Source organism: Peptostreptococcus russellii (assembly GCF_003012055.1).
GTDB classification, from domain to species: domain Bacteria; phylum Bacillota; class Clostridia; order Peptostreptococcales; family Peptostreptococcaceae; genus Peptostreptococcus; species Peptostreptococcus russellii.
In genome coordinates this window covers 115344-173014 of the sequence record NZ_JYGE01000006.1, presented here as the reverse complement: position 1 = coordinate 173014, position 57671 = coordinate 115344, and the positions used below count along the sequence as shown (strand labels likewise).

The window sequence follows — 57671 nt, the reverse complement described above, 5'->3', positions numbered from 1 at the left end:
CTAACAAATGTGCATCTAGCCTTGGCTGAATAGGCAGCTTCTCCAAAAGATTCTACAAAGCTAACTCCATGATAACTTTCATCTGGAAGAACTAACTCATCAAACTTACCATTTTTCCAATCAAACTTTCCTGAATCAACCACTACTCCACCCAATGTTCTTGCGTGTCCATCAATATATTTTGTAGTAGAGTGAGTTACTATGTCTGCTCCAAACTCTATAGGTCTACAAAGTATTGGAGTTGCAAATGTATTGTCAATCACCAAAGGAATATCATTTCTATGAGCAAGATCTGCAAATTTTTCTATATCCAATACATCTACTCCTGGATTTCCTATAGTTTCTCCAAATATTAATTTTGTATTTTCATCTATTTCAGACTCTATTTCTTTTTCATCTGCATTTATATCAACAAATTTTACACTTATTCCATATCTACTGATTGTGTGAGTAAATAGACTGACAGTCCCTCCATATAAATTAGATAGTGCCAATATATTATCCCCCTGCTTGCACAAAGTAAGTATGGCAAGGAGATTGGCTGATTGCCCTGAAGATGTAGCTACTGCTGCTATTCCACCCTCAAGATCTGCTATTCTCTCTTCCAATACTGCTACTGTTGGATTTGATATTCTTGAATAAATATGACCCTCTGTTTTTAAATCAAATAAATCACCTAGCTCATCTGCTGTGTTATATTTATATGTTGTTGATTGAACTAGAGGAAATACTCTAGGATCACCATTTTCTGCCTTATAACCTGAATGAATACACTTTGTTGCTGATTTTAATTCCTTTGACATAATACTTACCTCCTAATTTTATCTTTTAATATTTTTTATATTTACCTTTTTCAAATATATTTATGAGGTCTTATCAATTAATAAAAGTGTTTTTTAAATAAAAAAAGTCCTCTTCAACTAATAGTTGAAAAGGACGTTATATACACGTGTTACCACCTTTATTTGTAGAGCCCTCACAGACACCACCTCTTCGGCTACACCAGGTCCACAAATATAAATATTCGAGTACCATCATACCCTAGCGCTATAACAGGCGCACCTGAATGAGTCTAAAAAATTCGACACACCTCCTCTGAGACCATGTTCAATACATTCATTTTCCCTGCTCTCACCAAATACAGGTTCTCTGTAGAAAAATCCAATACCTACTCTTCTCTTCAATGGATTAATATTTCTTTTTCATTTGTTAACTATCTTATAACAATTTATAGATATTGTCAACAGTTAATTCTGATTTTTTTGAAAATAAAGTTATATTCAAGTTTATAGGCAAGCTTTAATCTCCAATATATAATTAAATACTCGACTGATATTTAATACATCATTTATTTATAAATTAAATGCAAGATATCCACAATAAAAAAAGGGAGGGTAATCCCCCTCCCAAAAGTTCTACTTCTTTGCCATATCTATTGATTTTTCTACACAAGCCAACTGACCTTGTATTACTGCATTTCTAAAGCCACAAGATTCTAAAGCTTCTACTGCAGATATAGTTGTTCCACCTGGAGAACAAACCATATCTTTTAATTCTGCAGGGTGCTTTCCTGTCTCAAGAACCATTTTTGCTGCACCGTATACTGACTGTGCTGCAAACTTATATGCCTGTGCTCTTGGCATACCTGTAAGTACTGCAGCATCTGCCATAGCTTCAATAAACATAAATACATAGGCTGGAGAAGACCCACTCACACCAACTACTGAATCCATTAAAGATTCTGATACTACTTCAGCTTTTCCAAAAGAATTAAATATGCCCAAAACATATTGTAAATCCTTATCAGTAATATTTTCATTAGGAGATAGTGCTGACATAGCCTCACCAACTAGGGCTGGAGTGTTTGGCATTACTCTTACAATCTTATTTCCAAAACCAATATGTTCACTTATAGCATCTATTGAAGTTGCTGCTGCTATTGATATTATTATTTTGTCTTCACTAATTACATCTTTTACATCAGATAAAACCTTTCCGATTACATTTGGTTTAACCGCAAATATGATAGCATCTGCAGACTTTACTGCTTCTTTTGAGTCCGTAGTAGTTTCAGTTTTATAATCTTTCTCTACACATTCAAGACAATATTCAAATGGATCTGATACAATTACATTTTCTGCTGATATTAATCCTGAGTTTATAACTCCACCAACTATTGCTCTTCCCATATTTCCTGCGCCTATTACTGCTAATTTATTCATTATTTCCCCCTATTTATCTACATATTAAGGGAGTAACTAACTTCAATACTTTTAACTTAAAATACTTATCCAACTTCAAGCTAGCTACTCACCTTATTATATTTTTTATCTAATTTTATAAATATCTATATAATATTATATTTATATACTATCTTTAAAAGCAACTACTGAAATTAAATATTTATTATTTAATCCTTAAAAAGTTTGCTCTGTTCTGTTTATTATTTCATCCTGCAAAGCTCTGCTTAGATTGTTAAAGTGATCAGAATAACCAGCTACTCTAACAATTAAATCCTTATAATCATCTGGCTTTTTCTGTGCAGCCAATAATACATTTTTGTCAAATACATTAAACTGTATATGGTGTCCATCCATATTAAAGTAAGATCTAACAAGGTTTGCCATATTATCTAATCCCTTTTCTCCAACTACTACTGAAGGAGCAAATCTCTGATTTAGCAAAGTTCCTCCTGTCTTTAGGTGATCCATCTTTGCACATGATTTAATTACGGCTGTTGGACCATTTGTATCTGCTCCCTTTTCAGGAGAGATACCTTCAGATAGAGGCACTCCTGATAGTCTACCATTTGGAGATGCCTGCATTACTTCACCAAAATATACGTGACAAGTAGTAGGAAGCATATTTATTCTATATTTTCCACCTGTTACAGTTGGTCTATTACTAACTGTATTGTAGTAAAGATCAAAGAAACTCTTCATTACTTCATCGGCATAATCATCATCATTACCATATTTTGGAGTTTTATTTTTCACCATATTTAATATTTGTTCATATCCTTCAAAGTTTGCATGCATTGCATCCAAAAGTGTTCCCATATCAAATTTTTTCTTATCAAATACATTGTACTTAATAGCTATAAGTGAATCACTTACAGTACCTGTACCAACACCTTGAATGTATCTAGTATTGTATCTAGCACCGCCTCTTTGATAGTCCATACCCTTTTCTATACAGTCATCTACTATTATAGACATTAAAGGTGCTGGACAATGTTTGGCGTATATATTTTCTATAATCTGATTTCCTCTCATCTTGATGTCTACAAAATGATTTAGTTGCTTAGAAAAAGCATCAAAGAGTTCATCATAAGTCATAAATTCTCTTGGATCACCTGTTTCTATACCAAGCTTTTTGCCAGATACTGGATCTAAACCATTATTTAGAGTTATTTCTAGTATTTTTGGTATATTTAAGTATCCAGTCAAGACATATGCTTCCTTACCAAAGCAACCAGTTTCAACACATCCACTACTTCCACCACATCTAGCATCTTCTAGAGTTTTTCCAGCTTCCATAAGTTCAGATACTATTGCATCCGTATTGTAAAATGCTGGCTGACCCCAACCTTCTCTTGATACTTCACAAGCTCTCTTTAAGAATTTCTTTGGAGTTTTTCTACTGATTTGAACATTTGAACTAGGTTGAAGAAGTTTCATCTCGTCCATAGTATCCAAAATTATATAACTCACTTCATTTACACCATCTTTACCATCTGGAGTAATACCACCAGTATTTATATTCGCAAAGTCAGTATAAGTAGCACTTTCCTTCAATGTAATACCTACCTTTGGTGGTGCTGGCTGATTATTAAACTTTATCCAGAAACATTCCATCAACTCTTTTGCTTTTTCTCTATCCAATATCCCATCTTCTAGATCCTTTTCATAGAAAGGATTCAGATGCTGATCTAATCTTCCTGGGCTAAATGCATCCCATATATTTAGTTCAGTTGTTACACCTATATGGACAAACCAATACATCTGTATTGCTTGGTGGAAAGTTTCTGGCTTATGAGCTGGCACTACATCACAATTGTGAGCTATCAAAAGAAGTTCTTCCTTCCTCTTTGGATCTGTCTCAACTTCAGCCATTTCTCTAGCCTTTTCTGCATACCTTTTCCCAAGAACTATCATTGCATCACAAGCTATAGACATAGCTTCTAGGTCTACTTTTTTATTATAGGCATCTGTATCATTTACAAAATCAAGTCTTGCAATTCTATTTTTGATATCTTCCTTGAACTCAGCAAAACCTTTTTGATAAAATCTATTTCCACCAACTGTATGTCCTGGAGCTCTTTGTTCCATAAACTCGGTAAATAAACCTGATTCATAGCAGTCAAGCCACTCTTGATCAACATTGCTGATAATTCTATTTCTTATCTGTCTACCCTTCCAGAAAGGTATTATCTTTTCTTCTTGGATCTTCATATCCTCTTCTGTAACCTTGAAATTAACAAGATCTCTACCGTTCATTACTTCCATATCCTCAAGAGAATGACAGCACTGATCTGGATATGTAGGCGCACCCTGAGGGCCATCACCCTTTTCTCCAACAATCAACTCTCCGTCATTAATACATAAGGATCTGTTTTCCATATAATATTTAAATGCTTTAGCTCTAAGTATTGGTGTTTCAACACTTCCTTCAAATTTTTGATAGGCTTCTGTCATCAAAATTGCTCTTTCTATACTAATATAAGGCTGTGCTGAAGTGCTTTGTTCCCTTAATTTTTTTGTTCTTTCAAATGATCCCCTACTCATAACTAACCTCCAATTTTAACATTATTAAAATTATTATCTAAAAATAATTTTTTAATCTCTTCTAGTTTTTCATCGCTTGGCTTTCTGAATGTATCACACTTATATTCTTTTTCTAGTTTCTTATATTTATGCTCCATAATATTATGATAAGGCAGTAAGTTTATAGATGAAATCTTAAGTGGTTTCAAAATTTCGATAATTCTTTTTATTTCTATGTTATCCTTATCTATATTTACACCTTCTATTAAAGGTATTCTAATATTAATATTTGCATCTACAGAATTTAGATATTTTAGATTATTTAATATCAAACTATTGGACTTGCCTGTAAACTTCTTATGCAAGTCTTCATCTGCCAGTTTTATATCATATAGAAATCTATCTACAATCGGATATATCTTTTCAAAATTTTCTTGAGCTGCATAGCCACAAGTATCTATAGCTACGTCTATTCCCTTATTATGTAATCCTCGAATCAGCTTTTCTATGTAATCCATATCTTGACACATAACTTCGCCACCCGACAAAGTTACACCTCCGCCTGACTCCTCATAAAACATTGAATCTTTCTCTAGTTCTTTTATAAGTTCAGATGCTTCATATTCATCTCCAACAAGCTCTCTCGACCCTGCTAGGCACCAATCCAAACAAGTTCCACAAAGCTCACATTTGTCATCAAGTCTTACTAGTTTCCCCTCTTTCAAACAAATTGCGTCGTGCTCACACTTTTCTATACATGTATAGCAGTGAGTACACTTTTCTGGATCATACATAAAGTCAACTTTGTAATTTTGACTTTCTGGATTGTGACACCATGTACAATCAAGAGGACACCCCTTGAAAAATACAGTGGTGCGTATACCTGGCCCATCATGTATACTACATTTTTGAATGTTTAATACTAAAGGTTTCACCCAATCACCACCTTAATAAGTATCTATTATTAATAAGTTAATTGCTATAATAGAAATCTTTTCTTTGATTTTATTTTAACATTTTACTTTCATCTTGTCTATATTTCCGCCTGAAATAAGTTAAGTTTTTCACTGAAAAAACAATTTATTAACATTATTTTCTAACTTGTCTTTTATCAAATTCTTATAATAAAAAATTTTTATCTTGATTATTGACTTTTTTTAATTCATTGAAATGTTATTAAGTTAATTAAAATAATTTTTATAATACTCTTATTTCAATTATAAATTTTTAATTTTATTTATATTTTTTTAAAAAAATGATAAAGGAAGCACGGTGAACACTACCGAACTTCCTTTATACTTTATATAAATTTTAGGCAATCTATCAATTTTACTAAATCAAAGTACTACTGATTAATAATATCTTTAACCTTCATAAGTCTTGTAATAGAACTTCTTTCATCCTCTTCTAGTTTCATCCTTATATACACTATTGTTTCTTCTAGCTGAGGAATAGTCATATATTCAAGTGCATTTACCCTTCTTCTTGTACTTTCTATTTCATCAGCCATCAGCTGACAAGCCTTCTCTATTTCAGCAAGTTTCAACAAATCTGGCAATATGTCATATAACTTTTTAACAGCTTCATCAAGTTCTGCAGATGTACCTCCAAATCCATACGGATATATTGCTGATGCATCATCTTCATCACTTCTATTAAATGTCATCACTGGAACGTTGACACTCATCAAGTTCTTTGTCTCTATTTCCAGATCTATACTCTCTTTTGATATGGCTAACGCTTCATCCAACATCTGAGATGAGTTCATACTTCTTGCCAACAAGAAATCTTCAAAAGAGTCTGTAATTTTAGATTCAACTTCTTCTCTTAATTTCTTATTTTCTTTAATCATTGCTATGAACTGTCTCATCAACTCATCTTGCTTATCTTTTAAAAGTTTATGTCCTCTTGTTGAAGTAGAGAGTCTTGCCTTTAATCTCGAAAGCTCCATTCTAGTTGGATTTACATTTAATCTAGCCATATTAATCCACCTGGCTTTCCTCTGGTAAATACTTCTCTATATATTTGTCCTTTATTCTCTTTAGTTCTGCCCTTGGAAGAATCTTTAGTAGATCCCATCCAAGATCAAGAGTTTCAACTATAGTTCTATTACTATTGTAACCTTGAGATACATATAACTTCTCAAATTCATCTGCAAACTTGGCAAATGCCTTGTCTGATTCAGATAAAGCTGACTCACCCAATATTACCTGTAGTTCTTTTGCTTCCTTACCCGCTGCATATGCTGCAAATAGCTGGTTCATTGTATCAGCATGATCTTCTCTTGTCTTACCTTCACCGATACCTTTATCCTTTAGTCTAGATAAGGAAGGTAAAACATCTATCGGAGGCATCAAGTTTTTCTTGTAAAGTTCTCTCGATAGTATAATCTGACCCTCTGTTATATATCCTGTAAGGTCTGGAATTGGATGGGTCTTATCATCTTCTGGCATTGTAAGTATTGGTACCTGAGTGATTGAACCCTTTCTCCCCTTAATTCTACCAGCTCTTTCATAAAGTGTTGAAAGGTCTGTGTATAAATAACCTGGGTAACCTCTTCTTCCTGGAACCTCACGTCTAGCTGCTGAAATCTCACGAAGAGCCTCGCAGTAATTTGTAAGGTCTGTCATAATTACTAGTACGTGCATATCTTTTTCAAAAGCAAGATACTCTGCACAAGTAAGTGCCATTCTAGGTGTTGATATACGCTCTATGGCTGGGTCATTTGCTAGATTCATAAATAGAACCGCTCTGTCTATTGCCCCAGTTTTTTTGAAGTCATCAATAAAGAACTGTGCTTCTTCAAATGTTATACCTATAGCCGCAAATACAACTGCGAACTTTTCATCTGTTCCCAATACCTTAGCCTGTCTAGCTATCTGTGCCGCTAAATTAGCATGTGGTAAACCTGATCCTGAGAATATAGGTAGCTTCTGTCCTCTAACCAATGTATTTAGTCCATCTATTGCAGATACTCCTGTCTGTATAAATTCAGACGGATAATCTCTTGCCACTGGATTTATTGCAATACCATTGATATCTAGCTTTTTCTCTGGAATAAGATCGGGACCTCCATCATTTGGGTTTCCCATTCCATTGAAAACTCTACCTATCATATCTTCTGAAACACCGAGAGTTAGTGGTTTTGCTAAAAATCTTACCTTTGAATCTCTAAGGTTGATACCTGCAGAGCCTTCAAATAGCTGTACCATTGCCTTGTCTCCATTGATTTCAAGAACTCTACCTCTACGGATAGAGCCATCCTGCATCTCTATTTCAACTAGCTCCTCGTATTTTATTCCTTCAACTCCATCTACCATCAAAAGTGGACCGACTATTTCCCTAATTGTTTTGTATTCCTTAATCATCTAGTCCACCTCCTCTACTGTTTATTAATTCATCTATTTGCCTTGTTATTTCTTTTGATACCTTATCTATTTTATCTATATTAGCCTCTTCAGTATACTTGGCTCTTGCTATAGATTCTCTTACCTCTAACTTTAATAGCTCATCTAGATAAATATTTTTATCCAAAGCTCTTAAGGATTCTCTATAATACTTAAGTACTAAATCCAACATTTTATCTTGCTTTTCTAGAGATGTAAATGTATCTACCTCTTGGAAAGCATTTTGTTGCAGATAATCCTCTCTTATAGACTTTGCTACTTCTAGTTTCAACTGGTCTTTTTCAGATAAAGTGTCTCTACCTACCAGTCTAACAATTTCTTGTAGACTTGATTCCTCTTGAAGTAAAGACATAGCCTCTATTCTATTTTCTGGGAATCTAGGTGATACATTGTCCCCCATCCATTCATCTACATCTGACTGATATAGTGAATATGAGTCAAGCCAAGATATTGCTGGGAAATGTCTCTTATATGCTAGATTTGCATTTAGTCCCCAGAAAACTTTTACTATTCTCAGTGTAGCCTGTGATACTGGTTCTGATATATCACCACCTGGAGGTGAGACTGCCCCTATAATTGTAAGGGCCCCTTCTCTATTATCCTTTCCTTTACAAACTACCTTACCTGCTCTTTCGTAAAATTCAGCTGCTCTTGATGAAAGGTAAGCCGGATAACCTTCATCACCTGGCATTTCTTCAAGACGACCTGACATTTCTCTTAGAGCCTCTGCCCATCTAGATGTTGAGTCCGCCATAACCGCTACTGAGTATCCCATATCTCTGAAATATTCTGCAATTGTGATTCCTGTATATATACTAGCTTCACGAGCTGCAACCGGCATATTAGAAGTATTGGCTATTAATACGGTTCTCTTCATCAGTGTTTCACCTGTATGAGGGTCTATCAACTCTGGAAATTCGTTCAAAACATCTGTCATCTCATTTCCACGTTCACCACATCCTACATAGACCACTATCTGAGCATCTGCCCATTTTGCAAGCTGATGCTGGACAACTGTTTTACCTGAACCAAAAGGTCCTGGAACACAGGCTGTTCCTCCTTTTGTAACTGGGAAAAATGTATCTACTACTCTCTGTCCAGTTATAAGTGGTACTCTAGGTGCTATCTTTTCTTTAACTCTTCTGCTTACTCTAACTGGCCATTTTTGCATCATCTGAACAGGAATACTTTCTCCACTTTCAGATTTCAAAACGGCTATATCATCAACAATAGTAAATTCTCCCTCTTCTATACTTTCCAGTACACCACTTTTTTTGTATGGAACCATTACTATATGTTTTACTACCTTAGTTTCCTGAACATAACCTAGTACATCACCCTCTTCTAGCCTATCTCCTACCTTTGCTTCAGGGTGGAAGTACCATTTTTTATCTCTATCTAGAGAAGGAACTTCTATACCTTTTGTTAGAAAATCTCCCGCTATAGCTCTAAACTTTTCAAGAGGTCTTTGTATACCATCAAACATGTTTTCTATAAGACCTGGCCCAAGTTCTACACTTAGCTGCTCTCCTGTTGTTATAACAGGTTCTCCTGGACCGATACCTGCTGTTTCCTCATATACCTGTATTGAAGCTTTGTCATCACGCATTTCTATGATTTCCCCTATCAGCTTTGAGTCCGATACCTTTACCACGTCATATATATTGGCATCTTCCATTCCCTCGGCTACGACAAGCGGACCAGATACTTTTACTATTTTACCTGCCTTCACTAAGCCTCTCCTCCTTATTTATCAGAATTGGCAAATATGTTACTACCTACTGCCTTTTCCACATTTTTATTTATATCATTCATTCCTATACCCAGCGTCCCTTGATTGGAGGGAATTAGTATAATTGCTGGCGTTAGCTTTTTTTTATATCTTTTTATTGTTTCCTCAATATATTGAGCAATATGTTCCGTAACAAATATTAAGCCATATTGTCTAGCTGCCAAATCATCTATTGTATCTCTAGCTTGATCTCCATCAACTACTGGATATACATCTATTCCAATAGATTTGAAAGCTAAAATCGAGTCCTTATCTCCAACTGCTCCTATCTTATACATTAAATATCACCCAGCCTTTCTCTAAGTTTTATAGACGGGATATTATTTAATTTTCCGACTAGTATCAGCCTGACTATTGATATTTCTTTTTCCTTTGCCACAAGATAAGCAAATATTGGTTCTGGACCAAAAGAAATAAATCTTGAATCAGAATTTAATCTTCTTAGATAAATGTCCTTTTCATTGTCTACTACAGATAGGCTTCCAGTTTCTTTATAGCTTTCAGCACTATCAAGTAATGCTCTTCCTATTTTTTCAGATTTTAGAGAAGTAGCTAGCCTATCAAAATTTTCTCTTGATAATTCAATTAGCTTTGCTATAGATATTCCACCACCTTCAAAGAGTATTTCCTTTAAAAAGTTAGGATTTTTTCCCATTTTTATAGCTCTTAACATAGAAGATACATTATAGAAATCTATGCTCCCACTTACATAATCACTAAATAATTCTATCTCTAAAGAATCCGCTATCTCTTTCAAATGTCTAAAATATGCTTTATCCACTGAGATATCAATCATTTGAGGATCAGAAGTTTCACTATATTTTTCTTCAGCATCTCTAAGTGCCTTTATAAACTCACTCTTTGTATCTGTGAAGTGTCCACTCTCAAACTGTAATCTGATCTTTTCTGGATCGTTTTCACTTGAATATATAAATAAATCTTCAAGATTTTTACCAGAAACCTTTTCTTTTACCATTGTCTTTAGATTGTGATAGTCATACTTCAAAGATAGTATTTCTAAAATTCTTTTATCTTGAAGCATTTCCCCACCTAGTCCAAAAGCTCTAGAAGTTTCATTTTTTAGTAGCAATTCATAGTCATCTACGCCTTCAACACCCTCTGTACTCTTTGAATACTCTGAATCTAAAAGTATTTTAAATGCTTCATCTGCGTCTTTTGCATCTATCATTTTATCAAGTTTTCCTTTGTCGAGAAGTCTCTTCTCATAAACCCTCGCCATTACTACACCCTGGGCGTAATCTAATCTATCCATAAACTACCCCCCACTATCTAAAAAGTACTTTCGCTATTTCCCCTTGTATTTCATCTTTTATATAATCTATTTGAGTACTGAATGTAAAGTTCTTTTCAATACCCCCACTAATCTCCACAAAACCTGAATCTACAAATCTTTCTTCTGATACTTTTGATTGTGGAAATTTTTCTTTTATTAAATCTAGCCTATCCTTTTGAACGAGCAAAATAGAATCTTCTGAAAAACTTGCATTGTTCTGTATGTAAGATATTAATTTTTCGTCATCAATATTTTTAACATCTTCCAATGCTTCTTCAAACACTCTTTTTATTACTTCTTGCTTGGCATTTAACTCATTGTCCCTTGCCTTTAATTTAGCATTTGACTTTAATCTTTCTTTTAAGTTTTCAGCCTCCAAAGTACCTTTTTCAACTATAGAATCATATCTAAGTTTTGCTTGTTCATTAGACTTTTTCATTATATTCTCTGCCTTTAACTCTGCAGACTTAACAATTTCATCTGCTAAAGACTTTGCTTCCTCTAGAATTCTATTGGTTAAATTACTTAACTCTGCCATTTAATCACTTCCTTTTCTCTGATTTTTTTGTTTTCTTTAAGCAAAGAAAGCTCCGAACTTGAAGAATAAAAGAAGTGATATAACAAATGCTAATAGTGCATAAGTCTCAACCATTACTGCGTATATAATACCCTTAGTTGTCTGAGATTCATTTTTAGCAAGAATTCCTACACCACTGGCTGCAACCTTACCCTGAGATACTGCTGAGCCCCAACCTACAAATCCTATTGGCATACCAACTGCTGCAAGATACATTCCTTGTGCAAGAGTCATATCTCCACTAAGCTGTAGTAATATCAAAAGTGCTATAACAAATCCGTATAAGCCCTGTGTACCTGGTAATAACTGTAATATAAGTGTTTTACCAAACTTTTGTGGCTCTTCTGGAACGAGACCAGAGGCCGCTTGACCAACTACTGATAGACCTTTTGCTGATCCTAATGATGCTAGCATTGCAAATACAACACCCAATCCACCAAATATTACTCCGCCATTTTCTACTATCCAACTTCCGAAATTCATAAATAAACCTCCCTTAAATCACGACTTTTTAGTCGCACAATCTTAATTTATCTTTATATCTAATCTTCGTATTGTCTATCTAAATTTATGTATTTAGTTTTATTTCTAAAGAAATTAAATGCTTTTCCACCACCTTCATAGAATTTACCAAAGAATTCTACATAGATTAGTCTTAATGAATGCACATATGCACCTAGACATGAAAGGAATAGATTAAATGCATGGAATAATACTAGAATTAGGATTGCTCCTACATAACCTATTATTGTCTTTCCCCACATCATTCCAGCAATCATATTCACTGAAAAAGCTATATATCCACCTGACATACCTAAAGCCATAAGACGAGAGTATGAAACAAAGTCACCAATATAACTTGATAATCCATATACATTATATATACCTGCAACTATTCTTTTAGCTATATTTCCTTCTGAAGCCCTTGCCCCACCTATTACTAAAAGTATTATACCAGCAATCATTACATATAATGATATATCTCCAACCTTTGATGAAAGTATTCCTGCTGCTGAAAGTAATAAACATATTATTCCTCCCAAAGTTATATACCAAGCTATAACATCAAAGAACATATCAAGATACTGTTTGTCTCTTACCTGCATATAGGCCTTGATCAAAAGACCATAGAATAAATGTATACCACCCATAACTATTGAAAGTATAAGGACTTGCATAAATTGAGTGCTTAAATCTAACAACTTCCACATACCTGGAATACTTGCACCGAAGTATGAGCCATATAAAAATCCCCAGATTGTAGAAGATACTCCTATTAACTGGAAGAATCTTACATTCTTTTTCATATTTGGTGTGAAGTTACATATCTTCAATCCAATAGTAGTTAGTAAAAGTAAGATTACTCCATAACCAACATCGGCTGACATCATTCCGAAGAATAGTGCATATATTGGTGCGTATAAAGGAGTTGGATCCACTTCATTGTACTTTGGAAGCGCATATGTTGATGTAACATTTTCAAAAGCCTTAGCAAAGCTATTATTTTTTAATATAATTGGTACTTCCTCACTGTTTTTATCAACCTCTTCTAGCTCAAATGTATAGTCTTCATTACAAACAGATTTAATTGTTTTTTCCAATCTCTTAGTATCATAGTCTGGACAATATCCACTGAGCATAAATACACTTTTCGAAGCCATGAAATCTTTTTGAGCTTGAGACCTTACCTTCAAGTTTCCAAGATATTCATAATACAGCTTAAAATCTGCCAAAACTTCTTCTTTTGAAGCTAAGTTTGATATAATATCTTTTTCTCTAAGCTTAAGCTCTTCTATTTCTTTTTCAAGGTCCTTTATTTTTTCATTTGCTAACTTATCAGAATTATTTTTTATAATATTCATATTGCTTATCCTGAATACTTCTAAAACTTTATCTTCTTCTCTTTTGTCGTAAATAATAAAGAAGAAATGCTCCTCTTTGTAGACTCCTATTTCTTCACAATAAGTATAATCTAAATTATCCACTTCCTCTTTAAAAATCTCTAACAACTTTCCACTTACTCCACCCACAACTGCCTTAAAGCTTTTTAAACTCTGCATAGACTTAAAACTTACGTCCATATCGGCTACGGGCTCTAGCTCTTTAATCAACTCTTTTCTCTTGGAAATACTGGATTCAATCTTTGCTAGTTCATCCCCCAAAACTTTCACTTCTTCATACTCTAAGTCAAAGTTAATATCTTCTACTCTGCTTTCCATTTCTTCAAATGTGTAGTTTGGAAGACCATCAATCAAAGATTTCAGACCAGAAATCGGAGGAGTATATTTGCTTACCAAATCAATTACATAAAGGCATTGATTCATAATGTCATCATATTCTGAAAGCTGACTTTCCACTATGGGCTTTTTAAAGCTCTGCAGATCTTCATCTTCAAAATCTTCAACATCACATACATCCTCAAACTGAATATTTCTGAAAATCTGAAGTTCTCTTAATAATCTTTCGCGTTGAGAATCTAGTGCCAAGAGGTGAAATTTCTTCATTTTTACAATAGCCATATTACTTCACTATCCTCTCTACTAGTATTTTCTTAGCTTCATTGAATCTGTCCTGAGGAATGTCAATTATGGACTTACATTTTTCCTCACTTACTTGAGATATGGCGTCTAGCTCTTCTTTCATATCATCTTCAGCCTTGGATTTTAGTCTGTCACATTCGACTTTTGCCTTGATTGTTGTACTCTCTAGCAAATCTTTTGATTTCTTTTCAGACATAGATATTAAATCTCTTGATTCATCTTTTGCAATCCTGATTAATTCCTCTGCCTTTTCCTCAGCTTCTACAACTTTTAATAAAGCTTCTTTTGCCATTCAATTTCCTCCTTTCAGAAAAAAATTCTAAATTTTCAGTTTTCATTTTGTTAATTATTTTACACCATATTTGAATAAGATTCAAGTATGTAAAATAACTAAAAATAAGAAAAATTACAAATTGTATATACAATTTGTATAATATTACTTGATAAAAGTAACTGTTTGTTGATATTAAGATAGGATAAATTACCCAAAAACTAAATAAAGATAACTACTTCAAATACTTATCAATAGTCAATCATAATTACTTATAAAGCAAAGTTCCAACAGTAGTTAGATTAATAAAATGATTGTTATCTGCAAATATTTCTCAAATACATAAAAAATTAAAATTTTTTAAAATATTTTTTTCTTTTTTCTATTTATGAAAAATATTAAGTATCTACTGCTATCGAAATTTTCTATTTATCCATATATCTATTAATACCATTATACACCTTTTTGGTTTATTTTTTAACATTTTTTCGATAATTTTCAAAAAATTTCAAAAATAGCGACTTTATAAACATTTTATTTAATTTTTCTTATTTTTATTTAAATTTAGAAGAGTCCCTATCAAAAAAATGCAATACATTATATTTTCTAACCATTTTATTAGTATAAGGCTATTTATATATTTATGATATTTTTAAGTTTGAACTTATATTTCTGAATTAATCTTACTTAATTATTTTTGATTATTTTTGCTGCTTTTTTTGGCTAGACTTTCTTTTTTGTCTTTTTTTCTTGATTTATTCTTCTGATAAACTCTTTTTAATATTTTTTATTCCCCTTTACTGGATCTACCTTTTTATTTTTTAATCTATTTTTTATAAATTATTTCAATGTTTTTTTGTGGAGTTTATATTTAGTTTTATTGTTATGTATCTTCTTTAGTGAGTTGGATTTTCTTTTTTATTTTATTTTGATATTTTAAATAAATTATACTTTTAATACTTCTATTTTTTATATATATTTTTCTAATTATAATATTATTTTTAATTTTTTTATAAAAATTTGTTTTTTTACTATATATATTTTATATTAAAGCTTTTTAGGATTTATTTTTTAATAAATTTCTTAAAATATAGTTTTATACTTTTTTCAATCTGTATTTTTCTGATTTAAGCTTTATCTCTTCTTACTATTTATATTTACTGTCAATTACTTTGATTATAAAATTTCAGAATATAAAAAAGGAGAACCATTAGATTCTCCTTTTTATTAAAACTCTCTATTTTAATTTTTATATAGCTCTTGTATATTTCTTGAACCATTCTCTTTCATCTTCAGTTAGATGAGGAGCTATTAATTCATATACCTTTGCATGATATTCATTTAATTCTGTTCTTTCTCTTTCAGTAAGCATTTCTGGTATTATAGCATCTAAATCAAATGGAATAAATGTTATAGGTTCAAAGTACATGAACTGTCCATATTCATTAGCTGCACCCTTTCTTACTAATATTTCATTTTCTAGTCTGATACCATGAGATCCACCAATGTAAAGTCCTGGTTCATTTGTTATTACCATACCATCTTCTAGAGGATGAACTTCGTGAGCTCTAAACTGCCATCTGATTCCTGTTGGAGGCTCATGTATGTTTCCAAGGTATCCTATACCATGACCTGTACCATGATTAAAGTTCATTTCCGCTTCCCATATTGGCTGTCTAGAAAGTATATCTAGATTCATACCAGTACAACCTTCTAAGAATACAGCTCTAGACAATCCAAGATGAGACTTTAATACTAGTGTAAAGTGTCTCTTCTTTTCTTCATCAACATCACCTATTGCAAATGTTCTTGTTATATCTGTTGAACCATCCAAAAATCCTGCACCAGTATCTGATAGATAGAAGTTTCCTTCTTCAAACTTTACATCAGTTTCTGGAGAAGATTCATAATGAACTATTGCAGCGTGCTCTCCAAATGAGCTTATTGGAGCAAATGACTGCCACTTGTAGTTTGGCTGTTCTTTTCTTAGAGATTCTAGCTTTTCACTAGCACTCATTTCTGAAGCGCCTTCTTCAAGAGCATGGTTTTTGATCCAATACATAAATTTAGCATGTGCTATTGAGTCTTTTATTTCTGCCTTTTTGATATTTGCAATCTCAGTTTCATTCTTTATAGCCTTGAATAAAACTGTAGGGTTCATATCTTCAACTACCTTAACATCTTTTTTGATATTATTGTATAGAGCATAGTTTAATCTTCTTGGATCTATTAAGATAGTATCCCCAGCTCCAAATTCCTTTACATCTTCATATATGTCATTGTAAGGTCTTAACTCTACATTATCCTTTGCAAGCATTGCCTTTATTTCATCATTTACCTTAGATTCCTGAATATAAAGTATAGCCTTATCTTTTAGCACCATAGAGTAGCTAAGAATCAATGGGAAGAATTCAACATCGTTACCTCTTATATTGAATAACCAACCTGTATCATCAAGAGTTGCTATTATATGAGCATTAGCCCCCTTAGATTTCATTACTTCTCTTACTCTTTCTAATTTGCTAGCAGCTGATTCTCCGCTATATTTTTCGTCTAAATGGAATACTGGCTCCTGAGGAATAGATACTCTGTCCTTCCATATATCATCTACTAAATCATACTGATATACTATCTTTCCATTTTTTTCTTTAACTATTCTTTCATATTCTTCACCTTCGCCAACAGATATAACTCTACCGTCAAATCCGATAGTACCGTTTTCAGGAAGTATGCTTTCTATATATTCTTCAACAGTAGGAACACCTGGCTCGCCCATCTTTCTTAATTCAACACCAGTTCCTTCCATCTGTATACCAGCCTGTAGGAAATATCTTCCGTCTGTCCACATACCTGCTTCATCCTTTGTAAATACAGCAGTACCTGCAGAACCAGTAAATCCTGTCATAAATTCTCTAGCCTTAAAATGTTCTCCAACATATTCACTCTGGTGGAAATCTGAAGAAGGTACTATATATACATCAATACCCTTTTCATCCATCATCTTTCTTAATACATCAATTCTTTCTGAAACTTTCATAGTCAACCTCCAGTAATTTTATTGATTTCTAAAACTATAGATACAGATCTTACAAGTTAATAATTCTTAAAACAAAAATACAAAGCCTTCTATAACAAAATCTAATTTGAAATATCTAGGCTGAAATTATATATACTCTATTATCTATAGACCTAAGTATTATTATAGCACTTTTTCCTAAATTTTTATATAATTAAGAACTTTTTAACTCTTGTAATATATTTTTTTTATGCTATATACTAAGTTTATTAACCTAATCTTTTAAACTATCTCGCTAAAAGCTATAATATAATATTATTACGGCTAATTTGATATTTATTTCTGACTTCTTTTTTTTATACCCTTAATATTCAATTTTATTCCTTATTTCCTTTAAAGCTCAGATTATACTTTAAAAATTCTATTATTATATTTGACAGAATCTATTTAGACTAAAATAGCGTAATAAAAGAAATCAGCCAAACTTCTTTTATTACGCTATTTTATTTTTTAAATATTTTTTATTATTCATTTTCTTCTAATGATTTTATGAGCTTTTTTTTCGCTCTTTGCATAGCATTGTCTATTGATTTTTCATTTTTTCCAAGAGCATTTGCTATTTCGCTGTATTTTTCACCTGACATATAAAGAGTCAATACTTCCTCTTCTAAAGGAGTTAGCACTTCATTTATTTTATTCTCTATATTTTTATAATTTTCCTTGCTAATTATTAGCTTTTCTGGATCTGAATCTGCATTATTTGTTATAATGTCAAATAAATTTCTATCTGATTCAGAATCCCCATCATATACAGGCTTATTTAAAGAAACATATGAATTTAAAGGAATGTGTTTTTGTCTTGTAGACGTTTTTACTGCTGTTATCATCTGTCTAGTCACACATATGCTCGCAAAACTACTGAATGTACATGTTTTTTCATCATTATAGTCTCTTATAGCCTTGTATAAACCTATCATTCCTTCTTGTATCATATCCTCTCTATCAGAGCCTATCATAAAATACATTTTTGACTTAGCTTTAACCATTATGTCGTACTTGCTAATTATATGGTTAATAGCCGCTATATTTCCTTTTTGTGCTTCTTTTACATATTTATAGTCTTCATCGGAGTGAGAGATTTTACTTGAATCCAAATCTTCCTCCTCTAAATTCCCTTCAGTAACTATTTTAGACATCGCTACCTCCAGCTCAATTCATATTAATTGTTTCCTCTTCTAATTTTCTCCAGTTTTTCAAGGATATTACTATCTATCCTATTTTCCAACCTATTCATACTGTTGTACTTGCTGGTTTGATTTTTATTTTGCTTTCTTAGGTCACTTTTAGATCTATTGAAACTTTCTATTAACTCTCTAGCTGGTACCCTTGAACACCCCTTGCCTAGAACTATTTGTTGCTCTGCATAATCGCTCGTTGCAACCGCTACTTCATCATATTTGGAAAGCGAAGATATGAATTTTTCTATATAGCTATCTGCAGTTTGATTTTCTTTTGTAAATACCACTGTTATCCCATGATGGTCCTCTATTTTTTCACTAGTTCCCTTGACATTGTATGCATCAAAGACTACATAGGCTTCATATCCTTTCATCTTAGAATATTCTAAAATATATCCAACCAATTTATCTCTGGACTCTTCTAAATTTTCTTCAGATACTTTCTTTAGACTAGGCCAGGCATTTATAATATTATATCCATCAACTATCAAAAATTTTCTCGAAACATATTTATTTTTTCGCATTTCTCTGTCTATACACTTCATATAGTAGTATTCCACCTGCTACTGATGCGTTTAGAGATGTTACATTTCCAGACATCGGCATACTTACAGTGAAATCACAATTTTCTTTTACTAGCCTAGATATTCCAGATCCTTCACTTCCTACTACAAGAGCCAACGCTCCTGATAGGTTTTGTCTGAAAAAGGATTCCCCGTCCATATCTACAGCTGCAATCCATAGACCATTTTCTTTCAAAGTTTTGATAGTGTTTGCAATATTGGTTACTTTACATACTGGCACATACTCTACGGCCCCAGCTGAAGCCTTTGCTACTACTGGAGTAATTTGTGCACTTCTTCTTTTCGGTATAATTACCGCATGAGCTCCTACAGCATCTGCAGTTCTTATTATAGAGCCTAAGTTATGAGGATCTGTTATTCCATCTAATATTATAAAAAATGGATCTTCTCCTTTTTCTTTAGGTATTTCTAATACTTCATCTAGCTCATAGTATTTATATTCACTTATAATAGCAATTACTCCCTGATGTGAGTGACTTTCTGACATTTCATCTAGCTTATGTCTATCTACTTGTTGCAATATTACTTTCTTTTCCTTCGCCATAGCAACTATTTTCTTTATAGAGCCCTCTTTTGCTGCTTTATTTACCATTATCTTATCTATTTCTCTATCATTTTTTAAGGCCTCTAGTACAGGATTTCTTCCTTCAATTATCGCCAAAAAAGTTCACCACCTTATATATTTTCTATTACGTCTATACTTTCTTCTATTATATATTCTAACCTCTCGTCATCACCATCTAAATACAAATATCCTATTACCGCTTCAAAGCCAGTTGAATGTCTATAATCTACAACACTAGCATTCTTTGCACTTGTATTTTTTTTGTGATTTCTTCCTCTTTTGAATACATTTTCTTCTTCTTGAGTAAGAATTCCTTCTATACCTTTAATCGCCTTTGACTGAGCTGATGCATTTACATATTTTATTGCTAATTTATGTAAATCATTTATTTTTAAAAATATATTCTTTCTTATAAGATATTCTCTTATATATGATTCGTATACTGTATCTCCAAGATAGGCAAGAGTGAGTGGCGATATTCTCGCCAACTCCTCTTTACTAATCTCTTTATATTTAATTATATTCTCTTCCATTTTACTCCCTGTCTAGTATCTTCTATTGATATACCCATATTTGTTAGTTCTTCTCTAATTTGGTCTGCCAATGAGAAATCTTTATTCTTTTTAGCTTCTGCTCTTTTGGCTATCAACTCTTCTACTTTTTCAGTTAGTCCATCATCTTCTTCTGTAGACTTTTGAGCTATATTTAATACTCCTGTCAGCTCGTTAAATAAATCCAAATTCTTTTGAACAAACTCCTTAGATGATTCTTCTTGTATATTTGTATTCATAAACTTAGCAAGTTCAAATATCGCACTTATTGCATCGGCTGTATTTAAATCATCATCCATTGCTTCAGTAAATTTATCTCTATAAGAATCTACTTGCTTTAATAATTCTTTTTCTGAGTCTTTTAAATTATCTTCTACTAATTTATCCAATATAAATTCCGCTCTGTCTCTTGCATTTGTCAATCTTTCAAGACCTGCTTTGGACTGATCTAGTATTGTATCACTGAAGTTTACAGGATTTCTATAATGAGTTGATAATAGGAAAAATCTTACTAGCCCTAGATCATACTTTTCTCCAATTTCTCTTACCGTGAAGAAGTTTCCTAGAGATTTACTCATTTTTTCTCCATCAACATTTATATATCCATTGTGCATCCAGTATTTAGCAAATGTCTTTCCACTGCAGCTCTCACTTTGAGCTATTTCATTTTCATGGTGAGGGAACTGTAAGTCCTGTCCTCCTGCATGTATATCTATTGTCTCGCCAAGATATCTCCTTGACATTACAGAACACTCTATATGCCAGCCTGGTCTTCCTTCACCCCAAGGACTCTTCCAGCCTGGTTCTCCCTCTTTCTTTGCTTTCCAAAGAACAAAGTCTAATGGATCTTCCTTCTTTTGATCTACATCTATTCTTGCTCCAAGCTCTAGCTCTTCTATATTTTGATGAGATAATTTTCCGTAATCAGGGAATTTTCTTGTTCTAAATAAAACATCCCCTTCAGATTCATATGCATATCCCTTGGCTATTAAACCTTCTATAAACTCTATTATATACTTTATATTGTCAGTAACCTGAGGATGTACTGTAGCTCTTTTAATTCCCAATGCATCACAGTCTTTAAAATATTCCTCTATATACTTGTTTGCCACTTCTTCAGGTGTTATCCCCTCTTCATGACTTCTCTTTATTATTTTATCATCAACATCTGTAAAGTTTTGAATATATGTAACGTCATATCCCTTATATTCAAAGTATCTTCTCAATGTATCAAATACTGCAAAAGGTCTAGCATTTCCTAGATGTATAAAGTTGTATACAGTCGGACCACACACGTACATTTTTACTTTCCCAGCTTCAAGTGGTACAAATTCTTCTTTTTGTCTCGTCATTGTATTATATATTTTCATATACAAGCCCTCCAGTTTTTTGATTTAGATAATGAGATGTTTATATTACTTTAATAGATATATAAACATCTCATTTAATTTATATTTTTATTGCTTATTTATCTCCATAGATGTTTAAAGAAAATCCCTTTTCAAGAACATATTTTGTATATTTTTTAGCTCCTTCTAGAGATAAATCTCTGTAATTACCACATTCTTCCTCTGTGGCTGCAGGCATTTCATCTGTCTCTAGAACCATTTCTAAAGCTTTTTCTAGTCCATTTTTTACATATGAAGGTTCAACATCCCCCCACATAATCAAATAATATCCTGTTCTGCATCCCATAGGTGATAAGTCTATTACTCCATCCATAGTCTCTCTTAAATAAGTAGCTAATAAGTGTTCGAGACCGTGTATTGCACTTGTTTCAAAGACTTCTTTATTCGGTTGTAAAAACCTCAAATCAAACTTTGTTACCTTATCTCCTTTTTCACCGTCCAGTAGACAACACTTTCTTACATATGGTGCTTTTACCTTAGTGTGATCTAACACAAAACTTTCTACTTTTGTTTCCATTTTAATCCTTCTTTCTATTTTGTTGAATTTATAAGTAATAATTCAGTAGTAGCCATACTATTCATACCACCACCAACCTGAGTTATATTTTTGATTCTTTTACCCCTCAAAGCATCTAGTTGAGCATTTGTTAGTTTTCCATGAGTCAATACTATTGGAGATTTAACACTTGCTGCATATGCACCTATAGCAAGACCATCTATCAACATCTCTTGATTATTATAGCCATCTTTTGCCACAAAAGCATACTCTAAGTCTTCATTTGGATAAAACTTCTCTATTATCTTGGCATTTGTATCATTTCTATTTGAGCCACTTATTCTAGTAACATTTTTAAAGTCACTTTCAACACTTTCTGGAACAGATTGTTTTCCACCTATTATATAGCTATCTCTAATTGAACTTTTATCCATCAATCCTTCAGGTAACTTTATATTGCCCGAGTTGTTACTTAATAATATTGGAATAGTTTTTTCTCCTGCTACAGAAGAGAAACTAATTGCATCGGCTAAGCCCCTATCACCATTGGCTACTGCTACAGACTTTATATCCTTATGTTCTTTCATTACTTCTGTTGCTATTTTTTCACTTGTTTCATATCTATTGCTTCCATATATTCTCTCTACTAGTATACCTTTACTTTTCAGTTGTTTTTCAACTGCTGGTGATACTGAATTTTCACCACCTATAATAGTTACCTTCTTTGTATTTAAATCCTCTATCTTTTTCATTACATTATCATTTACTCTATTTCTCTCTGTAAGAAGAATTGGTGCTGACTCTAATTTTGCTAAAGGAGTCGCAGTCAAAGCATCTGCAATCGCCGAACCATTTACTAAGAATACATTCTCTGATTTTTTCCATCCATGATCTGCTATCTTTATAGCCGTTTCATATCTATTTGATCCAGACAATTCTTTTCCACCATCTATAGGCTTTGTTATACCCTTTATTACTGCATTTGCAGGAGAATATCCAGGCATAGTATTTAGATCTACTAACTGATTGTTTTTTAGTATATATGTTTCCCCAATATTTGCTTTTGCAACAAACATATTAAAGTTAGAAACATTTTTTTCAAGTCCAATACTTGATTTTATATTATTTTTTCTATTATCTATCCTTACAGCCAGTGCCCCTTTCCCAGTTGGAAGAGGGAAGCTAGATATGTCTTGTGTTATATATCCAGAAAAAGGTACTTTACCAGACTTTAAAAACATTCTTGCTCCATAGTTTAACTTTCCATCTAATTCTGGAACAAAATACAACTCATAATCTGCACCAACACTATCAGTAGCGAACATAACACCTTGAAGAGCTTCATTTTTACCAAAGTCAAATCTATTTACTGCTGTAATTACATTATCATTTAGTGTAGAAGACATTGAATATTCATGCTGATACAGTTTTTGTCCCTTATTTTTTTGGACTCTTCCTATTGAATAGTTATCTGTAAAAGAAAGAATTGTTTTGTCCTCATAAGAAAGCCAGAAATATCCACCTTCTGAGTTATATTTTCCCCAGCTATTTTTCACAAGCCAAGCTCCATCTGATTTCGGCTTTGAAGATCCACTGTCAAATTTATCTTTTGAATAATTATCATCCCAACCCACTATAGCTATGGCATGATTTTGACCAAGGGCTTCGTCACAATAAAAAGAAGTTTCATCTTTACTTGTGTAGTATTTACTATTATAATAACCTGACATTACAGCCCCATACTGTGCTATTGCATTTTTAACAGAGGCACGATCGGTTGCTACATTAACTATATCCAATACCTGAAAATCTATCAATGGTGCTGTATCATAATTTGATGGTTTTTTTGCTCCTTGTTGAGTAGTTTGCTTTCCATTATAAGGAAGATCCTTCTCCAACTTTGCTCCCATCCACGATGTAAAATATCCTACAGAAGTTTCATTGGTAGAACCCGATTCATCTCCTATATCCCAATTATAAGTACCATCTTTTGCCCACCATCTCATATGTTCTTCAGATAGGTCAAAATCACCATATCCTTTTCTCTTTAAATAGCTTTCCAATGTTGCATTACCTGCAAATGACCAACAAATACCTAACTTTTCTTGATCTCTTACTCCTGTTGTATAGCCCAATATCCTAGGGTCATACTTTGAAGCCGCTGCATCTCCTATTAAATTTTTCTTATTAGTAGAGCTTCTAACAGTCGTTCCACCAAAATCTACAGAAGAAACACCAATAGTTTCATTTTTTTCTTCTATGCTCTTATCATCTTTAGTCTTTTCCTCTGAACTTTGATCCTCTGCTGACTCTATCATACCCGAAGACTCAAACTCTTCATTATAGTCGGAATCTATAGTTTCATAGCTATACACACTATTATCATTTCTTTTTTCATCAGCATTTGAATATACTGAAGATACTCCAGTAGATAGCATCACTGACACAAGAATTGTACATATTACCTTATTTACTTTACTTTTTCTATACTTGTTATATATCATTACTTACACCTCATAGCAATATAAAATGCTTCCAGTTGAAACATTACTGCAGCAAAGTTGCCGCCTTTTAAATTCCAATTGCAGCAAAGCACTGCAAACACTCGCTTTTAATGAGAAAACCAACTCTAAAAAATTGCAAAATTCCACATATACATAATACCACTAAATATCAATATATTCAACTCAATCATAGTCAAATAGCCAGTTATAAATATATCTTGCTACTTATAGAATTTTGGGTTTTGATATCTATTATATATTATAAAACCAAAATTTAACTAAACTTTTACAATTTTTTATTTATTTATATGTTTTTTTATCTCAATATTAAAAAATAAAAATTCTAATATATTAAATCTTCTTTATTGAAACTTATATTTAAATATAAGTTTTCTTTCTTCTTTATATATACCCTAAAAAATATTGGAAAACACTAATCAGCTTGCATCAATTGACACAAGCTGATTAGTGTTTTCTAACTTAACAATAAAATATTTTAATATAATAACTTAACATGATTTCTGACTACTTATTGGACTTTTCATTTTCCTTTTTAAAGAAGAGTTATATATAGGAACTCCACAAAGTAGTATTGCTATGCTTCCTATTGACATTGCTGTGCTTGTTATCAGTTGTATTGATAAAACAAACACTCCAGCTGCTATTGCAATAATTGGAATTATAGGATATAGAGGAACTTTGAATTTAAATTTAGAAACATCATTTAATTTTCTATTTTTGAATACCCCTAAAAATGTCAATACTATAAATATCCATATTGAAAATATTGCAACATCAGAAAGTAAATTAAACTGCCCACTTAAAGCAAATAATGCGGATATTACACACATCAATAAAATAGAGTTTTTAGGTGCATTGTATTTATTAAGCTCTAACAATTTATCACTCTTTGGCAAAATGTTTTCTCCTGCCAGTGCATATAAAACTCTAGATCCAGTGAAGCTAAATGCACTTGCACATCCAAATACAGATATCATAATACCTATACCTATTATACTTCCCGCAGAATTACCGAATAATTCTGTTGCAACTGCTAATCCAGGTGATTGCGAATTTGCAAGAGTTGATGCTGGAAGAACTTTTAAATATGCAACGTTTATTGCCAAGTATATAAATAATACAATTCCTATTCCACCTACCATAGCCTTTGATAAATCCTTTGATGGATTCTTCATTTCACCTGCTAATGCACATACATTTATCCAACCATCAAACACAAAGAATACTGCCAATAGAACCTGTCCACCTGCAACTACAGGATTTACTCCTTTACCCACAAAAGGTGTAGTAATAGAGTTTCCTCCACCTCCAATTGCTAACCCTGCTACAATTATAATTGCTAAAACAGCTATTTTGCTGACTGTTGCTATATTTCCTATATAGGCACTCTTTTTTCCACCCAGCATATGAGTAAAACATAAAACCCCTACCATTATCAATGTCATAGGTATTTTCATCCACTCTATACCCGATAATATTACAAATTGTTCTGAAAATACTACCGCTAATGCTGCTATCATTCCAGGGAAATAAAGAAATACCTGAACCCAGCCTGCTAGAAAACTCAGTCTCTCCCCATACAATTCACGTATATAAACTATCATTCCACCCGTTTTTGGTATTGAAACTGCAAGTTCTGATACTGTAAGAGCTCCACATATAGTGATTACTCCAGCTATTACCCAGCAAAACATTCCAAGCCCAGGAGCTCCACCTGTTGCAGTATAGATTGCTTGAGGCTTGAAAAATACACCTCCACCAATTAGAGATCCTACCACCGTCAATATTGCAGATACTAAACCAACGGATTTAGTTAAATTTTTTGTATCATTTTCATTTATCATTTTTTATCTCCAATACTAAATTTATTTTTAATAAATTTGCTACTTTTTATATAAGATTATCTTTAATTTAAATACAAGTAAGAAATTTTTGATTCCAATGAATTGAATATCATTTGAGAATATCCTAATATAACTATAGCTATCTCTTTACTCAATTTCATACTCTACAGTTATCAAATTTTAATTCTGAAGCCTCAAAATATTTGATTTCTTTATTAATAAACTAAAAATCATCGAGCTTATATCAATATTTTCTCTTGATGCCTTAAATAAATCTGTAGAAATAACTACGCTACAAAATTCGTACAACTAACAAATATTGAGTATCTAATGATCTATAAAATCCTAACTTATTTAATAGCTAAAGTATAGTATAGTTTATGTCTATTAGAGCTTCACCACCATTTGATATAAGTGGTAAATGAGATTTGCCCTTTTTATAAATTAGCTTTACTATATTTTTTCAGAGTAGCTTTTAAGTAAGTACTAAAAAATATAAATATTAGTTCGTTAAAACTTTTTATATAACTTAGTTAAATTCTTAAAATTTCTATTAACTTTAATCTGATTGATTTTTTTAATTATCATTATCTTTTTCACTTCATTTATTTGCTGCTTTATTCATTCCATTACTACTCTTATACTTCATTTATTTCAAATATTTGTTATATAGAATTTTATATTTGTTAGGATGGGTTAGCTAACCCATCCTAACTTTTAATTTCTATTCATAATTATGTTTCATTACTACTTCATGTTTTTCTCTTCCTTCTTTAAACTTGATTTCTCCTGGTAATATACAGTCAAGTACAGGACATACGTTTAAGCACAAATGACATCCTACACAGTTATCATTTATTATTGGCTTTCTATTATCCTTGTCCCAATCTATAGCCTGATGAGCTGCATCAAAGCAAGATACATAACATCTTCCGCAACCTACACACTTATCTTCGTCTATTGATGGTATAATCTTAAATGATCTATCAAGATCTTCAGCTGGAACAATATTTGGTAGTGCAAGGCCTATCATATCTTCTAGTTTTTCAAATCCATAATCATCCATAAAATGAGATAAACCACTAATCATGTCTTCTACTATTCTATATCCATACTGCATAACTGAAGTTGTTACCTGAAGATTTGCAGAACCAACTAATAAAAATTCAACTACATCCTTCCAAGTTTCAATTCCACCAATACCAGTAATTGGAATATCCTTTAATTCTGGATGCTGCTTTAATTGAGTAATGAATCTTAGAGCTATTGGCTTGACTGCTGCTCCTGAATATCCTGATATTGATGACTTTGCATTTACTACTGGCATCGCTGTCATATTTTCAACATCTATATTAGTGATTGCCTTTATAGTATTGATTGCTGCAATACCCTTTGCTCCACCTTTTACTGCTGCCATTGCAGGTACTTCCATATTTCCTATGTTTGGTGTCATCTTAGCAACTACTGGTAAATGAGTAGATTCTACTACTGCTCTAGTATATTGTTCAACTAGCTCAGGATTTTGTCCTACATCTGAACCCATAGCATGGCTAGTCATCTGAGGACATGAGAAGTTACATTCTATTATGTCAGCTCCAGCTTCAGTTACCTTCTTTGCTAGAATTCTCCACTCTTCTTCATTACTTCCCATAATACTTACAGCCGTTACCTTTGTAGGGAAGAAGGTGCCAGATTTGACCCAGCAATGATGAGCTCTGGTGTTATATGTAATAAGTTTGATAAAGAAAAAATGTTGGCATCTAAAGACGTTGAAGGCGTCACTTTTAAGGAAGCCCTAGAGGCTAGCGATTTCAATGGTGAAGAAAGTAATCGTATAGACCCGAATAACTGTTTAGCTATGCTTGAGCTTCATATAGAACAAGGGCCCGTACTAGAACTCGAAAATGTAGATATAGGTGTAGTTGAAGGCGTTGTAGGTATGGTAAACTATGAATTTGAATTTAAAGGTCAGGCAGGACACGCTGGTACAGTTCCAATGCCTTGGAGAAGAGATGCTCTATATGCAGCAACTAAAGGAATAGAATATTTACATAATGAACTAGATAAACTGGATGATAAATTAGTATACACTACAGGTAGAATATTATGTAGCCCTAATGTTCACACTATTATCCCTGATGATGTGAAGTTTACACTGGATGCTAGACATCAAGATCCTAAGGTTATAAAAGAAGTGGTTAAAATAGTAGAAAATATACCAAAAGAATTGGCTAAATGTGAAGTTTCATACAATAAACTTTGGGCAAGAAATACAGTTGCCTTCCACAAGAAGTACGTTGATCTCGTTGAAAAAAATGCTGGTGAGTTTGGTTATAGCAATAAAAGGATGTACTCTGGACCAGGTCACGATGCTCAGTTTGTTGCAGATATAATGCCAACAACTATGATATTCGTACCTAGTGTTGGTGGAAATAGCCACTGTGAAATAGAATATACTCCAGTTGAAAATTGCTGGAAGGGCGCAAATGTTTTATTAAATACTGTGCTTGACATAGATAGTCTATAAATAACTAATAGATAAAAAGCTTTTTCTCCTTAAAACGCTTTTTAAACTTACAAACAATAAAGCATGGCTTATAAGCCATGCTTTATTGTTTTACTTATCAAATCTGTCAATTATTTCTTCATAAAAAATTATTTCTTTGTCATCTGTAAGCATACAAGGCACTCCAATACTTCCTTCTTGCTTTATAATATCAAACTCTTCTCTGTTATCTCTTAGCTCTAAAAATTCCTTTAATATCATTAAATCTTCAGTAATATTTAAAAACTCGTATTCAACACCCTTTTTTTCCAACAGTTCTTTAATAGGTGGACAATCAGGACAAAGCATAGTTCCATATACTTTCATATTAGCCTCCTTAAAATATACACTTACATCATTATATTAAATTCTCTTCTTTTTCTATTGATATATATAGATAGCAGTGGGCTTTACCATCACTTGAGTACTCGGCGTCTACTGCACTTTCAAAATCATCCTCAAATACCCTCTTTATTTCTTCTGATTTTGTTTCTTCCCACACCATATTCCAAGCATTTTTTATACAAATATCTGTATCATTACTCACGTCTATCACATCATACTTCTTATATAAACCTCTTTCGACTTTCAACTCCATCTCTGCAAAAAATCCTGAATCAACACCCATAATACTAAGATCATACTCACCTGTTTCATCTGATTCATAGTTGCTATATCTTGATACCAAAGATGTTCCTTCTTTAAATACCTTATCACTATCAAATAAAACTGGTAATTTTCCCGATATAACATCTTGCCAAAGTGCGTTTATCTTTTTTACTCCGTCTGGGGAGTTATTTGTACGCATTTTTACCTCTTTTAAAACATATGCCATAAGAATCCTCCTCTGTACTCTTCTATTAACTAGATTCTATCACTATAATCTAAGGATAGTCTATATATTTTTTATAGTATTTAATAAAACATATACTGGCTCTATCTAAATATATTTATTCTATTTTTTTACAATCATAGATATTATCAAAGTAATCACTCCAGCCAATACTATCGTTCCTCCTGGTTTTAAGCCCAAATAAAAGGACAAGACCAACCCTATAGTTGTAAAGACTAGGGCAAATAATATAGACATAATCACTGTCATCTTGTAGCTTTTGGTAAATCTCATAGCACAAGCAACAGGAATTACCATAATCGAAGAAACTATTAATGCACCTACTGTTCTTGATGCTATTGCAACTGTTAGAGCAGTTAGTATAGTAAAGATAAAATCTACACTTTTTACTGCTATACCAGCAAGTCTTGCCCCCTCCTCATCAAAAGATATATACATAAGTTCTTTATATAATAGAAGAAAGGCTAACATCACAATCACAGCTAGAAAGACAACGAGATATAGCTCAAAATCTGTAATTGCTACTATACTACCAAATAAAAAGCTAGTAAAGCCAGAAGAATTATCTGTAAATCCAGACAAAACACCTGCCAAACCAACACCTGCTGACATAACTATCGCTATAGAAATTTCAGCATACTTAGGGAATTTCTTCCTTATTATGTTTATTCCAAAGCCTGCAAAAACAGTTACTATAACTGCTCCCAAAATCGGATTTATACCTATTACTAGTCCTGCTGCAACTCCTGCCAGAGAAGCATGTGAAAGGGCATCACCCATCATAGACAGCCTCTTTAAAACAATAGTCACTCCTATACAGGGAATAATAGTGGCTAGAAGTAGACCTACAATAAATGCTCTTCTCATAAATTCATATTCCAACATTTAATCTACCTCCTCAAAGTCTTCTATCTTTATAAGTTTATTAGAGTGCTTTTTTATCTTTTCCAAGTCATGTGAAATCATCAATATTGTAATTTTATTTTCTTTATGTAGTTTATCTAATAGTTCATATAAAAGCCTCTCTGACTTATGATCTATCCCTGTTGTTGGTTCATCAAGTATCAATAAACTAGGTGAGTTAACTATCGCTTTTGCTATTATTACCCTCTGTTGTTGTCCCCCTGATAAATCAGAAAACCTTCTATTTACAAAATCTTTCATATTCACAATTTCTAAACTTTTTAAAACTTTTTCTCTATGCTTTTTTTTAGGAAATCTAAATCTGCCAATCTCATTGTACATATTCATCATCACTATTTCCTCTACAGTTGCAGGAAAATCTATTGCCCTAGACAGACCCACTTGAGGAACATATCCAATTGTTTCTAGATTTTTTCCAGTAGAAGGATCTCTATCATTTACCCTAATATAGCCCTCTTCAGGCTTTAGCTGTCCCAAAATCAACTTTATAAGTGTTGATTTTCCAGCACCATTGGAACCTATTATCCCAACAAAATCGCCTTCTAGTACATCAAAGCTTATATTTTTAAAAATATATTCCTTATCATATCTAAAAGACACATTATTTACATCTACAATTTTTTTCATCCATATCATCCTATTCTAAAACTTTTCTATCTAAGAGTATTTACGCCCATACTCTAGATAAAAACTCTTTACTTACTAGTATAATTATACAATAGATTCTTATTATTTCAATATTTTATAATCTCTTTCATCTTATATTTATATACCCGTAGCTATTTTTAGGCAAACAAAAGAGAGGATTTCTCCTCTCTTTCGCCTGTATAATTATATTGGATAGATAAAGTTGGGGTTTTTTGCCTAAATATTTAATGTTAGGAGATATAAATATCTAGCTTTATAAAAATAATCTAGCAAATACAATCATACAATTACATTAAATTCTATCATATTAGGGGTTGTTGTATAGAGTAGTTAATAGCTCTATACTTTATATATCAAATCCTTCTAAATATATATTTATATTTAAGGATCTTTGATAACATTTTAAAGAATATTCAATCTTTTATACTTTTATCTTATACACATATTCTCATAGATTTTTCTATACGGCATATTCAAAGCTTTCTAGAATTTTCTCCGCCGTCAAATTTTTCTTTTCTTCAGCTTTTAAATCCATAATTATATTTCCCTTATGAAGCATTATTAATCTATCTCCATAATTTATGGCATGCTTTAAATTATGTGTTACCATAAGTGTTGTAATATTGTGTTCTCTAACTATTCTATCAGTCAGCTCTATTATTTCATCTGAAGTTTTTGGATCAAGTGCGGCAGTATGCTCATCTAACAACAGTATATCTGGATTTGACAATGATGACATCAAAAGCGATATTGATTGTCTCTGTCCGCCTGATAAGCTTCCTACTGGAGAATCTAGGTGATTTAATAGTCTAGGTGAAAACTCTCTCACTGCCTTTTGGTATATCTCTTCTTCAAAACTTAAACAACTTTTTAATCCAAATAACTTCTCTTTTTTTATTGCCATAGCTAGATTTTCTCTAATACTCATAGTTGGACAGGTTCCCATTGAAGGATTTTGGAATACTCGATTAATATTTCTTGTTCTTATATGTTCTGGTAAGTTATTTATCTCTTTACCATTTAGCTCTATTTTTCCAGAACTTTCCTTGGTATGTCCAGATATGATATTCAAAAGAGTAGATTTACCTGTTCCATTACTACCTATTATGCATACAAATTCACCCTTTTCTATCTCTAGATTAACACCATCCAATACCTTATTGGAAAATCCACTATCATTTGAAAAAGTTTTTGATATATCTTTAAGCACTAACATTCTTATCCTCCTTTAAATTCAACAAATTCGAGTCATTTTTTATAGATACTTTAGGAAATATTCCTTTTACTTTATCTGATACACTTTTTTTGCTAAGTGATATAAAAACAACTATAATTAACCCTGTCACTAGCTTTAAATCACTAGACTGCATACCTGTATTTAATGCAAAGAAAACTGCAAACTGATAAATTATTGTTCCTAATATTATTTTTGTTGTATCCTTCACCTTCTTTAAAGATCCAAAAACTGAAAGTCCTATTATTATTGAAGCTATACCTAATACTAGGGTCCCTATTCCCATATTCACATCTGCAAATCCTAAAAATTGACACATCATAGATCCACTAAATGCTATAAATGAGTTTGATATCATCAAGGCAATAACCTTTATCTTACTTACATTAATACCTAAAGTTTTTACCATTTGCTCATTATCTCCAGTTCCTCTAATAAGGTATCCTAATCCTGTTTTCATAAATAAATCCAGTATCAACTTGACTATCATTACTACAAGTAGAGCAATTACTAAAGTCATCACTTTAGGATCTACTCCAGAAAATATTTCAGAATTCAAAAGATGTTTTGAGTCAAATATTGGTGTGTTTGCCCTACCCTTCATTATTCTTAAATTGATTGAGTAAAGCATTCCCATCACTAGTATTCCCGATAATAAATTCGTTATTTTCAACTTAACATGCAAAAGACCTGATACCATTCCAGCTATTGCTCCACCTACTATTGAAGTAAGCACTGCTAACAAGGCTGGAGCACCTGATGCTACCATAGACGCTGTAATTGCTGCTCCCAAAGTATAACTACCATCTGCTGTCATATCTGGAAAATCTAAAATTTTGTAAGTAATATATACTCCTATTCCCATAATCGCTAAAAACATACTTTGCGTTAAAATCGTAATAATTGCATTCATAAAACTTCTTCCTCCTCTAAATTTAAGTTATTTAAAAATCAAAAAACCGCCGAACATAAAGCGGCGGTATACACAATCCAAAATTTGGGTATAAAAAAAACCGCCAACACGCGGCGATAGTAAAATTACTTTTACAACATTTATCACTTTAGCCAACATGCCACAAACCTTTGCTTTTGTATCATAAGCGGGGCTTGCAAACAATGCCGAAATCAAATTGATTTAATCGAAACAGTGTTACAATCCCCTATCCGTAATAGCCAAAGTAATAATAGTAATTCTTGTTGTTAAGTAATATTTTCATCTTTTTTCTCCTTTTTTAATATTTAATAAATGTATCACAGAGTATTTAGTAAAGTATTCTGTAAATTAACTTCTTGTTGTTTATTATGTTACCACCTTAAAAATCATAAGTCAACCAGAAATATTATTTTTCAAAAAAACCCCCTACTTAATCAATTTATTTTTTTAAGTAGGGGATGACTTTATATCACGCTTATATTCAGACTTTAAGAGCTTCTAAGTTCTCTTAAAATTTGTCTTTATTTTTTATTTCTAAAATTCAAAGTTTGCTTCTAAATTTCCAAGTTTGCTTTCACTTTCTAAGACTAAAAGCTAAATATTTTAAATAATCTAAGTTACTTTTTCAGTGAAATTCTAAATTAATTTTTCTATATTTTTCTATCTATTTCTCTAATTATTTTTATATTTTCTGACCTTTACTATCTATTTTCTAGTCATTTTTATATTTTTTATTTTCTAATTCAAAGCCTTTAAGAGTGAATTTAAGTTTTTTTCCATAATAGAATAATAATCTTCACCATCATTTATTTGTTTGTCAGTTAAACCTTCTAATGGATTTAGTACTTCTGTTTTTGCAGATACTTCTCTTGCTATTGTTTCCGAAACTTTAGAGCTTACTAGCTCTTCAAAGAAGATATACTTAACGTTGTTTTCTTTGGCAAACTTTGAAATTTCAGCCATTCTAGCTGCATCTGGCTCTGAATCTGGTGACAGACCTTCTATTCCTATTTGATTAATTCCGTAAGCACTACAAAGATATCCAAAGGCTTCATGAGCAACAATTATATCTTTCTTTTTTGTTTTTCCTATTTCATCTTTAAATTTTTGATTTAAACTGTCTAATTTAAGCATATTTTCTTCATAGTTTTTTTCATAAAAATCCTTATTTTTAGGATCCGCTTTTACAAAGGCATCTTTAATATTTTTCATCTGAATTTTTGCATTTTCAGGATCGAGCCATACATGTGGATCATATTTCCCGTGCTTATGTTCATCATTTTTTCCTGTTTTTTCTGAATCTTCTTCTTTGGAACCTAGTAATTTAACTCCCTTGGAGGCTTCAACAATTTCCATCTTATCATTTTTGACATTCTCAGAAACCTTGTCAATCCAAGCTTCCATTCCTGCCCCACTGTATATAAATACATCTGAATCAGCAATATTTACTAAATCTTTCGGCGTTGGCTCCCAGTCGTGAGGTTCTGTACCTGCTGGTATTAGGTTCTTTATACTGACTTTATCCCCGCCAATTTTTTGTGCAAAATCATACATAGGATAAAAACTAGTATAAACACTTAACTTTCCATCATCTTTTTTTACTTGATTCCCAACTCCACTTGAACATCCAATCAGTAAAACAGATACTGATAATAAGAGTGCTGAAATCTTTATTCCAATTTTTTTCATACTTAGCTCCTTTTTATATATTATATCCATAAACAAATTCTAGTTTCCACTTTCAATTAAATGCAAACTATTCGCCTTTACTATAATAGAATTATATTATTTTATTTACATTATGTCAATAAAATAGTTTCTTTTGATAATTATGGAAATATAGATTTGTTCTTATCTTTACTTTAAAACTTTTTATATCCAATTTTACTTACTTATAAATTTTTTCTATTTTTTTTAATTCTCTCTATTTAGCTCTTTTCTACTCATTTTTACTTTTCTACTTACTTATAATTTTTTTCTAATTTTTTAATTCTCTCTATTTAACTATCTTTTTACATCTTTACTTGCTTATAAACTTTTTTATATTTATATCTATTTTTATTTTGTGTCTACTCACAAGCTTATTTTTACTACTTTATAAAGCTTTACTTATATTCACTTTTTTATTTATCCTATCACACTCTATTTTTTTGATTTTACCTTAAAATACTATAAAAGTTTTTATAATATTCCAAAGATATTATTTTTCTATATTTGAAAAAGAATATCTTTGTATTCTAATTGTTAAATATATTATATTATAATTTATTGATTTTTTACTAAAGTCTACTTTTTTATTTTTATTAAGTGTTCACATTAAATTCATTTATATATTATATAATCTAGCAAAAGAAACACTATTTTACTTTCATAAGTAAAGCTATTTTTTTCATCACTTTATTTAAGTTTTTATTTTAACAGGAGAGAAGCTATGAATACTATTTTAGAAGTAAACAAACTCATCGGCGAATTTGTCTGGGGTTGGCCGATGCTGATCTTATTACTAGGCACAGGATTATTTATAGGAATCAAAACGAAATTCATTGTACTATCCAAATTTGGATATATAATGAAAAATACTCTCTTTAAAATGTTCAAGAAAAGTAGCGCTGGAGAGGGTGAAGTTTCAGCATTCCAGGCTGTATCTACTGCTCTTGCTGCTACTGTAGGTACTGGTAATATAGCAGGCGTTGCCCTTGCCATTGCAGTGGGTGGGCCTGGTGCAGTATTTTGGATGTGGTTATCTGCACTTTTAGGTATGACAACTAAGTTTTCAGAAGTAATATTATCCATCACATATAGAGTCAAAGATGATCAAGGCTCTTTCTATGGAGGACCTATGTACTATATTTCTAGAGGCTTAGGTAAGAATTGGTTAGCAAAGCTTTTCGCCTTGTTTGGTGCTTTGGCATCTTTTGGTATAGGATGTATGACACAGTCAAACTCTATAGCAGAAGTTCTTAAATCCTCTTTTAACGTAAATCCTATGATTGTTGGAATAGTTTTAGCTGTTTTATCTGGAATTGTAATTATTGGAGGAATCAAAAGGATAGGACAGGTTACAGAGAAATTAGTACCTTTTATGGCATTTTTCTATATTCTTGGATCTATGATTATTATAATTATAAATGCAAATCAAATACCACATGCTTTTAATCTTATATTTAGTTCAGCTTTTACAGGTCAAGCTGCTGTTGGTGGATTTGCTGGTTCTACACTTATGATGGCTATGAGAAATGGTATAGCACGTGGTGTATTTACTAATGAAGCTGGTCTTGGTAGTGCTCCAATAGCTCATGCCGCTGCGACTACAGATCACCCAGTAAGACAAGGTATGTGGGGAGTGTTTGAAGTATTTATGGATACTATTGTTATATGTACTATGACAGCTTTAGTTGTATTGGTTTCAGGTGTTTGGAACTCAGGCTTACAAGGAGCTGCACTTACTTCAGCCGCATTTGAAGAAGGTATCAGAGGAGGCAAATATATAGTGTCTATCGGACTTACTCTATTCGCCTTTTCTACAATTCTAGGCTGGTCATACTATGGAGAGAAATGTACTCAATACTTATTGGGCAAAAAGTTTATCACTCCTTATAGACTTATTTTTATACCACTTGTATTTGTTGGTTCAATAGGTGGGCTACAATCTATATGGGCGATATCAGATACTTTAAACGGTCTTATGGCAATACCAAACTTAATAGGCTTACTTTTCCTATCTGGTGTAGTTGTTACTATGGTTAGAGATTTCTTTAAAGATCCTGAAAGACATAGAAATTCTGATAGAGAATATCTAGATATACTTCCAGATAAGTACAAGCCAAGAGATCATATCCATAAATAGTACTATAAATTTAATAATATATTTAAATAAAAAAGAGGTTCCAGAAATTCTGGAAACCTCTTTTTTTATTAGTACATACAAATATGGTTCGCTACTTCAAATGAGTCCCAAATAGCATACATTATATTTGAAACCTCTTTTCCATCACCTAACTCATATATTTCAGGAACTTCTGCTTCTACTTCCTTATACAAGTCTTTATTTGAGTTATATCCTATTGCCAGTATTACACTGTCTGCTTCTATAGTTTTTTCTTTGCCTTCCCTTTCAATAAGAAGATTTTTGCCATCAAAACTCTTTGCTTTTGAAAGTAATTCTGTATTTATCTTCTTGTAAGGAATCAAGGCATGCAACATATCATGATTTGCGTGGCATGTTGGACCATTAACCTTCAGTATATCATCTAGTGCCTCTACTATTGTTACTTCCTTCCCCTGCTCTCTTAGATGAAGTGCTAGCTCACAACCAACCAGCCCACCACCTATTATCACTGTTTTTTCTCCTGGATCCTTCTTTCCTAACAATACATCCATAGCTTCAAAAGTTTTTTCTGGATATCCCAGGTCTATTAGTTTTGGCTTTGAACCTGTTGCAACTATCAAGACATCAAAATATGAATTTTTTATCATATCCGCATCTACCTTAGTATTTAAGTTCACCGGAACCTCAAGTATCTCTAACTGTCTAGTATACCATCTTGCAAGATGTAGGTCGTCTTCCTTGAAAGATGGAACTCCACCAGCTAACAAAACCCCTCCTAACTTATCGTCCTTTTCAAATATCTCGGGCTTATGACCTCTAATTGCAAGCACTCTAGCAGCCTCACAAGCAGCAAGTCCACCACCTATTATCATAACCTTCTTAGATTTTCTTATAGGATTATACTTTGTTACAGCTTCTCTTGCAGCCATCGGATTGACTGCACAGTTGATAAGAGAATATTCTTGTATTCTTCCCATACAACCTTCTTGACATGATATACAAGGTCTGATTTCATCTTTTCTAGATGCTCTTAACTTTTTTACATAATCAGGGTCTGCAAGTAATGGTCTACCCAAACTTATTACATCACAAGTACCATCTTTGATAGCTTCAAGTGCCATATCAGGGTTGTCCATTCTTCCTGCACATATAATTGGTACATCTACATGCTCCTTCATTATCTTTGCAAATGGTCTATAAAGTCCCTTTTCCTGATACATAGGCGGGTGACTCCAGTACCATGCATCATAAGAACCAACATCCACATCTAGTGCTTCATATCCATATGACACCAATAACTTTGCAGCCTCTATACCTTCTTCTATATCTCTTCCCTTTTCTTCAAATTCTTCTCCGGGAAGACCACCCTTTCTCCAGTCTTTTATAAAACTCTTAGGGCTATATCTCAATGTTACAGTGAAGTCTTCTCCACATCTTCTTTTAATTTCTTCCACTATTTCCTTGGCAAATCTCAGTCTATTTTCCAGACTTCCACCGTATTCATCTTCTCTATGATTAAAAAATGCAATTGCAAACTGGTCTAGCAAGTAACCTTCATGAACGGCATGTATTTGAATACCATCAAATCCAGCCCTTTTACAGTTAAAAGCACCTTCACCAAATTTCTTGACCATCATTTCTACTTCTTCTTTTGTTATTTCTCTGCAATCTATATCCAAGAATCTATGTGGTATTACAGAAGGGGCCACTGGAGGATGATCTCCTATTATATTTGGTATAGATACCCTTCCAAATCCAGCCGACATCTGATAGAAAACCTTTGCCCCATAAGCATGAATTCTCTCTGTCATCTCTTTAGCCGTTCTAACAAAATGAAGTGGATTCATAGTTGATGATGGACATGTCGGTGTTCCATGCTGCTCTACCTCTTCATCTACAAATGATACACCTGTAATAATTAATCCCGTTCCACCTTTTGCTCTTTCTACATAATAGTCTATACCTCTTTGATTGAAGCCTCCATCTGTATCAGCAAGTCCCAAAGGACCCATAGGTGCAAGAGCAAATCTGTTTTTAATTTCTACATTACCTATCTTAATAGGTGTAAATAGTTCTGAATATTCCATTTTTTTCACCCCACAAAAATATAATACCATTTCAGACTATTCCCAGTGAGACTAAATTAAAATAATCCCACATCAAATATTCTGAATCAATTGAAAAGATTGAATTTTTATAGTCCTATTATAACATATTATAAGTTAGTCTGTAGATTTTTATTCCTAGCATTCTGTTCTAAAAATATATCTATTTATAAATAATAAAAAATAATATTAAAATATTTAAATAACTATACATTTTTTAGCAGTCTTTAATAGTCTTTAGTTATTATTTGCCAATTAATTTATATATTCTATTTTTCATAAAACTATAAAAACCCAACCATCTAAAATCAAATGGTTGGATTTTTAAATTAGTTTAATTAGGCTAAGATTAAAGTGATCAAAAGTCAAGCTATGAGCTATTACTTTTTAATACTATTAAACTTTCTCTGATATTACTTCTAAAACTCTCTATTTCAATTTATAAATCTAGATATTTCTAAGCTAAAATTGTTTTCTTAGAGTAAGTAAAGTATATTATACTACCTATTACTAGCCATAAAGCGTAACTTATCCAACTCATTAAATCAAGATTTATAATTAAGAATGTACAAGTAGCTATTCCTAATATCGGAACTACTGGGTATAAAGGAACCTTAAATCCACCTATTGAATCTGGATACATCTTTCTAAATTTCATAAGTACATAACATAGTATTGCAAATGTCATTGCTTCTGGCTTGTCTAAGTTTGAATATCTTGTTACTCCTGTAAGTATTAGACATACTACTATATAAAGAGTAGTCAATGCTAACACTGATTTATTCTACTTTTTATATATAAAGATTTGTGTATATGCTTTTATATAATTTTTTAATATTTCAATATTTTTTTAAAATATTGTTTTCCTTATTCTTAATTAAGTGGTATAATCTATCTTAAGAAGTATGAAAAAGAGGTGATAAAGTGAGTAATCTATCTTGTAATTGTTCAAAAGATAATCACAGACAAGAGAATAATGAAATGTTAAAGTCTGCTAAGCTTAAAGCCACTAAAAAAAGAATGCTTCTTTTGAACTGCCTTAGACATTCAGATCTTCCTCTAACAGCAGAGGAAATACATACTTATTTAAAAAAAGAAATTAATATTAATCTGTCTACAGTTTATAGGGCTTTAAATGCCCTAACAGAATCAGATATCGTGATTAAGCAGATTCTTTCTGATGGCAATAGTGTTTTTCAATTAAATAATACAAATCATCAGCATATTCTTACCTGCAAGATGTGTGGAAAAGTTTCATATGTAGATGTATGCCCTGTAGAATCTATTTTAAATGAAATATCTAATCAGACTGATTATGAAATTACTGGACACAATCTAGAGTTTATTGGGATTTGCCCAGAATGTTCAAAAAAGCTTATATAAGAAATTTATTGATAACTTATTTTTAAAAGTTTAATCAAACTATTATAAATTGATTTCTTTAAGAATATTTTCTTAAATATGGTCAACTATGAAAAATACAAATAAATTATTAAAAGTATCTTTACTTCAAGCTTATATCTATAATTGACTTAAGTATCATAGCTAAAAAGTAAAGACTTTTAAAAAACTTGCTTATATTTTCTGTTCATGGGTATAACTAATACTAAGAACAGAGAAAATAAATAAATTTTATATATTAGGAGGAAATGTTATGAAGAAATATGTATGCGATGTATGTGGTTGGGTTTATGACCCAGAAATAGGAGATCCAGATGGTGGTATAGCACCAGGAACTGCTTTCGAAGATATTCCAGATGATTGGGAATGCCCAGAATGTGGTGTAACTAAGGAAGACTTCTCTCTAATGGACTAATCTCTCAAGGAGATTATCAAACGAAGAGTAAAGACTAGAGATTAATCTCTAGTCTTTTTTTATTCTAATACTAATATAATTTAAAATTTCAACTGAAAACTTACAGAAATTTTTTATTCTATTAAAATCAAAAAAACAATGAAATATTAATGAATATGACTTATAATAGATATGATTAGCTAGACTTTAGAGAGGAGGAATTATGAATTATTGTTCAATAGGAAGCGGAAGTAGTGGAAATTGCCACTATGTAGGATATAAAGACACAAATATACTAATAGATGCGGGACTAAGTGGCAAGAGAATCACTAATGGACTAAATGAGATAGATGTGGATGCTAGTAAATTAAACGGTATTTTTGTTACACATGAACATACCGATCATATAAAGGGAGTAGGTATTTTGTCAAGAAAGTATGACCTACCTATATTTGTCAACTATAAAACTTGGTTGGCAATAGAAAATAAAATAGGCAAAGTAAAAGAGTCAAATATAAATATATTTGAAAATGAAGAAATATATGCTATAGGAGATATGGCAATCAAGCCCTTCTCCATCACTCATGATGCAGCTGACCCAGTAGCTTTTAATCTTTTCAATGAGAAGGATGAAAAAATATCAGTTGCAACGGATATAGGGCATATATCTGATAGTATAAGAGAAAATATATTAGGATCTAAGCTAGTGGTCTTAGAATCTAATTATGACAAAGAAATGCTTCTAATGGGATCTTATACTTATATGTTAAAGAAAAGGGTAATGTCTGATCGTGGCCATTTATCAAATGAATCTGCAGCCAAATTTGCGGTTGATTTAATTAAAAATGGAACTGAAGATATTTTGCTAGCCCATCTAAGCAGAGAAAATAACTTCCCTGCACTAGCATTTGAAACCTCAAACTCAATACTTACAGAAAATGGAATGAAAATAGGAAATGATGTAAATCTAGATGTATTGATGAGAGATGATATATCAAAATTATATAAAATAGCTAGATAATTTATATAAAATATTGTCTATAAAACTAAAATCATCGTATTATATGTACGATAGCAAGGTAAGGATATAAAAATAATGATTAAAATAAGTTTAATAACGGTTGGGAAGATAAAGGAAAAATATATAAAACTTGGAATAGATGAATTTTCTAAGAGACTATCAAAATATTGCAAGTTGGATATTATAGAGGTAAGTGATGAAAAAGCTCCAGAAAATCTAAGCGAAAAAGAAATGGAAATGGTCAAAAAAAAGGAAGGCTTTTCTATTCTATCCAAAATAAAGCAAAATCAATATGTTATTGCACTTGCAATAGACGGAGAAAAAATGTCATCTGAGACTTTTGCAGATAAAATTGAAGCACTTTCTCTTACTGGCAATAGCCATCTTTGTTTTGTAATTGGAGGCTCTTTAGGCTTGTCCGATGATGTACTTACAAGAGCTAATATGAAGATGTCATTTTCAGATATGACTTTCCCACATCAAATGATGAGGTTGATACTTTTAGAGCAAATCTATAGATGTTTTCGAATCAACAATCACGAACCCTACCACAAATAATAAAACTTAAAATACAAGAGCCTCAGGATATTCTGGGGCTTTTTTATATAATCTAGACATCTATAACTAACAATTTTTTATCTTTACTTTCTGTGTTATAATTGTATAGATGAGATTTAAATAGACTTAATACTGCTAATATCAGGCTTTCTGATATACTGGCTTTTAAATTTTTAAATATTAATAACTACTTTTAGAAAGGGGTTTTTCTATGTTTTTTAAATCTATAGGCGACGAAAATTATAGTGATGTAATGATTCCCAGCCTATTTTTTGATTTATACATACCTATTGCAAATGGAAATCAAATAAAAGTATATCTTTTAGGCTATAAAAGTGCTTTTTTATATAGAGGATTTCATAGTGATGAAATGGATAATCAAGCAATGGCAAATATTATAGGAATTACAGAAGATGAAGTCATCTCAGCTTGGAAATTTTGGGAAAATATGGGTATAATAAAAATTCATAACAGAGATGATGAACTTGCAATTGAATTTTTGGATATCAAAACAGAATATTTATCAAAACATACTAGGTCCAAATCATCAAAGGAAAATCTAGACAATACCCTTGATACAGCTTCTTCTTTTGAATATGTAAATATGTACAATAAAATAGAAAAAATAGCGGGAAGAGTTTTAACTCCCCCAGAAAAAATTGATATTTTGGATTCATTGAAACTCTACAACTTTGAAACAGATATAGCTGTCAAAGCTTTTGAAAGGGCTGCTGAAGATAATGGAAGAATAAAGTCTGTGAAATATGTAATCGGTATTATGAAATCTTGGTTCGATAATTCTGTAAAAAGTGAAGAAGATATAGAGTTTCTTGAAGAATCAAGATCTGATAAAAAGGAAAATTATAAAACAGTCTTTAGAGCTCTCGGCTTTAATAGAACACCAACAGAGTTTGAAAAAGAAGCAATTGACCGTTGGGTATTTGAATATAAAATGAGTATGGATGTAATACTCAAAGCTTGCTCAAAATCAGTAAATACAAGTAATCCAAATATACGATACTTTGATAAAATTATTACTTCATGGCATGAAAAAGGAATAAATAGCATTGAAGCCATAGAGTTGGAAGACAAGAAGTTTGCACAAAGTAGATCAAAAAAGCAAAATATAAAAAATAAATCTACTAGCTACTCTAGTCCAAAAATCAAGACAAAATTTCATAACTTTAAGCAAAGAGATACAGGTGAATATTCTGATGAAGAACTTGATAAACTTCTAAGAAACTCCAATAAAAAATAACTTTTAGAAGAAGTAAAGCTCTTATATAAAATATTTACTTTTAAATAAAGTTCTTTCGTCTAGATTATTTCTATATTATGTGCTTAAGAAAGGAGATAAGATTTGAATAAGGAAAAAATGAGAAAAATAATGCTTGAATATCAATATAAAAGAGATAAGCATCAAGATCTTTTGGAAGAAAGAAGCAAGGAGATATTCGAGAAATACCCTGCTATTAAATCTATAAGCGAAGAAATTCAAAGTATAGGTTTAAAAATGACAAGATTAGTAATATCTGGAGCATCTGAGGAAGAGTTGTCTAATCTTAGCAAGCAGCAAAATGAACTAATAAAAAGAAAAAATGAAATGTTTGTGGAAAATAATATACCCATAGACTACCTTGAACTAAAATATGACTGTGAAAAATGTAAGGATACTGCCTTTCTTGAAAATGGTAAGAGATGCAATTGCCTAAAGCAAAGAATGCTAAATGACTCTTATGCAATGTCAAACTTAGAGGAGATTCTTAGCCTAGATAACTTTGAAAATTTTAATTTAGATCTTTTTTCAGATGATATCGCAGAGGGAAGATCTCTAAGCCCTCGTGAAAATATGAAAAATATCTTTATGGATACTCAAAACTATATTTTTAATTTCGATAAAAAGGAGGGTTCTAAAAAAGATAATCTTCTTTTTAGTGGTGACACTGGACTTGGAAAAACATTTCTGTGTAGTTGTATAGCAAAGGATCTTTTAGATAAGGGTTATACTGTCATCTACCAAACTGCCTTTAATCTTATGGAGGTTATTGAGAGATATAAGTTTAAAACTGATAGTTTTTCCTACTTAGATGAGGAAAACTACAATAATTTATTTACTTGTGATCTTTTAATTATTGATGACCTAGGTACTGAGATGGTAAATTCCTTTACCGCATCAGAATTATTTAATATAATAAACTCCAGACTTAATTCTAGGAAGAAAATTATTATATCAACTAACCTTAGTTTGTCAGAAATAAGAAATTCTTACACTGATAGAATAGTTTCTCGAATTGTGGGTAACTTCCAAATGTATCAGTTTTATGGAAGTGATTTGAGGTTTAAATAACATATATATGAATTTAAGAATAATTTATACACAGATTATACCTAAATTATATACATATTATCCACAGAAAATGTTAATAACATTGTGGATTATGTGCAAAATAAAAACGCAAGATAGCAACATATCAACATAAAAATAGAGAGTTATCCACAGAAATCTGTTGAAAAGAACATATTTTCTGTGTATAACTCAGATTTTTTTGAAAAATATAATTATTTACTAAAAAAGACATTTTTATCTATCAACAAGCAATCGCTTGAGAAAATTCTGATTTTTCATAAGTTTAAATTTATTTTTTATCAAATTTAATTTATATACTTTTAAAATATATTTTAGAATCTAATCATAAGCTTTTCTTTTTTTATTTTTAAGAAGGTCATATTTCTTATTAATTAAAGCTAATAGATTAGTATTTACTTTATAATATATTATAAATATCAAAAATAAAAAAAGTCCCCAAATCTAATATTAATTTAGGAACCTTTAAAGTTGTTTTTATTTATTTTTTATATCTCTCTCGCTCTATCCTTAAACTTTTGAATCTCACCAATCCAAACAAGCTCAATATCACAAGTTTCCCCGTGCCTATTTTTTGCTATCTTTATATCTGCAATATTCTTTTTTTCTGTTTCTATTCCATTATAGTATTCATCTCTATAAATAAACATTACAATATCCGCATCCTGCTCAATAGCTCCAGAATCTCTCAAATCCGATAGTTTTGGCATATGGTCTTTACCAGTTTCAGTATTTCTAGAAAGCTGAGATAGTGCCACTACAGGGCAATTCATTTCCTTTGCTAAAATTTTCAATGATCTAGACATCTTAGAAACTTCCTGCTGTCTACTTTCATTTTTTCCATCACCTTCCATAAGCTGAAGATAATCTATCATTACCATATCAAGGCCTTTTTCCATCTTTAATTTTCTACACTTCGATCTTATTTCAGATACCTTGATACCTGGAGTATCGTCTATATAAATATCTGCTGAAGATAATACCTTCATTGCATCCATTATTTTCTTCCATTCGTCATCTGCTATTTTTCCCTTTGCAATATTACTCAAGGCAACATTTGACTGAGATGAAATCAATCTCTGTACCAACTGCTCTTTTGACATTTCCAAACTAAAAACTGCTACACTAGCCTTTGATTTTATAGCTACATTTGATACTAAGTTTAAGGCAAATGCCGTTTTTCCCATACCAGGTCTTGCAGCCACCAAAACCAAGTCACTCTTTTGTAATCCACCAAGCTTTTTATTCAAATCTGAAAAGCCTGTATCTAATCCAGTAAGTTCTGATCCACTGCTATATACATCTTCTATCATAGAATAAACATCTGTCAAAACTTTTCCAATTGGATTGAAATCTGATGTAACTCTATCTTGTGATATATCAAATATCTTCTTTTCAGCCTGATTCAAAACTTCATCTATATCTTCATCTTCACTATATCCAAGGCTTATAATATCATTTGATACCCTTATCAAACTTCTAAGAACTGACTTTTGCTTTACAATTTCTGCATAAGTTTTTACATTAGAAGTTGTCGGTACTACAGTAGTAGTACTCGAAAGATAATTAACTCCTCCAATATCTTCAAGATAACCCTTACTTCTCAGTTTTTCAGAAACTGTAACTATATCTATAGGAACCCTTTCTTCACTAAGCTCCTTCATACTATCAAATATAACCCTATGTGAGTCACTATAAAAATCTTGACTATCTAGTATTTCAATTACAGGAATTATCGTTTCTCCCTCTATTAAAATTGACCCTATTACACACTGTTCTGACTCTATACTACTTGGCGGTATTCTATTTATATCAGCCAATTATCTCACCTCCTGATATCTATATATCTTAAAACTCTATATATATCTTAAAATTTTTATCTCTACTAAAAATCTAGCTCTACTTTATATTTTTATAAATTAACTTGCTCTATAAATCTCTTGTACTGTATTTATTATAAGCCTTCAAACTTATTTCTGCCTTCACTTATTAGCTAGGTGTAATCAAGCTAAATATAATACTAATTCTAATCTTTGCAGATAAAAGACTTCTGCAAGATGTAATTATATCATATATCTATGATTAATTGCCACTGTATAAATAAGATTTATTGTCGCTTATAAAAACTACTTTTTAAATTTATTTTTAAATAAGAATACCCTCTCTCTATCAAAAAAACAGAGAAGGTTACTAGCCTTCTCTGTGCCTTGGAGTGTATATTATAACTTTTCAACTGAAACATTATAATAGTCAATTATATTAGTGCTATCTATTTTAATATTGCTTATCATCTTGATACTGATCATAATCAGAGTAATCATAATTACCATCATCATAAGAATCATTGTAGCTATCATCTGAATTGTAATCATTATCCTTATTGGAATTATTGTTAGAGTTATTGTTTTGTGAATAGTAACATACATCACAATAACCAGTTCTATTCTCCTCTCGTGTAAATAATGTATTACTACAGTTAGCACATGTAGCTGCATTATCACCACACTTTGAATGCACGTATACACCAACACCATGGACATGCGTTAGATTACTTATTTTGTCTTCTCTTCCACAAATTCCACAAGTATCATATTTCTCTTTTTTCTTTTCTTTTTTCTTAACGACTTTAGTTTTTACTACTACTCTTTCTTGCTTATTATTTTGAAGTGCTTCTTTTTCATCTTTTTCTTTTTGTTTTTTAAATTCTGCAGCTTTTTCATCTTCAAGTCTTTTACCAATTTGCCTAGTAATTTTAGGTTTCTTTGAGAGCCATATTGGTTTTTCCTTACAAGTTTCACATGTCTTTGTTTTTTTATCTGATTTAAATCCGCAGTTATCACAGTAAACTGCACTTTGTGGTATTATTTCTTTGCCAAAAACACTAAAACCAGAACATCCAGTTGTAAATACACTAAAAATTAGTAAAATCAAAACCAAATATTTCTTCATTACAATTCTCCTCGTCCTAAAATTTTATAATTTTATAATTTTTCTAAATATTTTGCTTTCAATATCATTCTACTACTTATTTACTACTTTGTCCACAAGCAAAGCAATTAATTAAATAATAAAAAAGACAGTCTCAAGGGACTGTCATTTCTTATTATTTTTCTCTTATGTCTACTCTTATCTTAGTTGTTACCTTAGAGTGAATTTTTATTTCTACAAATCTTGATCCTAAAGATCTAATTGGCTCATCAAGAGTTATCTTTCTTTTATCTACATCTATATTTTTTTGTTTTTTAAGTTGTTCTGCTATTTCTTTTGAAGTTATTGAACCGAATAATCTTCCACCTTCTCCAGCCTTAGCTTCTATAACTATATTAACATCTTCCATTTGCTTTCCTAGTAATACAGCTTCTTCATACTCTATCTGTGCTTTTCTTTCTTTTGACTTTTGCTTTTCATCTAGTTCTTTAACATTTGTATTATTTGCTTCTACAGCAAACTTCTTTTTTATAAGGAAATTTCTAGCGTATCCATCACTTACTTCCTTTAGTTCTCCCTTTTTACCTGTACCTTTTACATCTTTTAATAATATAACTTTCATATTAGTCCTCCTCATCTTCCAAGTAATCTTCTATGACTTGCTTAACCATATCATATGCCTGAGTCAAGCTGACGTCTCTTATCTGTGTACCAGCTATATCTATATGACCTCCGCCACCTATCTTTTCCATAAGTACGTGTACATTTATATTTCCTAAAGATCTGGCACTTACAAATACAGTATCACCCTTCATTCCAAGTACAAAGGACGCTTCTATATTTTTTATATTCAACAGCTCATCAGCAGCCTTAGCTATCACTATATTTATATTATCTATCTCTTTTTTTGAATATGCAAGACATATTCTTTCATTTATTATTTCTGTCCTTTGAATAATTTCTGCCTTGACTAAAAAATCTTCAGCATAAGAGTTGAAAAATCTCTTTACAGCCAAGGTGTCAGCTCCTATATTTCGTAAATATGATGCTGCCTCAAAAGTTCTTACACCAGTTTTAAATTCAAAGTTCTTTGTATCTAAATAAATTCCTCCTAAAAGACCTTCCGCAGTCAATTTATGAATTTTAATATCGTAATCTGTATACTGAATAAGTTCTGTTACCATCTCACATGTTGAAGAAACATATATTTCATGGAAAAGTAAAACTGTATCACTTATATATTCTACACCTCTTCTGTGGTGATCAATTACCACTAATCTCTTAGATATTTCTAGTAGCTCTGGGCACTCTGTATAGCTTGGCCTATGAGTATCTACCACTATTATTAAGGTGTCCTTATCACACATATCAATTGCCTTTTCATGTGATATAAACATTCCATTATAATACTTATCTTCTTTGATTCTACTGACAAATATTTCAACAGCTTCATTAGCCTCTTCAAGGACTATGTTAGCAATCTTACCATAAGCCTTACATATATCAAATACTCCGACCGCTGCTCCCATAGCATCCATATCAGGATATCTATGTCCCATTATAATAATCTTATCACTCTGATTTATAAGTTCTTTTAAAGCAAGACCTATAAGTCTTGACTTAACTTTTGTCTTTCTTTCAAATCCCTTAGACTTTCCACCATAGAAATTGAAACTATCTTTATTCTTGATTGCAACCTGATCTCCACCTCTACCCAGAGCCATGTCAATTGCCCCAGAAGCAAACTCACCAGTTTCTTCGATAGTATCTCCATCATAGCCTGCTCCTATGCTTAAACTGACTGGTAGAGAGTTTCCATAGTCTATTTCTCTTGCTTTATCCAATATACTAAACTTGGTTTTTTCTAGCATTTCTAAAGCGTGTTTTCTCATAAATAAAATATATTTATCATTAGCCATTTTCCTTAGTAAGCCTTCTGTTTCCATCTCTAAATTTGAAAGAAGCTTCTCTATATCCATAGTAATCATTGGTCTATTTTCTTCTGGCGTACTCTTTAATACGTCTTCATAGCCATCTACTTCTATAATCATTACTACTTCCCTACTGCTTTCATATTTTTCTTTAAGATTTTCACAGTCAGTTTCATCTATCCAATATATTATTGCTTTGTAATCTGCACTACCATCTGTTTCATCATCTGATTTTGTAAAACAATAATTAAGCCTATATTTTTTATCCTTATATTCAAACTTATCTTCTATTACTCTTTTTTCATCCAAAACTTTTCTTAAAGTAATGTCACCTACTAGGTCTTCTATATTTTTACCTATTATCTTTTCCTCTGTATCTTCTCCTATCATTTCATCAAACTTTTTGTTTGACCAAAATATCTTACCATCTAACTCTATTATACATAGAGGAATAGGATTAGATAACATGGTTCTTTTTATTACTTTATTGATATCAAAGCTAAGCTTCTTTATCCTATCTTGTATGCACTCTTCATCTTTTTTCTTTTTATTAAAGTAAAAAATTATTAATGCTATCAATATTAGTATTCCTATTACACCTATTATATAGTTTTTGAAAAAGAGTATAAGCTCAATATTAAAATCACTGAAAAACATATTTCTGCTAGATAGTCAAATACATAGTGTTTATGATTTTTACTACTCATTTTTTCCTCCAAAATTCTTTAAACTCGGATCCCATCTCAATCTATAATTCCATAAATTGTCCAACATCCCTAGTACAGAAATTCCTGGTAATATTCCCATAAATACTATAAGGAATATCATCAACATCCAATTTATATTCTTTCTTATGCCCTTCCATCTTCTAATAATAAATACTATTAAGGATGTACCCTCTAAGAAGAACAATATATTCATTATAAATATAAAGCTGTTTATAATGATTTTCGTATCAATATCTGGAGAAATCAACCCTATAATAAAGAGCACTATTATTGAAATAAAAAGAACACCTACTGGATTACCGGGTAATATAATACAATCAAATTTTATATTAAATATCTTCTTTTCACAATACTTGTTAAGTATTGGAATAGCAAAGAAGTAAGATATTACCGCTGAAATAACAGCTCTTGTAAAAACTGAAATCATTATTATTGTTCCAGTATTCTGAACAAGATCCAAGACACCTGAACCTTCAACAGCTTTTAGATCACTTGATTTTATTAATTGATTATAATTTGATACAATATCTTTTATTTCACTTTGCATACTTTTAATAATATCTACATTCATAAATATTTTCATGGATGCATAGTATCCTATTATACCCAAGGCAAATATTATTATTGCTATCATGAACACTCTTAAAGATGCATAGCTATATACATTGTTATTTTGTCTAAAAGAAAGCTTTATTTTTCTATTTTTAGAATCCCTAAAACCTTCATTAGTATATATTATTGCAGATAAAAATGCTGGTAATATATATATGAAAACTGTGGCTAAAGTAGCCTCACTTCCATGAACTATAAATGTAATAGCAACCGCAAGTACAATTGCGGATACCCTAAAAATCCAGTTCGAATTCACACCTATTATTACTACTGGTATTATAGACAAGAGTAATAATATAGAAAAAAACGGACCTGCATTTCCAATTAAGGTACAAGCAATTAATATAGCCAACATTATAACGTTGATCACTTCTATTTTTTTTTCTATTTTTTTCAACCGCTTACCACCTCCAACTTTTCTCATATAATATACTATAAAAAATTTACAGTATATTATATGACACAAAGAATAAGTATTTATAACTTTTTCTTAAGAATTAACACTTAATTTTTCTTTGCTTTTTATTACTATTAATTCACTTTTAAATAATTATAATTTCTTTAAATCAGCCTTCCTTATATTATACCATTATATCATTTGCTGTGTAAATAGCACGCACTTTTCAGTAAAATTAACATTTCTATGAATACACTCTTTATCGTCTTATTTAAATTATCTTATTTTTATAGTTACTACTTTATTTCTAATAGCTCTTCTATTGTATTCATTACTGAATCCGATATAGATAATGGTCCACCTAAACCGATAGTAACCGTTCTTCTTAAAGTTTATTTTCTTTTCATAATGTAAATAACCTCCTAAATAAATATCAATTGTAAATTTTTTATTAAATATAAAAAAACAACATTGCTTTCTTACAATTATAATAATACAGAATAAAATTTTTAAATATTTTATTCATTTTTAAACTTTTATTTATAGACTTACTATACCTATACTCTTTGATAGCTATCTTTGAGATTTGAGTTTTCTATTTACAGACTTATTTTTGAATTTATTTGATATTCTTTTTAAATATGTCGAATTTTATATAGATCTTTATATAGTTTTTATATTTATTATTGTAAACATAAAAAAGTCGTTGCATCAGCAACGACTTCGATATGTTTACAATACAGAATCTATTATTCTACTGTGTATGGTAATAGTGCTACGTTTCTAGCAAGCTTGATAGCTTTTGTAAGCTCTCTCTGATGCTTTGCACAAGTACCTGTTACTCTTCTTGGAAGTATCTTACCTCTTTCAGTAATATGCTTTTCCAACTTTTGATAATTCTTGTAATCTATATTAGTGTTTTTATCAGCACAGAACTGACAAACTCTTTTCTTCTTACGTCTCTTCTTGTTTATCACGAATTTCACCTCTCTCTTGTCTAAAATGGTACGTCATCGTCGTCAACTGCAGAAAACTCAGAAGGGCTAACAACACCGCTTGGCTCAAACTTTGGAGCTTCAAAGCCTTCGTTGTTATTATTTGTATCAGGAGCTGATCCTGATGCAGAACTTCTGCTTTCTAATGCTTGTATATTACGACCCGATACCTTTGTGAATGTTCTTTTTTCTCCATTAGGAGTCTCATATCTATCTACTCTAATAGATCCCTGAACCCCAACTAATCTTCCCTTTGTTATGTAGTTCGCACAAAATTCCGCTGGCTTACCCATAATTTCAACTGGTATGAAATCTGTTGTAGTAGAACCATCTCTATTTTTGTAATCCCTATCAATAGCTAAAGTAAAAGTAGCTACTGGAGTTCCTGAACCTGGAATATATCTCAATTCTGGGTTCTTAGTTAATCTTCCGACCAACACGACATTATTCATATTAACACCACCTATTATTTTTCGTCTTGTGCAACTATGACATGTCTTATTACATTTTCAGCTATCTTAAGTCTTCTGTCTAATTCCTTTGGAAATTCGACATCAGCCTTAAAGTTAACTAATGTATAAACACCATCTCTGAACTTCTGGATAGGATATGCAAGCTTTCTGCTTCCCCAGTTTTCAACTTCAGCAACTTCACCGTTAGCAGAAGTTATTATTTCCTTGATTGTGTTAAGTAGCTCTCCTCTTGCATCTTCATCAAGAGTTGGCTTTACGATGTAAAGTAATTCGTAATTTTTCATTCATTTCACCTCCCTTTGGACTATACGGCTCCGAGACCTTTCGGAGCAGAGACAAGAATTTTACAATTCTCATACCCAAATAGTATACTCGATTAGGAGGTCAAAGTCAATAGAATTATACGATTTAATATACTAATAGACCTGCTAGTTGCTATTTCATTCATTTTATTATAATTTTTGCCTTTTGCCTCTTTTTTTTAAAACTTTCTTCACATAGATTGATTGAGTTATTCTTCGTTTATAACAATATAGACGTATTTTCAAAAAAATACACTTAAAATATAAATCACTTCTTTTATTTATAATCTTATGCGTTTTCTATCAATCCAGCTTTGCATCTCTTCTGCTGAGGACTCCTTAAATATCTCATCAATTTCAGATAAAAGTCTCTTCTTTTCATTTGGAAGTATTCCCTTTACAAACATAGTATTTGAGTTATGTGCTGAAGATATCATAGCTGTACTTTCAGGATTTAAGTTTTCGATCATAGTCTTTAGTTCCACTAGTCTATCATATTCTGTAGCTTCCTTATATTCTCCACTTTGAGCCATCATCCACAACTCTGTTCCTGGAACTAAAGTCACTGACATTGGAAATATTGCCCTGCAATTAACCTTGCTTAACATCTTTCCTGTAAGCATACCATTTTCAATTGCTTTGTCTACTCCCTCTCCCATAAGACCTGTAAGGACCATCGCATAATAGTAATAGCCATACTTATCTAGCCTTTTCATCTCTCTTACAGCCTCATCTACAGTGTTTCCCTTATTGATAAACTCAAGAGCCTTTTGATTTCCACTCTCTACACCTATATATAGATCACTTATACCAGCTTCTTTGATTCTTCTAAGGTCTTCATCAGACTTTCTTTCTATATCCTTAATAGAAGCATATGTCGCTATGACCTCTACACTTGGTATATGCTTATGTATTATTTCAGAGATTTTTACAAGTCTATCCGCATCTAAAACAAATGGATTTCCATTTAATAAAAATACTCTTTTTGAATTTTTATAGTAAGGATGTTGGCTTGCCTCTATTACATCAGATTCAATTTGCTTCAAGCTTTCCATTCCAAATTCTGTATATCTATACATTCCACAGAACTTACAACTATTGTGTGTACATCCATTTGTTACCTGAAGTAAAAGTGAATTATACTCCTTTGGTGGTCTATAAATTTGCTCGTCATACTTCATCTTATCACCTCTTTAAATTATTTATAAAATATTTCTCAGCCAAACTTTTATTTGGTCTAAATCTTCATTTATTGCTACTAGCCATCTCTACTGAAAAAAGGCGACCCCTGAAATTTTCTAACTGGGGGCGCCCAAATTTTTATATTTTAATAAACTTTAAGCTTATAGTTCGTCTATAGCTTCCTTTATAGCAAGACCTAATAGTCTTATACCTTCCTTAATCTTATCATCTGGCATATTAGAATAGTTCATTCTAAATGTGTTTGCATGTCCACCATTAGGGAAGAATGGTTCTCCTGGAACAAATGCAACGTTATGAGGAAGGGCTTTTTCCTTCTGTAATACAGATGCATCTATACCTTCTGGAAGTATTACCCAAGTAAATAATCCACCATTTGGATAAGTGTAAGTTACTCCTTCTGGGAAATGTTCCTTCATAGCATCTAGCATAACAGTTCTTCTATGTCCATATACTTCTCTTAGTTTTTCTACATGGGCATCTACATCATAGACATCAAAGAATTTAGCCATTTCCATCTGAGATATAGTAGAAGCCTGTAAGTCAGCTGCCTGCTTGATTACATTGAACTTAGCAAGTATTTCTGGAGCCGCTGCTACCCAACCAATTCTATAACCTGGAGATAACACCTTAGATAATGTTCCTAAGAACATTACTAACCCCTTTGTATCCATTGACTTAAGAGATGGTAGGTATTCACCTTCATATCTTAATTCTCCGTATGGGTTATCTTCTGCTACTGGAATTTCATATTTGTTCACTATTTCCATAAATTTCTTTCTTCTTTCTAAAGGCCAAGTTCTACCACTAGGATTTTGGAAATCTGGAATAACATATATAAACTTTACTCTGTCATTTTCTTCAAGAATCTTTTCTAATTCTTCCATGATCATTCCATTTTCATCAGTTGGAACGTCTATGAACTTTGGCTGATATGCATTGAAAGCATTTATAGCTCCTAGGTAAGATGGGCTTTCACAAAGCACGATATCATCCTTATCTAAAAATATCTTTCCTATAAAGTCTAGGCACTGCTGAGAACCATTAGTGATTAGTAGATCATCAGCTACTACATTTGTATTCAACTTATCATTCATTCTCTTAGCAAGGTGCTCTCTTAGAGGAGCATATCCTTCAGTAGTAGTATACTGCATAGCCACTCTACCGTTTTCTTCAAGTACCTGTCTAGATACATCTATCATAGCATCTACTGGGAATAATTCAGGAGCTGGCATACCTCCTGCGAATGATATTACTTCTGGCCTTTGAGTTAACTTTAGTAGTTCACGTATTGCTGAACCTTCCATGTTGTTAGTTCTTTCTGCAAATCTTATTGCCATTAAAACGCACCTCCATTAATTAAAAACAAAATAATATTTATATAAATTCAAAGTTACAACTCCATTCAATTAAATATTTCTCATAAAAACTTGCATCTCTATTGTGAATTACTCAATCTTATACAATTGCATACTTTAAATTCATTACAAAATTTTCTTTATTCTTTTTTCTGCTGTTTCTCTGTCTAACATAATGATTCTTCCGCAGTTATTACACTTGAACTTTACATCGGCGCCCGTTCTTGTAATTGTAAATTCCTTACATCCACAAGCATGCTGTTTTTTTAATTCAACAACATCCCCCACCTTAATAGCTAGTGGCATACGTACCTCCTTTAGTCCTGAATCTTTATGGCTTCTCTTTCTCCATCTTGATTCTTTATTATATGAAAAATCCCTCTTCTTTCCAAAGAATTTTCCTTCATTATTAAATTAATTTTTTCTAAATCATCCTTCTCAAACTTTATTGAAAGACCACAACTTGCCGCTATTTCCCTAGGTGTAGGAAGTGTTAAGATCTTTAAATCATCTGCCAAAAGAAGCTTTTCTGTTCTTATAGCATGATGTGTTGAGTTAAATGATATTACATAAAAATCGTTCATTAAACGATATTTCTCCTTTCGAATTATAAATACTTAGTCTTTATAAAATTTATAAGTTAGAATACAACTTTATTCCAATAATTCATAATTTGATCAAAATAAGCCGTGATATCCTTTGCCTAAAGAAAATCCACTTTTTATAATGACCACAATTTACATATATTTTTATAATCTATATAATTGCCCTATCCTATAGTTATTACTTTTGATGCAGACTTCATAGTCTCAACAATTGTATACATATTTGTTAGAGAACCTACCTTCAACTCTTCCTTAAGTCCATAATAGTCAAGACAAGTTCCACAAGATAGTATTTCAACACCTGCGTCTTCTAGCCTCTTTATATTTTCTACTGTTGCTTCATTAATAGTTGTAAGTTCTACTCCGCCATTTAAAAATAGTACTGATTTTGGTAGAGGAGTTGCTTCATTGAGTGCAAATAAGAAGCTCTTAATCAAAACTTCGCCTAGTTCATCA

General features: G+C 31.6%; 54 protein-coding genes and 1 other annotated feature (2 of these 55 cut by a window edge). Of the genes, 8 read left to right on the top strand and 46 right to left on the bottom strand.

Translation table 11 applies throughout. The annotated features are described in order from the left end of the window. The 23 genes from UF10_RS07575 to preA form a co-directional block, all read right to left on the bottom strand. Positions 1-803, bottom strand: the 5' portion of a protein-coding gene (locus tag UF10_RS07575; RefSeq protein WP_106777192.1) for an O-acetylhomoserine aminocarboxypropyltransferase/cysteine synthase family protein. The gene continues 475 nt to the left of window position 1, outside the view; only the first 803 of its 1278 coding nucleotides appear in the window; its start codon is at positions 801-803; its stop codon lies beyond the left edge, outside the window. Between the two features lie 126 nt (positions 804-929). Continuing rightward, positions 930-1193, bottom strand: a binding site (T-box leader). Between the two features lie 222 nt (positions 1194-1415). Beyond that, entirely contained in the window at positions 1416-2222 is an 807-nt protein-coding gene (gene proC / locus UF10_RS07570; protein ID WP_106777191.1) for a pyrroline-5-carboxylate reductase, read from the bottom strand. Positions 2223-2417: 195 nt separating this feature from the next. Then, entirely contained in the window at positions 2418-4787 is a 2370-nt protein-coding gene (gene hypD / locus UF10_RS07565) for a trans-4-hydroxy-L-proline dehydratase (RefSeq protein WP_106777190.1), read from the bottom strand. 2 nt (positions 4788-4789) lie between these two features. Next, positions 4790-5701 (bottom strand): trans-4-hydroxy-L-proline dehydratase activase, encoded by a 912-nt coding sequence (locus tag UF10_RS07560; protein WP_106777189.1) that lies wholly within the window; start codon positions 5699-5701, stop codon positions 4790-4792. A gap of 410 nt (positions 5702-6111) precedes the next feature. Continuing rightward, the gene (locus UF10_RS07555) at positions 6112-6747 is read right to left on the bottom strand and encodes a V-type ATP synthase subunit D (RefSeq protein WP_106777188.1); all 636 of its coding nucleotides are present in this window, start codon (positions 6745-6747) and stop codon (positions 6112-6114) included. 1 nt (position 6748) lies between these two features. Next, the gene (locus UF10_RS07550) at positions 6749-8134 is read right to left on the bottom strand and encodes a V-type ATP synthase subunit B (RefSeq protein WP_106777187.1); all 1386 of its coding nucleotides are present in this window, start codon (positions 8132-8134) and stop codon (positions 6749-6751) included. After that, positions 8127-9905 carry a V-type ATP synthase subunit A gene (locus UF10_RS07545; protein ID WP_106777186.1) on the bottom strand — a complete coding sequence of 593 codons (1779 nt, stop codon included), beginning with the start codon at positions 9903-9905 and terminating at the stop codon, positions 8127-8129. The genes UF10_RS07550 and UF10_RS07545 overlap by 8 nt, the downstream gene beginning before the upstream one ends. 14 nt (positions 9906-9919) lie before the next feature. Then, complete coding sequence (locus UF10_RS07540; RefSeq protein ID WP_106777185.1) at positions 9920-10243, bottom strand: V-type ATP synthase subunit F; 324 nt, start codon at positions 10241-10243, stop codon at positions 9920-9922. Continuing rightward, on the bottom strand, positions 10243-11238 hold the full coding sequence (locus UF10_RS07535; protein ID WP_106777184.1) for a V-type ATP synthase subunit C: 996 nt from the start codon (positions 11236-11238) through the stop codon (positions 10243-10245). Before UF10_RS07535 ends, UF10_RS07540 begins: the two co-directional genes overlap by 1 nt. 13 nt (positions 11239-11251) lie before the next feature. Next, positions 11252-11797 (bottom strand): V-type ATP synthase subunit E, encoded by a 546-nt coding sequence (locus UF10_RS07530; protein WP_106777183.1) that lies wholly within the window; start codon positions 11795-11797, stop codon positions 11252-11254. Positions 11798-11833: 36 nt separating this feature from the next. Beyond that, positions 11834-12319, bottom strand: coding sequence for a V-type ATP synthase subunit K (locus UF10_RS07525; RefSeq protein ID WP_106777182.1), 486 nt, complete (start codon positions 12317-12319; stop codon positions 11834-11836). Between the two features lie 59 nt (positions 12320-12378). Then, positions 12379-14355: a V-type ATP synthase subunit I gene (locus UF10_RS07520; protein ID WP_106777181.1), complete on the bottom strand. Its 1977-nt coding sequence runs from the start codon at positions 14353-14355 to the stop codon at positions 12379-12381. Position 14356: 1 nt separating this feature from the next. Continuing rightward, positions 14357-14668, bottom strand: a complete 312-nt coding sequence (locus UF10_RS07515) for a hypothetical protein (RefSeq protein WP_106777180.1) — start codon at positions 14666-14668, stop codon at positions 14357-14359. 1228 nt (positions 14669-15896) lie between these two features. Next, a complete protein-coding gene (locus tag UF10_RS07510) occupies positions 15897-17684 on the bottom strand; it encodes an aminopeptidase P family N-terminal domain-containing protein (protein ID WP_106777179.1) in 1788 nt (595 codons plus the stop codon). Positions 17685-18187: 503 nt separating this feature from the next. Continuing rightward, a complete protein-coding gene (gene sigH / locus UF10_RS07505; RefSeq protein WP_106777178.1) occupies positions 18188-18859 on the bottom strand; it encodes an RNA polymerase sporulation sigma factor SigH in 672 nt (223 codons plus the stop codon). A 23-nt stretch (positions 18860-18882) separates the two neighbouring features. Then, positions 18883-19446: an NYN domain-containing protein gene (locus UF10_RS07500; RefSeq protein ID WP_170062466.1), complete on the bottom strand. Its 564-nt coding sequence runs from the start codon at positions 19444-19446 to the stop codon at positions 18883-18885. After that, a complete protein-coding gene (gene rlmB, locus UF10_RS07495) occupies positions 19412-20146 on the bottom strand; it encodes a 23S rRNA (guanosine(2251)-2'-O)-methyltransferase RlmB (protein ID WP_106777177.1) in 735 nt (244 codons plus the stop codon). The genes UF10_RS07500 and rlmB overlap by 35 nt, the downstream gene beginning before the upstream one ends. 14 nt (positions 20147-20160) lie before the next feature. Beyond that, positions 20161-20583: a Mini-ribonuclease 3 gene (locus UF10_RS07490; RefSeq protein ID WP_106777176.1), complete on the bottom strand. Its 423-nt coding sequence runs from the start codon at positions 20581-20583 to the stop codon at positions 20161-20163. Beyond that, positions 20568-21971, bottom strand: coding sequence for a cysteine--tRNA ligase (gene cysS, locus UF10_RS07485; RefSeq protein WP_106777175.1), 1404 nt, complete (start codon positions 21969-21971; stop codon positions 20568-20570). Before cysS ends, UF10_RS07490 begins: the two co-directional genes overlap by 16 nt. Before the next feature lie 94 nt (positions 21972-22065). Continuing rightward, positions 22066-22527 carry an S-ribosylhomocysteine lyase gene (locus tag UF10_RS07480; RefSeq protein ID WP_106777174.1) on the bottom strand — a complete coding sequence of 154 codons (462 nt, stop codon included), beginning with the start codon at positions 22525-22527 and terminating at the stop codon, positions 22066-22068. 14 nt (positions 22528-22541) lie between these two features. Further along, positions 22542-25010, bottom strand: a complete 2469-nt coding sequence (locus UF10_RS07475; RefSeq protein WP_106777173.1) for a cell wall-binding repeat-containing protein — start codon at positions 25008-25010, stop codon at positions 22542-22544. Positions 25011-25519: 509 nt separating this feature from the next. Further along, positions 25520-26875 (bottom strand): APC family permease, encoded by a 1356-nt coding sequence (locus UF10_RS07470; protein ID WP_106777172.1) that lies wholly within the window; start codon positions 26873-26875, stop codon positions 25520-25522. A gap of 724 nt (positions 26876-27599) precedes the next feature. Beyond that, on the bottom strand, positions 27600-28607 hold the full coding sequence (preA, locus tag UF10_RS07465) for an NAD-dependent dihydropyrimidine dehydrogenase subunit PreA (protein ID WP_330403946.1): 1008 nt from the start codon (positions 28605-28607) through the stop codon (positions 27600-27602). On the opposite strand from preA, the gene UF10_RS07460 reads away from it, so the two are divergent. Beyond that, positions 28581-29402, top strand: a complete 822-nt coding sequence (locus UF10_RS07460) for a Zn-dependent hydrolase (protein ID WP_106777171.1) — start codon at positions 28581-28583, stop codon at positions 29400-29402. The two genes, preA and UF10_RS07460, sit on opposite strands and share 27 nt — an antisense overlap. 90 nt (positions 29403-29492) lie before the next feature. Here UF10_RS07460 and UF10_RS07455 read toward each other — a convergent pair whose 3' ends face one another. The 8 genes from UF10_RS07455 to UF10_RS07425 all read right to left on the bottom strand — a co-directional run bounded on the left by UF10_RS07455 (position 29493) and on the right by UF10_RS07425 (position 35702). Then, the gene (locus tag UF10_RS07455; protein ID WP_106777170.1) at positions 29493-29747 is read right to left on the bottom strand and encodes a glutaredoxin domain-containing protein; all 255 of its coding nucleotides are present in this window, start codon (positions 29745-29747) and stop codon (positions 29493-29495) included. Between the two features lie 31 nt (positions 29748-29778). Beyond that, positions 29779-30255, bottom strand: coding sequence for an AraC family transcriptional regulator (locus tag UF10_RS07450; RefSeq protein ID WP_106777169.1), 477 nt, complete (start codon positions 30253-30255; stop codon positions 29779-29781). Positions 30256-30375: 120 nt separating this feature from the next. Then, on the bottom strand, positions 30376-31158 hold the full coding sequence (locus tag UF10_RS07445; RefSeq protein WP_106777168.1) for a metal ABC transporter permease: 783 nt from the start codon (positions 31156-31158) through the stop codon (positions 30376-30378). Continuing rightward, complete coding sequence (locus UF10_RS07440; RefSeq protein WP_106777167.1) at positions 31159-31824, bottom strand: metal ABC transporter ATP-binding protein; 666 nt, start codon at positions 31822-31824, stop codon at positions 31159-31161. A 481-nt stretch (positions 31825-32305) separates the two neighbouring features. Next, positions 32306-33061 (bottom strand): ABC transporter ATP-binding protein, encoded by a 756-nt coding sequence (locus tag UF10_RS07435; protein ID WP_106777166.1) that lies wholly within the window; start codon positions 33059-33061, stop codon positions 32306-32308. After that, a complete protein-coding gene (locus tag UF10_RS07430; protein ID WP_106777165.1) occupies positions 33048-33992 on the bottom strand; it encodes an ABC transporter permease in 945 nt (314 codons plus the stop codon). The genes UF10_RS07435 and UF10_RS07430 overlap by 14 nt, the downstream gene beginning before the upstream one ends. A 27-nt stretch (positions 33993-34019) precedes the next feature. Continuing rightward, complete coding sequence (locus UF10_RS09195) at positions 34020-34208, bottom strand: hypothetical protein (RefSeq protein ID WP_146130775.1); 189 nt, start codon at positions 34206-34208, stop codon at positions 34020-34022. Between the two features lie 543 nt (positions 34209-34751). Then, positions 34752-35702, bottom strand: a complete 951-nt coding sequence (locus tag UF10_RS07425; protein ID WP_106777164.1) for a metal ABC transporter substrate-binding protein — start codon at positions 35700-35702, stop codon at positions 34752-34754. A gap of 742 nt (positions 35703-36444) precedes the next feature. Between UF10_RS07425 and UF10_RS07420 the strand changes: the two genes are divergently transcribed. Beyond that, positions 36445-37860 carry an alanine/glycine:cation symporter family protein gene (locus tag UF10_RS07420; protein ID WP_106777163.1) on the top strand — a complete coding sequence of 472 codons (1416 nt, stop codon included), beginning with the start codon at positions 36445-36447 and terminating at the stop codon, positions 37858-37860. A 68-nt stretch (positions 37861-37928) separates the two neighbouring features. On the opposite strand, the gene UF10_RS07415 is transcribed toward UF10_RS07420, so the two are convergent. Together UF10_RS07415 and UF10_RS07410 are read right to left on the bottom strand one after the other, a co-directional pair. Next, positions 37929-39929, bottom strand: coding sequence for an oxidoreductase (locus tag UF10_RS07415; RefSeq protein WP_106777162.1), 2001 nt, complete (start codon positions 39927-39929; stop codon positions 37929-37931). Between the two features lie 475 nt (positions 39930-40404). Beyond that, the gene (locus tag UF10_RS07410) at positions 40405-40722 is read right to left on the bottom strand and encodes an amino acid permease C-terminal domain-containing protein (protein ID WP_106777161.1); all 318 of its coding nucleotides are present in this window, start codon (positions 40720-40722) and stop codon (positions 40405-40407) included. Positions 40723-40871: 149 nt separating this feature from the next. Here UF10_RS07410 and UF10_RS07405 point away from each other — a divergent pair, with 149 nt between their 5' ends. The 6 genes from UF10_RS07405 (at position 40872) to UF10_RS07380 (ending at position 45668) form a co-directional block, all read left to right on the top strand. After that, positions 40872-41330, top strand: coding sequence for a Fur family transcriptional regulator (locus tag UF10_RS07405; RefSeq protein ID WP_242969076.1), 459 nt, complete (start codon positions 40872-40874; stop codon positions 41328-41330). A 271-nt stretch (positions 41331-41601) separates the two neighbouring features. Further along, a complete protein-coding gene (gene rd, locus UF10_RS07400; RefSeq protein WP_106777160.1) occupies positions 41602-41763 on the top strand; it encodes a rubredoxin in 162 nt (53 codons plus the stop codon). 199 nt (positions 41764-41962) lie between these two features. Then, entirely contained in the window at positions 41963-42763 is an 801-nt protein-coding gene (locus UF10_RS07395) for an MBL fold metallo-hydrolase (protein ID WP_106777159.1), read from the top strand. Between the two features lie 75 nt (positions 42764-42838). Continuing rightward, complete coding sequence (gene rlmH, locus UF10_RS07390; RefSeq protein ID WP_330403941.1) at positions 42839-43321, top strand: 23S rRNA (pseudouridine(1915)-N(3))-methyltransferase RlmH; 483 nt, start codon at positions 42839-42841, stop codon at positions 43319-43321. Between the two features lie 211 nt (positions 43322-43532). Continuing rightward, positions 43533-44579, top strand: a complete 1047-nt coding sequence (locus UF10_RS07385) for a DnaD domain-containing protein (protein ID WP_106777158.1) — start codon at positions 43533-43535, stop codon at positions 44577-44579. 102 nt (positions 44580-44681) lie between these two features. Continuing rightward, entirely contained in the window at positions 44682-45668 is a 987-nt protein-coding gene (locus UF10_RS07380) for an ATP-binding protein (protein WP_106777157.1), read from the top strand. 506 nt (positions 45669-46174) lie between these two features. Here UF10_RS07380 and dnaB read toward each other — a convergent pair. The 13 genes from dnaB to yedF form a co-directional block, all read right to left on the bottom strand. Further along, the gene (gene dnaB, locus UF10_RS07375; protein WP_106777156.1) at positions 46175-47506 is read right to left on the bottom strand and encodes a replicative DNA helicase; all 1332 of its coding nucleotides are present in this window, start codon (positions 47504-47506) and stop codon (positions 46175-46177) included. Between the two features lie 454 nt (positions 47507-47960). Next, positions 47961-48635, bottom strand: a complete 675-nt coding sequence (locus UF10_RS07370; protein WP_106777155.1) for a hypothetical protein — start codon at positions 48633-48635, stop codon at positions 47961-47963. A gap of 154 nt (positions 48636-48789) precedes the next feature. Next, the gene (gene rplI, locus UF10_RS07365; RefSeq protein WP_106777154.1) at positions 48790-49236 is read right to left on the bottom strand and encodes a 50S ribosomal protein L9; all 447 of its coding nucleotides are present in this window, start codon (positions 49234-49236) and stop codon (positions 48790-48792) included. 1 nt (position 49237) lies between these two features. Next, positions 49238-51124, bottom strand: a complete 1887-nt coding sequence (locus tag UF10_RS07360) for a DHH family phosphoesterase (protein ID WP_242969075.1) — start codon at positions 51122-51124, stop codon at positions 49238-49240. A 120-nt stretch (positions 51125-51244) separates the two neighbouring features. Further along, the gene (locus tag UF10_RS07355; RefSeq protein ID WP_170062465.1) at positions 51245-52282 is read right to left on the bottom strand and encodes a DUF2232 domain-containing protein; all 1038 of its coding nucleotides are present in this window, start codon (positions 52280-52282) and stop codon (positions 51245-51247) included. Between the two features lie 749 nt (positions 52283-53031). Continuing rightward, complete coding sequence (gene rpsR, locus UF10_RS07350; RefSeq protein WP_106777152.1) at positions 53032-53259, bottom strand: 30S ribosomal protein S18; 228 nt, start codon at positions 53257-53259, stop codon at positions 53032-53034. A gap of 20 nt (positions 53260-53279) precedes the next feature. Next, positions 53280-53729: a single-stranded DNA-binding protein gene (locus UF10_RS07345; protein ID WP_106777151.1), complete on the bottom strand. Its 450-nt coding sequence runs from the start codon at positions 53727-53729 to the stop codon at positions 53280-53282. A 14-nt stretch (positions 53730-53743) separates the two neighbouring features. Further along, on the bottom strand, positions 53744-54034 hold the full coding sequence (rpsF, locus tag UF10_RS07340) for a 30S ribosomal protein S6 (RefSeq protein WP_106777150.1): 291 nt from the start codon (positions 54032-54034) through the stop codon (positions 53744-53746). A 299-nt stretch (positions 54035-54333) separates the two neighbouring features. Next, positions 54334-55233 (bottom strand): radical SAM protein, encoded by a 900-nt coding sequence (locus tag UF10_RS07335; RefSeq protein WP_106777149.1) that lies wholly within the window; start codon positions 55231-55233, stop codon positions 54334-54336. Between the two features lie 162 nt (positions 55234-55395). Continuing rightward, positions 55396-56592: an aminotransferase-like domain-containing protein gene (locus tag UF10_RS07330; RefSeq protein ID WP_106777148.1), complete on the bottom strand. Its 1197-nt coding sequence runs from the start codon at positions 56590-56592 to the stop codon at positions 55396-55398. Positions 56593-56736: 144 nt separating this feature from the next. Then, positions 56737-56916, bottom strand: a complete 180-nt coding sequence (locus tag UF10_RS07325; protein WP_106777147.1) for a DUF951 domain-containing protein — start codon at positions 56914-56916, stop codon at positions 56737-56739. An 11-nt stretch (positions 56917-56927) separates the two neighbouring features. Next, positions 56928-57194, bottom strand: a complete 267-nt coding sequence (locus UF10_RS07320) for a DUF3343 domain-containing protein (RefSeq protein WP_106777146.1) — start codon at positions 57192-57194, stop codon at positions 56928-56930. A gap of 185 nt (positions 57195-57379) precedes the next feature. Next, a protein-coding gene (gene yedF, locus UF10_RS07315; protein ID WP_106777145.1) for a sulfurtransferase-like selenium metabolism protein YedF crosses the window boundary here: on the bottom strand, positions 57380-57671 show its 3' end. The gene runs 323 nt beyond the window's last position; 292 of the gene's 615 nt are visible here — the last part of the coding sequence; the start codon falls outside the window, past its right edge; its stop codon occupies positions 57380-57382.

What these genes read in the sequence shown, in the direction of transcription:
- UF10_RS07320 (WP_106777146.1), bottom strand. Translation starts at nt 57,194, where the DNA reads ATGAACGATTTTTATGTAATATCATTTAACTCAACACATCATGCTATA.
- rlmH (WP_330403941.1), top strand. Translation starts at nt 42,839, where the DNA reads ATGATTAAAATAAGTTTAATAACGGTTGGGAAGATAAAGGAAAAATAT.
- UF10_RS07455 (WP_106777170.1), bottom strand. Translation starts at nt 29,747, where the DNA reads ATGAAAGTATATGGAACTATGCTTTGTCCTGATTGTCCACCTATTAAA.
- UF10_RS07335 (WP_106777149.1), bottom strand. Translation starts at nt 55,233, where the DNA reads ATGAAGTATGACGAGCAAATTTATAGACCACCAAAGGAGTATAATTCA.
- UF10_RS07530 (WP_106777183.1), bottom strand. Translation starts at nt 11,797, where the DNA reads ATGGCAGAGTTAAGTAATTTAACCAATAGAATTCTAGAGGAAGCAAAG.
- UF10_RS07440 (WP_106777167.1), bottom strand. Translation starts at nt 31,824, where the DNA reads ATGAAAAAAATTGTAGATGTAAATAATGTGTCTTTTAGATATGATAAG.
- hypD (WP_106777190.1), bottom strand. Translation starts at nt 4,787, where the DNA reads ATGAGTAGGGGATCATTTGAAAGAACAAAAAAATTAAGGGAACAAAGC.
- rpsF (WP_106777150.1), bottom strand. Translation starts at nt 54,034, where the DNA reads ATGAAAAATTACGAATTACTTTACATCGTAAAGCCAACTCTTGATGAA.
- sigH (WP_106777178.1), bottom strand. Translation starts at nt 18,859, where the DNA reads ATGTCTAAAATAGTTACTGAAGGGAATTTAGAGGAGGAAGATTTGGAT.
- rd (WP_106777160.1), top strand. Translation starts at nt 41,602, where the DNA reads ATGAAGAAATATGTATGCGATGTATGTGGTTGGGTTTATGACCCAGAA.
- proC (WP_106777191.1), bottom strand. Translation starts at nt 2,222, where the DNA reads ATGAATAAATTAGCAGTAATAGGCGCAGGAAATATGGGAAGAGCAATA.
- UF10_RS07555 (WP_106777188.1), bottom strand. Translation starts at nt 6,747, where the DNA reads ATGGCTAGATTAAATGTAAATCCAACTAGAATGGAGCTTTCGAGATTA.
- UF10_RS07475 (WP_106777173.1), bottom strand. Translation starts at nt 25,010, where the DNA reads ATGATATATAACAAGTATAGAAAAAGTAAAGTAAATAAGGTAATATGT.
- UF10_RS07385 (WP_106777158.1), top strand. Translation starts at nt 43,533, where the DNA reads ATGTTTTTTAAATCTATAGGCGACGAAAATTATAGTGATGTAATGATT.
- UF10_RS07425 (WP_106777164.1), bottom strand. Translation starts at nt 35,702, where the DNA reads ATGAAAAAAATTGGAATAAAGATTTCAGCACTCTTATTATCAGTATCT.
- rplI (WP_106777154.1), bottom strand. Translation starts at nt 49,236, where the DNA reads ATGAAAGTTATATTATTAAAAGATGTAAAAGGTACAGGTAAAAAGGGA.
- UF10_RS07520 (WP_106777181.1), bottom strand. Translation starts at nt 14,355, where the DNA reads ATGGCTATTGTAAAAATGAAGAAATTTCACCTCTTGGCACTAGATTCT.
- UF10_RS07370 (WP_106777155.1), bottom strand. Translation starts at nt 48,635, where the DNA reads ATGAAGAAATATTTGGTTTTGATTTTACTAATTTTTAGTGTATTTACA.
- UF10_RS07415 (WP_106777162.1), bottom strand. Translation starts at nt 39,929, where the DNA reads ATGGAATATTCAGAACTATTTACACCTATTAAGATAGGTAATGTAGAA.
- UF10_RS07490 (WP_106777176.1), bottom strand. Translation starts at nt 20,583, where the DNA reads ATGGAAGAGAATATAATTAAATATAAAGAGATTAGTAAAGAGGAGTTG.
- UF10_RS07450 (WP_106777169.1), bottom strand. Translation starts at nt 30,255, where the DNA reads ATGGCATATGTTTTAAAAGAGGTAAAAATGCGTACAAATAACTCCCCA.
- UF10_RS07525 (WP_106777182.1), bottom strand. Translation starts at nt 12,319, where the DNA reads ATGAATTTCGGAAGTTGGATAGTAGAAAATGGCGGAGTAATATTTGGT.
- UF10_RS07535 (WP_106777184.1), bottom strand. Translation starts at nt 11,238, where the DNA reads ATGGATAGATTAGATTACGCCCAGGGTGTAGTAATGGCGAGGGTTTAT.
- UF10_RS07345 (WP_106777151.1), bottom strand. Translation starts at nt 53,729, where the DNA reads ATGAATAATGTCGTGTTGGTCGGAAGATTAACTAAGAACCCAGAATTG.
- UF10_RS07435 (WP_106777166.1), bottom strand. Translation starts at nt 33,061, where the DNA reads ATGTTAGTGCTTAAAGATATATCAAAAACTTTTTCAAATGATAGTGGA.
- UF10_RS07550 (WP_106777187.1), bottom strand. Translation starts at nt 8,134, where the DNA reads ATGATTAAGGAATACAAAACAATTAGGGAAATAGTCGGTCCACTTTTG.
- UF10_RS07430 (WP_106777165.1), bottom strand. Translation starts at nt 33,992, where the DNA reads ATGAATGCAATTATTACGATTTTAACGCAAAGTATGTTTTTAGCGATT.
- UF10_RS07515 (WP_106777180.1), bottom strand. Translation starts at nt 14,668, where the DNA reads ATGGCAAAAGAAGCTTTATTAAAAGTTGTAGAAGCTGAGGAAAAGGCA.
- cysS (WP_106777175.1), bottom strand. Translation starts at nt 21,971, where the DNA reads ATGAAAATATATAATACAATGACGAGACAAAAAGAAGAATTTGTACCA.
- UF10_RS07445 (WP_106777168.1), bottom strand. Translation starts at nt 31,158, where the DNA reads ATGTTGGAATATGAATTTATGAGAAGAGCATTTATTGTAGGTCTACTT.
- UF10_RS07480 (WP_106777174.1), bottom strand. Translation starts at nt 22,527, where the DNA reads ATGGAAACAAAAGTAGAAAGTTTTGTGTTAGATCACACTAAGGTAAAA.
- UF10_RS07540 (WP_106777185.1), bottom strand. Translation starts at nt 10,243, where the DNA reads ATGTATAAGATAGGAGCAGTTGGAGATAAGGACTCGATTTTAGCTTTC.
- UF10_RS07325 (WP_106777147.1), bottom strand. Translation starts at nt 56,916, where the DNA reads ATGCCACTAGCTATTAAGGTGGGGGATGTTGTTGAATTAAAAAAACAG.
- UF10_RS07420 (WP_106777163.1), top strand. Translation starts at nt 36,445, where the DNA reads ATGAATACTATTTTAGAAGTAAACAAACTCATCGGCGAATTTGTCTGG.
- UF10_RS07330 (WP_106777148.1), bottom strand. Translation starts at nt 56,592, where the DNA reads ATGGCAATAAGATTTGCAGAAAGAACTAACAACATGGAAGGTTCAGCA.
- UF10_RS07500 (WP_170062466.1), bottom strand. Translation starts at nt 19,446, where the DNA reads ATGAAGTGTATAGACAGAGAAATGCGAAAAAATAAATATGTTTCGAGA.
- UF10_RS07510 (WP_106777179.1), bottom strand. Translation starts at nt 17,684, where the DNA reads ATGAAAGTTTCAGAAAGAATTGATGTATTAAGAAAGATGATGGATGAA.
- UF10_RS07470 (WP_106777172.1), bottom strand. Translation starts at nt 26,875, where the DNA reads ATGATAAATGAAAATGATACAAAAAATTTAACTAAATCCGTTGGTTTA.
- UF10_RS07460 (WP_106777171.1), top strand. Translation starts at nt 28,581, where the DNA reads ATGATGAGCTCTGGTGTTATATGTAATAAGTTTGATAAAGAAAAAATG.